The 56,430-nt window shown below is 37.4% G+C and carries 53 protein-coding genes and 1 pseudogene; 29 read left to right on the plus strand and 25 right to left on the minus strand.

Translation table 11 applies throughout. The features are described from left to right. Nucleotides 1–235: pseudogene (locus AAV96_RS18240) on the plus strand (hypothetical protein); the annotation flags it as partial. A gap of 134 nt (nt 236–369) precedes the next feature. On the opposite strand, the gene AAV96_RS05245 reads toward AAV96_RS18240, so the two are convergent. After that, nucleotides 370–1,242 (minus strand): NAD(P)-dependent oxidoreductase, encoded by an 873-nt coding sequence (locus tag AAV96_RS05245; protein WP_046738554.1) that lies wholly within the window; start codon nt 1,240–1,242, stop codon nt 370–372. Between the two features lie 3 nt (nt 1,243–1,245). Next, nucleotides 1,246–2,331: an alpha/beta fold hydrolase gene (locus tag AAV96_RS05250; protein ID WP_046738555.1), complete on the minus strand. Its 1,086-nt coding sequence runs from the start codon at nt 2,329–2,331 to the stop codon at nt 1,246–1,248. A 134-nt stretch (nt 2,332–2,465) separates the two neighbouring features. Between AAV96_RS05250 and AAV96_RS05255 the strand changes: the two genes are divergently transcribed. From AAV96_RS05255 to aroC, 12 genes are all read left to right on the plus strand, one after another. Next, entirely contained in the window at nt 2,466–3,653 is a 1,188-nt protein-coding gene (locus AAV96_RS05255) for an O-succinylhomoserine sulfhydrylase (protein WP_004662102.1), read from the plus strand. A 12-nt stretch (nt 3,654–3,665) separates the two neighbouring features. Then, nucleotides 3,666–3,995, plus strand: coding sequence for a YbaB/EbfC family nucleoid-associated protein (locus AAV96_RS05260; protein WP_004662103.1), 330 nt, complete (start codon nt 3,666–3,668; stop codon nt 3,993–3,995). Between the two features lie 66 nt (nt 3,996–4,061). Then, nucleotides 4,062–4,658: a recombination mediator RecR gene (recR, locus tag AAV96_RS05265; protein ID WP_046738556.1), complete on the plus strand. Its 597-nt coding sequence runs from the start codon at nt 4,062–4,064 to the stop codon at nt 4,656–4,658. A gap of 279 nt (nt 4,659–4,937) precedes the next feature. Then, on the plus strand, nt 4,938–6,086 hold the full coding sequence (locus tag AAV96_RS05270; protein WP_046738557.1) for a ribonuclease D: 1,149 nt from the start codon (nt 4,938–4,940) through the stop codon (nt 6,084–6,086). 1,009 nt (nt 6,087–7,095) lie between these two features. Further along, the gene (locus AAV96_RS05275; RefSeq protein WP_046738558.1) at nt 7,096–7,401 is read left to right on the plus strand and encodes a YcgL domain-containing protein; all 306 of its coding nucleotides are present in this window, start codon (nt 7,096–7,098) and stop codon (nt 7,399–7,401) included. Further along, a complete protein-coding gene (locus AAV96_RS05280) occupies nt 7,394–7,780 on the plus strand; it encodes a hypothetical protein (protein ID WP_034601375.1) in 387 nt (128 codons plus the stop codon). The genes AAV96_RS05275 and AAV96_RS05280 overlap by 8 nt, the downstream gene beginning before the upstream one ends. 37 nt (nt 7,781–7,817) lie before the next feature. Continuing rightward, on the plus strand, nt 7,818–8,669 hold the full coding sequence (locus tag AAV96_RS05285) for an AAA family ATPase (protein ID WP_004662110.1): 852 nt from the start codon (nt 7,818–7,820) through the stop codon (nt 8,667–8,669). 12 nt (nt 8,670–8,681) lie between these two features. Further along, nucleotides 8,682–9,869, plus strand: coding sequence for a vWA domain-containing protein (locus AAV96_RS05290; RefSeq protein ID WP_004662112.1), 1,188 nt, complete (start codon nt 8,682–8,684; stop codon nt 9,867–9,869). A gap of 37 nt (nt 9,870–9,906) precedes the next feature. Next, a complete protein-coding gene (trpB, locus tag AAV96_RS05295; protein WP_046738559.1) occupies nt 9,907–11,112 on the plus strand; it encodes a tryptophan synthase subunit beta in 1,206 nt (401 codons plus the stop codon). Between the two features lie 126 nt (nt 11,113–11,238). Then, entirely contained in the window at nt 11,239–12,252 is a 1,014-nt protein-coding gene (prmB, locus tag AAV96_RS05300) for a 50S ribosomal protein L3 N(5)-glutamine methyltransferase (protein ID WP_004662116.1), read from the plus strand. 11 nt (nt 12,253–12,263) lie between these two features. Beyond that, a complete protein-coding gene (locus tag AAV96_RS05305) occupies nt 12,264–12,629 on the plus strand; it encodes a hypothetical protein (RefSeq protein ID WP_046738560.1) in 366 nt (121 codons plus the stop codon). A 15-nt stretch (nt 12,630–12,644) separates the two neighbouring features. Then, entirely contained in the window at nt 12,645–13,736 is a 1,092-nt protein-coding gene (aroC, locus tag AAV96_RS05310) for a chorismate synthase (protein WP_046738561.1), read from the plus strand. A gap of 76 nt (nt 13,737–13,812) precedes the next feature. Here aroC and AAV96_RS05315 read toward each other — a convergent pair whose 3' ends face one another. After that, nucleotides 13,813–15,042 (minus strand): GGDEF domain-containing protein, encoded by a 1,230-nt coding sequence (locus tag AAV96_RS05315; RefSeq protein ID WP_004662122.1) that lies wholly within the window; start codon nt 15,040–15,042, stop codon nt 13,813–13,815. Nucleotides 15,043–15,384: 342 nt separating this feature from the next. Between AAV96_RS05315 and AAV96_RS05320 the strand changes: the two genes are divergently transcribed. Further along, a complete protein-coding gene (locus tag AAV96_RS05320; RefSeq protein ID WP_046738562.1) occupies nt 15,385–16,131 on the plus strand; it encodes a TenA family transcriptional regulator in 747 nt (248 codons plus the stop codon). Nucleotides 16,132–16,189: 58 nt separating this feature from the next. On the opposite strand, the gene AAV96_RS05325 is transcribed toward AAV96_RS05320, so the two are convergent. Next, on the minus strand, nt 16,190–16,888 hold the full coding sequence (locus AAV96_RS05325; protein WP_046738563.1) for an NAD(P)H-dependent oxidoreductase: 699 nt from the start codon (nt 16,886–16,888) through the stop codon (nt 16,190–16,192). Nucleotides 16,889–17,011: 123 nt separating this feature from the next. On the opposite strand from AAV96_RS05325, the gene AAV96_RS05330 reads away from it, so the two are divergent. Beyond that, nucleotides 17,012–18,025 carry an AraC family transcriptional regulator gene (locus AAV96_RS05330; RefSeq protein WP_046738564.1) on the plus strand — a complete coding sequence of 338 codons (1,014 nt, stop codon included), beginning with the start codon at nt 17,012–17,014 and terminating at the stop codon, nt 18,023–18,025. A gap of 310 nt (nt 18,026–18,335) precedes the next feature. Further along, on the plus strand, nt 18,336–18,572 hold the full coding sequence (locus tag AAV96_RS05335) for a VF530 family DNA-binding protein (protein ID WP_003651786.1): 237 nt from the start codon (nt 18,336–18,338) through the stop codon (nt 18,570–18,572). 77 nt (nt 18,573–18,649) lie between these two features. Here the strand turns inward: AAV96_RS05335 and AAV96_RS05340 are convergent, their stop codons facing one another. Beyond that, the gene (locus AAV96_RS05340) at nt 18,650–18,958 is read right to left on the minus strand and encodes a helix-turn-helix domain-containing protein (RefSeq protein ID WP_004662133.1); all 309 of its coding nucleotides are present in this window, start codon (nt 18,956–18,958) and stop codon (nt 18,650–18,652) included. Continuing rightward, nucleotides 18,955–20,286: a type II toxin-antitoxin system HipA family toxin gene (locus tag AAV96_RS05345; protein ID WP_046738565.1), complete on the minus strand. Its 1,332-nt coding sequence runs from the start codon at nt 20,284–20,286 to the stop codon at nt 18,955–18,957. The genes AAV96_RS05340 and AAV96_RS05345 overlap by 4 nt, the downstream gene beginning before the upstream one ends. 277 nt (nt 20,287–20,563) lie before the next feature. Here AAV96_RS05345 and AAV96_RS05350 point away from each other — a divergent pair, with 277 nt between their 5' ends. Next, nucleotides 20,564–21,262, plus strand: coding sequence for a hypothetical protein (locus tag AAV96_RS05350; RefSeq protein WP_046738566.1), 699 nt, complete (start codon nt 20,564–20,566; stop codon nt 21,260–21,262). A 31-nt stretch (nt 21,263–21,293) separates the two neighbouring features. On the opposite strand, the gene AAV96_RS05355 is transcribed toward AAV96_RS05350, so the two are convergent. Further along, nucleotides 21,294–22,205: a LysR family transcriptional regulator gene (locus tag AAV96_RS05355; RefSeq protein WP_046738567.1), complete on the minus strand. Its 912-nt coding sequence runs from the start codon at nt 22,203–22,205 to the stop codon at nt 21,294–21,296. A gap of 104 nt (nt 22,206–22,309) precedes the next feature. On the opposite strand from AAV96_RS05355, the gene AAV96_RS05360 reads away from it, so the two are divergent. The 6 genes from AAV96_RS05360 (at nt 22,310) to AAV96_RS05385 (ending at nt 27,925) form a co-directional block, all read left to right on the plus strand. Beyond that, nucleotides 22,310–23,167: an oxidoreductase gene (locus AAV96_RS05360; protein WP_046738568.1), complete on the plus strand. Its 858-nt coding sequence runs from the start codon at nt 22,310–22,312 to the stop codon at nt 23,165–23,167. Nucleotides 23,168–23,194: 27 nt separating this feature from the next. Continuing rightward, nucleotides 23,195–24,115: an alpha/beta hydrolase gene (locus AAV96_RS05365; RefSeq protein ID WP_046738569.1), complete on the plus strand. Its 921-nt coding sequence runs from the start codon at nt 23,195–23,197 to the stop codon at nt 24,113–24,115. Between the two features lie 12 nt (nt 24,116–24,127). Continuing rightward, entirely contained in the window at nt 24,128–24,898 is a 771-nt protein-coding gene (locus AAV96_RS05370) for an SDR family NAD(P)-dependent oxidoreductase (RefSeq protein ID WP_046738570.1), read from the plus strand. A 216-nt stretch (nt 24,899–25,114) separates the two neighbouring features. Further along, a complete protein-coding gene (locus AAV96_RS05375) occupies nt 25,115–26,038 on the plus strand; it encodes an alpha/beta hydrolase (protein WP_005216237.1) in 924 nt (307 codons plus the stop codon). A 73-nt stretch (nt 26,039–26,111) separates the two neighbouring features. Then, nucleotides 26,112–26,873 (plus strand): SDR family NAD(P)-dependent oxidoreductase, encoded by a 762-nt coding sequence (locus AAV96_RS05380; RefSeq protein ID WP_046738571.1) that lies wholly within the window; start codon nt 26,112–26,114, stop codon nt 26,871–26,873. Next, nucleotides 26,870–27,925, plus strand: coding sequence for an NAD(P)-dependent alcohol dehydrogenase (locus tag AAV96_RS05385; RefSeq protein ID WP_046738572.1), 1,056 nt, complete (start codon nt 26,870–26,872; stop codon nt 27,923–27,925). The genes AAV96_RS05380 and AAV96_RS05385 overlap by 4 nt, the downstream gene beginning before the upstream one ends. Before the next feature lie 65 nt (nt 27,926–27,990). Here the strand turns inward: AAV96_RS05385 and AAV96_RS05390 are convergent, their stop codons facing one another. Then, nucleotides 27,991–28,725, minus strand: a complete 735-nt coding sequence (locus AAV96_RS05390; RefSeq protein WP_046738573.1) for an SDR family oxidoreductase — start codon at nt 28,723–28,725, stop codon at nt 27,991–27,993. Between the two features lie 124 nt (nt 28,726–28,849). Here AAV96_RS05390 and AAV96_RS05395 point away from each other — a divergent pair, with 124 nt between their 5' ends. Continuing rightward, complete coding sequence (locus tag AAV96_RS05395) at nt 28,850–29,749, plus strand: LysR family transcriptional regulator (RefSeq protein WP_046738574.1); 900 nt, start codon at nt 28,850–28,852, stop codon at nt 29,747–29,749. Between the two features lie 51 nt (nt 29,750–29,800). On the opposite strand, the gene AAV96_RS05400 is transcribed toward AAV96_RS05395, so the two are convergent. From AAV96_RS05400 to AAV96_RS05430, 7 genes are all read right to left on the minus strand, one after another. After that, nucleotides 29,801–30,601: a sulfite exporter TauE/SafE family protein gene (locus AAV96_RS05400; RefSeq protein WP_046738575.1), complete on the minus strand. Its 801-nt coding sequence runs from the start codon at nt 30,599–30,601 to the stop codon at nt 29,801–29,803. 51 nt (nt 30,602–30,652) lie between these two features. Beyond that, nucleotides 30,653–31,144: a flavin reductase gene (locus AAV96_RS05405; RefSeq protein WP_005216259.1), complete on the minus strand. Its 492-nt coding sequence runs from the start codon at nt 31,142–31,144 to the stop codon at nt 30,653–30,655. 151 nt (nt 31,145–31,295) lie between these two features. Next, entirely contained in the window at nt 31,296–32,324 is a 1,029-nt protein-coding gene (locus AAV96_RS05410; RefSeq protein ID WP_046738576.1) for a methionine synthase, read from the minus strand. Between the two features lie 30 nt (nt 32,325–32,354). After that, complete coding sequence (locus tag AAV96_RS05415) at nt 32,355–33,347, minus strand: DUF1852 domain-containing protein (protein WP_046738577.1); 993 nt, start codon at nt 33,345–33,347, stop codon at nt 32,355–32,357. A gap of 502 nt (nt 33,348–33,849) precedes the next feature. Further along, the gene (locus tag AAV96_RS05420) at nt 33,850–34,302 is read right to left on the minus strand and encodes a hypothetical protein (protein ID WP_046738578.1); all 453 of its coding nucleotides are present in this window, start codon (nt 34,300–34,302) and stop codon (nt 33,850–33,852) included. A gap of 181 nt (nt 34,303–34,483) precedes the next feature. After that, nucleotides 34,484–36,661 carry a TonB-dependent siderophore receptor gene (locus AAV96_RS05425; RefSeq protein WP_046738579.1) on the minus strand — a complete coding sequence of 726 codons (2,178 nt, stop codon included), beginning with the start codon at nt 36,659–36,661 and terminating at the stop codon, nt 34,484–34,486. Between the two features lie 171 nt (nt 36,662–36,832). Then, complete coding sequence (locus tag AAV96_RS05430; protein WP_005216268.1) at nt 36,833–37,525, minus strand: type 1 glutamine amidotransferase domain-containing protein; 693 nt, start codon at nt 37,523–37,525, stop codon at nt 36,833–36,835. Nucleotides 37,526–37,617: 92 nt separating this feature from the next. Between AAV96_RS05430 and AAV96_RS05435 the strand changes: the two genes are divergently transcribed. The 3 genes from AAV96_RS05435 to AAV96_RS05445 all read left to right on the plus strand — a co-directional run bounded on the left by AAV96_RS05435 (nt 37,618) and on the right by AAV96_RS05445 (nt 39,920). Then, nucleotides 37,618–38,031, plus strand: a complete 414-nt coding sequence (locus AAV96_RS05435; RefSeq protein ID WP_046738580.1) for a MerR family transcriptional regulator — start codon at nt 37,618–37,620, stop codon at nt 38,029–38,031. A gap of 133 nt (nt 38,032–38,164) precedes the next feature. After that, nucleotides 38,165–39,073 carry an alpha/beta hydrolase gene (locus tag AAV96_RS05440; protein WP_046738581.1) on the plus strand — a complete coding sequence of 303 codons (909 nt, stop codon included), beginning with the start codon at nt 38,165–38,167 and terminating at the stop codon, nt 39,071–39,073. A 13-nt stretch (nt 39,074–39,086) separates the two neighbouring features. Continuing rightward, nucleotides 39,087–39,920, plus strand: a complete 834-nt coding sequence (locus AAV96_RS05445) for an SDR family NAD(P)-dependent oxidoreductase (RefSeq protein ID WP_046738582.1) — start codon at nt 39,087–39,089, stop codon at nt 39,918–39,920. A gap of 7 nt (nt 39,921–39,927) precedes the next feature. Here AAV96_RS05445 and AAV96_RS05450 read toward each other — a convergent pair whose 3' ends face one another. After that, complete coding sequence (locus AAV96_RS05450; RefSeq protein ID WP_046738583.1) at nt 39,928–40,926, minus strand: AraC family transcriptional regulator; 999 nt, start codon at nt 40,924–40,926, stop codon at nt 39,928–39,930. Between the two features lie 228 nt (nt 40,927–41,154). On the opposite strand from AAV96_RS05450, the gene AAV96_RS05455 reads away from it, so the two are divergent. Both AAV96_RS05455 and AAV96_RS05460 read left to right on the plus strand, forming a co-directional pair. Next, entirely contained in the window at nt 41,155–41,961 is an 807-nt protein-coding gene (locus tag AAV96_RS05455) for a type 1 glutamine amidotransferase domain-containing protein (RefSeq protein WP_046738584.1), read from the plus strand. 181 nt (nt 41,962–42,142) lie between these two features. Then, on the plus strand, nt 42,143–43,195 hold the full coding sequence (locus AAV96_RS05460; protein WP_046738585.1) for an acetoacetate decarboxylase family protein: 1,053 nt from the start codon (nt 42,143–42,145) through the stop codon (nt 43,193–43,195). A 266-nt stretch (nt 43,196–43,461) separates the two neighbouring features. Here the strand turns inward: AAV96_RS05460 and AAV96_RS05465 are convergent, their stop codons facing one another. From AAV96_RS05465 to AAV96_RS05505, 9 genes are all read right to left on the minus strand, one after another. Beyond that, nucleotides 43,462–44,529 (minus strand): saccharopine dehydrogenase family protein, encoded by a 1,068-nt coding sequence (locus tag AAV96_RS05465; RefSeq protein ID WP_046738586.1) that lies wholly within the window; start codon nt 44,527–44,529, stop codon nt 43,462–43,464. 12 nt (nt 44,530–44,541) lie between these two features. Further along, nucleotides 44,542–45,780: an NADH:flavin oxidoreductase/NADH oxidase family protein gene (locus AAV96_RS05470; RefSeq protein WP_046738587.1), complete on the minus strand. Its 1,239-nt coding sequence runs from the start codon at nt 45,778–45,780 to the stop codon at nt 44,542–44,544. 283 nt (nt 45,781–46,063) lie between these two features. After that, nucleotides 46,064–48,268 carry an OsmC domain/YcaO domain-containing protein gene (locus tag AAV96_RS05475; RefSeq protein ID WP_046738588.1) on the minus strand — a complete coding sequence of 735 codons (2,205 nt, stop codon included), beginning with the start codon at nt 48,266–48,268 and terminating at the stop codon, nt 46,064–46,066. Nucleotides 48,269–48,487: 219 nt separating this feature from the next. Continuing rightward, nucleotides 48,488–49,654 carry a hypothetical protein gene (locus AAV96_RS05480; protein WP_046738589.1) on the minus strand — a complete coding sequence of 389 codons (1,167 nt, stop codon included), beginning with the start codon at nt 49,652–49,654 and terminating at the stop codon, nt 48,488–48,490. Next, entirely contained in the window at nt 49,654–50,985 is a 1,332-nt protein-coding gene (locus tag AAV96_RS05485) for a TolC family protein (RefSeq protein WP_046738590.1), read from the minus strand. Before AAV96_RS05485 ends, AAV96_RS05480 begins: the two co-directional genes overlap by 1 nt. Then, complete coding sequence (locus AAV96_RS05490; RefSeq protein WP_046738591.1) at nt 50,982–52,568, minus strand: GH3 auxin-responsive promoter family protein; 1,587 nt, start codon at nt 52,566–52,568, stop codon at nt 50,982–50,984. The genes AAV96_RS05485 and AAV96_RS05490 overlap by 4 nt, the downstream gene beginning before the upstream one ends. Next, nucleotides 52,565–53,353, minus strand: a complete 789-nt coding sequence (locus tag AAV96_RS05495; protein ID WP_171249123.1) for a hypothetical protein — start codon at nt 53,351–53,353, stop codon at nt 52,565–52,567. The genes AAV96_RS05490 and AAV96_RS05495 overlap by 4 nt, the downstream gene beginning before the upstream one ends. A 187-nt stretch (nt 53,354–53,540) precedes the next feature. Further along, entirely contained in the window at nt 53,541–55,088 is a 1,548-nt protein-coding gene (locus AAV96_RS05500; protein ID WP_046738593.1) for a DHA2 family efflux MFS transporter permease subunit, read from the minus strand. 25 nt (nt 55,089–55,113) lie between these two features. Next, a complete protein-coding gene (locus AAV96_RS05505; protein WP_046738594.1) occupies nt 55,114–56,175 on the minus strand; it encodes an HlyD family secretion protein in 1,062 nt (353 codons plus the stop codon). Nucleotides 56,176–56,430: the final 255 nt, after the last annotated feature.

A 56,430-nucleotide genomic window follows, 5' to 3' on the forward strand; every position in this document is an offset into this window, starting at 1 on the left:
TATCGAAAAGATGTTTGAAATAGCAAAAAGCCAATCTCATGTTGAATTAGATTTTAAAGTTGATAATCGTCATAATGATTATTCAGTCAGTGGAGACCTACAGTTATATACAATTGGTGGTACAATTTCAACTGAAAAGGGAACAGCTGAATTTAGGTTTTTAGCAGATAAAGGTACTGCTGGTAAAGGTTCTGATACTGCTCCAGCTCAAGGCGAAATAATCCCATTATCTTGATGGAAATTTGTTTTTAAATTAATAAAAATCACTTTATTATAAATAAAGTGATTTTTAATTTATATTTTATTTTAGATACTATTAATAATAGCGTTTGATTTAATTATTAAAAATCATAGATTTTCGGCTATTGATTATTTAAGTGTAATCTTGGTCCATTTTTCATACATTTTGACAGCAGAAGAAAAGTCGCTATTGGGTTCTGCAGTAAGGTTTGCTGCTTGAATCAAACTCTGGGTTAAGGCGAGGATAGGTGCTGGAAGTTTTGCCTCATGCACTAAATTCAACGCAATACCAGTGTCTTTTGCGAGCAAAGGCAATGCAAAAGTTACAGGGAATTCACGGCTGAGAACGCGTTGTGGAAATATAGTTTCTGTGACCATGCTTTTGCCACTAGAAGCATTAATACAGTTCAAAGCTGCATCTAGGTTTACACCATGCGCTTTGAGTGTACTAAATCCCTCTGCAACCGACCATAAATTGACTGCCAGTAACATGTTATTAATTGCTTTAACGGCAAATCCTGCACCCGACTCACCTACGTGTTGAATGAGCTTTCCGACTGCTGCCATCGCAGGATAAGCACGTTCAAAAGCACGAACATCTCCACCAACCATAACCGTAAGTGTTGCATTTTCTGCACCAATGGTTTGTCCGCTAACAGGTGCATCGAGAAAATCGATATTTTGTATTTTTAATTGTTCTGCTAGACGGCGCGCCGCCTCAGGAACACCACTAGTACAATCGATCCAGATTGCACCTGATTTAATGTTTACACCATCAATTAATGTTTCAACGTCATCACTGGTCGGCAAGCAAGAAAAGATAACATCTGCTTGAACAGCTTCAGCTAGTTCAACCGCTAAAGTGCCAAATTCTGTTGCATGTTGCTTAGCTTTATCAAAGTTACGATTCCAAACGTAAACTTTTTCGAAATACTTGGGTAAATGCGCAGCCATGCGATAGCCCATAGCACCTAAACCGATGAATGCAACAGATTGAGTCATAGTTTACCTTTTTATTGGAGTTGAGCGTTCTGATAACCAAGTTGTCAGTGTTGGCCAGAACTCAATTGAACTGTTTTGACTAGACATTAAACCTAAGTGCCCGCCAGGTATCAAAGTAAACGTGACATCTTGACTATTTGTCAACTGTGTTAAAGGAAAAGCTGCCTCAGAAGTAACAAGTTGATCGCTTTTACCTGCACCAACTAACAATGAACATTCAATGTTTTTAAGCTCAATGGTTTTATTCTTTAATGTGATTGCACCATTTTTTAATGGATTTTGCATCCAAACATTAAACAACATGTCTTGGTTGATCCCCCCCGGGTAATCAATCATATTATTTAGGAAATGGCTGAGTGTTGCGTCTTCTTGCACTAGTTTGAGGTTATCAAGATTTTTGAGCAATTGAAGATTGCCATCAATCCAGCCCTTAGGATCTAACAATTTAAAACCTAATGAGTTTAAAAAACCAGGTGAATGAATCATCAATTTAGGTAAACGGTTATAGACATAATCTTTGATGGTTGGGTTACGCGTCGTAATATATGCCAGTGTTTTATATAATTTCCCGATATAACCCGATGCATAACTATCAATCGGACTACCTAAAACAATTAAATTTTTAACCGCATTTGGCTTATGCCGAGCGGTGTAAAGTGTGACAAAAATTCCAGCCATACTCCAACCATGCAAAGAGATTTTTTCAGATTTAGAATGCTTTTGAATCGCCTCAATACAACGTGGAATAAATTTATCGATAAAAGATAAGAAATTCACTTGGTAGTTCTTGTAAGTCAACTTACCCCAGTCAATTAGATAAACATCAAAACCACTTTCTTGAAAATGTTTAATCAAAGAACGGTATGGATATAGATCATAAATATCCATGTTGATGGCAAGAGGAGCTGTAAATACCAATGGTTCTTTGTAACGTTTGTTTTCAGAAGCATAAAAACGAACACGAGTTTGTTTAAATTCGGCAATCACTTGATAAGGTGTCGATTGTGATAATACAAGCCTATCTGCATCGAAGACACGCATAGCCAGATGTTTAAAATTTATTTTTTGCTGTTCTACAAGTGATTTCATCTTTGAAAGTCTCATCATGAGTCAAGATTGCACGAAGTCTAAGCGATAATTTCATCTTACGCCTTGACCTTAAATACATTAGGCGCTCAAAATGTTGGCATATTTAAACACCTGATCATAAGGCATACAAAACGATGAATCCAAGCGATGATTTAGAATACCAACTTGAAACACTGGCTATTCGCACAGGGCATGATCGTACCTTTGAAGGGGAACATAGTGAACCTATCTTTTTAACATCTTCTTTTGTTTGCGAAAGCGCCGCAGATGCTGCCGCAAAATTTTCTGGGCAAATCGCAGGAAATACATACTCACGTTATACCAATCCAACAGTGCAAGCCTTTGAAAAACGTTTAGCAATATTAGATGGCGCAGAGCGTGCAGTTGCGACCAGTTCTGGTATGGCGGCTGTACATGCTATGTGTATGGCATATTTAAAAGCTGGCGATCATGTGATTTGTTCTCGTGCAGTATTCGGTTCAATCATTGCTTTATTTGAAAAATATGTTGCTAAATTTGCTGTAGAAGTGACTTTTGTCGATTTGGATGATCTTGAAGGCTGGAAACAAGCGATTCGTCCAAATACACGCATTCTCTTTATTGAAACACCCTCTAATCCTTTAGCACAGGTTGGTGATATGCAAGCAATTGCAGATATTGCTCATGCCAATGGCGCATTATTTGCTGTAGATAACTGTTTTTGTACACCAGTATTGCAACAACCTATCAAGTTCGGTGCTGATTTAGTACTTTATTCAGCAACAAAATATATTGATGGTCAAGGGCGTGCATTAGGTGGTGCAGTTGTTGGCAAAAACGATTTACTTGAAGAAGTTAATGGTGTAATCCGTACGTTGGGTAATTCAATGAGCCCATTTAATGCATGGATTTTCTTGAAAGGTTTAGAAACTCTGAGTATTCGTATGAAAGCGCATTGTGAAAATGCACAAATACTTGCGGAGTGGTTACACCAACATGAAAAGGTTGAAAAAGTGTATTACGCTGGTTTAACAGATCATCCTGGACATGAATTAGCCAAAAAACAGCAAAAAGGTTTTGGCGGTGTTGTATCTTTTGTCGTAAGAGGCGAACGTGAAGGTGCGTGGACGGTTATTGATAATACGCGCTTCTTATCGATTACCAGTAATTTAGGCGATGTTAAGTCAACAATTACACATCCAGCCACGACCTCACATGGTAGAATGTCGGCTGAAGCTAAACAGGCTGCAGGAATTGAAGAAGGCTTAATTCGTGTCTCTGTTGGTTTAGAAGATATTAATGATATTATTCGCGACTTATCACGCGGTTTAGATTTAATTTAACGAGAGAAACTTATGAACATTAATATGCTCATGCAGCAAGCTCAGCGCATGCAAAAAGATATGGAATCAAATCTTAAAAAAGCCAAAGAAGAGCTTGCTAATACTGAAGTTCATGCTGAAGCGGGCGGTGGTTTGGTTAAAGTAACTATGACTTGCCGCAATGTCGTTAAGCGTATCGAAATTAGCCCAGACTTATTACAAGATGAAGCTGATATGATTGAAGATCTGATTGCTGCTGCGATGAATGATGCAGCACGTCAAGCCGAAGCTATTTCGGAAGAAAAACTTCAAGGTGCAAATTCAGGTATGGGCTTACCACCGGGTCTATCTGGTTTATTCTAAGCCAAAAGTCTCTAAGTCTTTTTGTGAGGCTTAGAGAACCTTTTTTATAAATAATAGAGTTGATCTGTGTTTAGTGAACGATTTGAACAGCTAGTTCAAGCATTGCGTATTTTACCAAGCGTTGGTCCAAAATCTGCACAACGGATGGCATTACATTTGTTGATGAAAAATCGTGAAGGTGCTTTTGCATTATCGTATGCATTACATGAGGCTTCGAGCCATATTCACGAATGCCATATTTGTCATTCATTAACTGAAAATGAAATTTGTGATATTTGTGCGTCTATAGAAAGAGATGAGCAATTGCTTTGTGTGGTTGAATCTCCAGCTGATGTCATGGCAATCGAACAAAGTGGAAGCTTTAGAGGCAAATATCATGTACTTGGTGGTCATTTGTCTCCATTGGATGGAATAGGTCCTGAAGAAATTGGTATTCCATATTTGATTCAACGATTAAGCCAAGGACAGATTGAAGAAGTGATTTTAGCAACCAATGCTACCGTGGAAGGTCAAGCGACAGCACATTACTTAGTTGAGGCAACGAAACACTTGCCAATTCACATGACAAGGATCGCACAAGGCGTACCACAAGGTGGCGAATTAGAGTATGTTGATAGTCATACATTAAGCCAAGCAGTACACAATCGTATGAAGATGAAATAGTTTTATATTTATTGTAAATTCATGCTATTAATTTAAACAAATAATTCACTTTTACATTTTGTCTAACATTATTTTAGGTATATTTGTTTTAATTTATGGCACTATAAGCAAACGAAAAGGATTTTCGTTTTTGATGAATGGAATAGGAGTAATTTCATGTTTTTCATGTGGAATAGTGATTAAATTATTCTTTGTAGATTTAATTTAGTTTCGTTTCAGCAAAAACTGTAATTTTACAGTTGTATTGCTAGTGTTTTTTATTATTTTACTTGAGCAAATATGTTTCAGTTCATTCAACAGCAAAAAGACCTTGCTGTTCTCCTCACTCAAATGGAACAATGTTCTACCTACGCACTTGATACTGAGTTCATTAAGGTTGATACCTTATATCCAAAACTTGGGGTATGCCAGATCAATTGTAATGGTCAAATTGCTTTACTAGATGGAGCAGCACTTGATTTAGAGCAGTTTTGGCAGAAAGTTTTTGCTGCTCAGCAGAATATCTTTCATGCTTGTGGCGAAGATATTGATTTAATTTATCATTATGCAGATCAGAAACCATTAAAAAATGTATTTGATACGCAGATCGCAATGGCATTTCTTGGTCATGGGCTTCAGGTAAGCTATCAAAATGCATTAAAAACATGCCTAAATATTGATATTGATATTGATAAAGATCAAACTCGCTCAGATTGGTTGGCACGCCCTTTAAGTCAAGAGCAAATTAATTATGCCGCAAATGATGTCTTATATTTAACAAAGCTCGCTGATGCATTAAAACATGATTTGCAGCGTAAAGGGCTTTATCAATATGTTTTGGAAGATTGTCAGAATTTAACGAAAGAAATTGCGATAGAAACTCCATTGACAGAACTATATACCGATATTGGTAATTATCGTCATTCACGTCGTGAGTTAATGCAATTACAGCAGCTCAGTATTTGGCGTGAGCAAATTACCAAAGCCATGAATCAACCGCGTAGTTTTGTCCTCAAAAATACAACAATGCTAGATTTAGTGGAAAAAAATCCACGTAATAATTTCCAACTTGCGCAAGTTAAAGATATTCGTCCAAACGTTGTACGTGAACATGGCAAAACCATATTGGATTTATTAAAATTTTTACCGCCTGAAGATGAGTGGCCATTAAGAATGGCAAGACCAGTGAAGAATAATTCTAAAGAAGTTGCGCCTCAAATCGATGCTTTAATCGATCGAGTCGTGTTTGAAACTGGCATTCCTAAAGAAGTCTTACTACGTAAGAAATGGCTGAATGCAATTTATGAATATGTTGTATTCCATTTAGAAGAGCAAGAATTGCCGAGTTATTTGTTAGGTTGGCGCTACGATATCTTGACCAAGCCATTGGTTGCATTACTGCGACAAGATATTGAGTATTTGGCGGCCCAAATGAAGTTAGCTAGGTAAAATAGTTCAGCTGTGAAATACGACTATAATTTTTATTAGCACAATCCCTTATATCTAATCAGTTGGATTAGTTTCATTTTGGAGAAACAGGAGTAATTTGCCCAAATGAAACCATAATGAAAGGGGGATATTCATATCATGGAAGTGTGGTGGTGTAAGAATGTAATGCTAATATTTTTTAGTTAAAGAAATACTCGATTACTGAGTTAGTTTGAAAATGAAATTATTATTTGATATATAAATAAAATTAGATTTAGCGTCGTAATAAAATAGTAATTTTAATTAAGAGCTATCGTTGAGTATGGTAACGCCGATGGGAAAACCAAATCTACGCATTGCAATCCTACACCTCGCCGTATTGCAATGGGAGCGATAGCTTCCCCAGTATACTACATTTTAAAAATTTGTTAAATAAATATAATCACAGAAAATGTTCAATAGGCATAAGACTGAGTTCTATCTAATAGATATAGTGATAAATAATTGATTTATGGCTGTTATTTAGGCTTAATCGCTTGTTAAAGCGAGTTGAATATGGACCCATATTTTCAACAATATGCTATAAATACTGATAAATAAACTAATTAACCTCGTCGCAGAGAATAAATATCTATTTTATTGACTTATATTAATAAATACCACTTGATTAAGTTAAAAAATCAAAAAACATATTTGTTGTTTATGGATAAGTAAACTTAACCTAGAACTAAGTACAGACTATAGAGTCACAAATAAAGCATCCCATACATTCTAGATGGGTGTATTAGAATTGAATAAATTGTCATAATTGCTAAAATATTTCTTAGTCCTTGTTTTTGTTTCGCATTTATTTTGCAAGGCTGGAATTATTGTTATAAAAAACAGTCCACTACATGATATTTTATTTAAGCCTAAGTATTGCGTTAACATTCGTTAATGTACCTAGTTTTTTTTTCATGTATGCTGTTTAAAGTCTGTTGGAATATAAATAACCAATAGTCTCTAAGATTGATAAGAGTTGTGAGTAAACATGCACTGCGATATTTATAGATCAAGCAAAAAAGACGAAATGTATATGTATATTGCTCGTCCAAATTATTCTGCAGATCAGGAATCAGAAAATCCATTTGAGTCTGTTCCTGAGAGTGTCTTACAAGCTTTTGGAAAAGCTACTTTTGTAATGCATTTGGAACTTCATAGTGAGCGCAAACTTGCACGTGTCAACGTATTGCATGTCTTAGACTCATTACAGACCAAAGGCTTTTTTATTCAAATGCCGCCAGAAGGGCTTATTAATCCAAATGCGGTAGAACCAGAGGGTTTGCGTGGTGCTTGAAACTATAACTGCAATGTGGTCTCACATTCTATCGGTACTGGATCAATTCCCTGAAGAGAATGTTGCGATTATTGTGTATGTTACAGGTGCAATGATTGCATTATGGTGTTGGTATCGTTTGATGTCACGTATGCCTAATCCAATAGGAGGAATTCTTTGGATTATCGTTTTTGCAATCCTTGCTACACCAACAATTTCTGAAGGTCCCAATTCAGAATTAGCACCTGCTATTTTTGGTTTGATTTTTGGTGTGCTCACAAAAGAGCATGTTTTAATCTGGTCAAATTTATCTTTGATTCTATTTGTCATTGGTACAGGATTATTGATCGGCTTCTGCTGGTCAAAATACAGTGCAAATAAACTTGCACGTTCGGTTTAGATATTCACATAAAGTTAAAGAAAAATAAGGTTTTCAAATGTCTGCTGATACACAACACTTCACTGGTACAGATCAATATATTGCAACTGACAGCTTGAAACTTGCGGTAAAAGCCGCGCGTGCTTTACAAAAACCATTATTGGTGAAAGGTGAGCCAGGTACAGGTAAAACATTACTTGCGGAACAAGTTGCAGAAAGTTTAGGTCTAAAACTAATTACTTGGCATATCAAATCAACCACCAAAGCTCAGCAAGGTTTGTATGAATATGACGCAGTTTCTCGCTTGCGTGATAGCCAGTTAGGTGATGACCGTGTTTATGACATTAAAAACTATATTAAACCGGGTAAATTGTGGGAAGCATTTACGAGTGAAGAACGCTGTGTATTGTTGATTGATGAAATTGACAAAGCAGATATTGAATTTCCGAATGACTTATTGCATGAACTCGACAAAATGTCGTTTTATGTTTATGAGACTGGTGAAACCATTACCGCAACACAACGCCCGATTGTGATTATTACTTCAAATAATGAAAAAGAATTACCAGATGCATTCTTGCGTCGCTGCTTCTTTCATTATATTGAATTTCCTGATGAAGCAACGATGCGTGAAATTATTGCAGTGCATTTCCCAAATATTTCGAATACTTTGGTTAGTGAAGCATTGCAAATATTCTTTAAATTACGTGAAGTCACGAATTTAAAAAAACCACCATCAACATCAGAGTTAATTGATTGGTTAAGCTTACTCATGGCAGATGATATGCCTGAAGACGTATTGCGCAATCATGATAAATCTAAAGCAATCCCACCATTGTACGGCGCGCTAATTAAAAATGAACAAGATGTACAATTACTTGAACGTTTAGCTTTTATGTCACGCCGCTAAGAGTGTAATCACATGTTTGTGCGATTGTTTTACACCTTACGTAAATATGGTGTGCCTGTTACAACTCGTGAGTTGATTGATCTCAACCAAGCGGTTGCATCAGGTCTGGTATTTGCAGATCAGGAAGAATTCTATCAGTTGGCTAAAACAGTTTTAGTCAAAGATGAACGTTTCTTTGATAAATTCGATCGTGCCATGAAAGATTATTTTGATGGCATTGAAACTTTTGATTTAGATGAGTTACTTAAACAAGTTCATAAGTTACCTAAAGACTGGTTTGACCTTGAACTCTTAGAAAAACATCTGACACCAGAGCAACGTGCTGAGCTACAAAAAGCAGGTTCTCTGGAAGAACTGATGAAAATGTTGGAAGAACGTTTACGTGAACAACATAAAAAGCATCAGGGTGGCAATCGAATGGTTGGCACTGGCGGAACTTCGCCTTTTGGTGCTTTTGGCGATCATCCTGAAGGCGTTCGTATCGGTGGGCCAGGACGTAAACGCTCAGCTGTAAAAGTATGGGAGCAGCGTAAATACCAAAATCTTGATGATGATCAAGTTTTGGGAACACGTCAGATGCAAATTGCATTACGCCGATTACGTAAGTTTGCGCGTCAAGGCGCGGCTGAAGAGCTTGATGTTGATGGGACTATTCGTGAAACCGCAAAGCAGGGCATTTTGGATGTGCAATTGGTTCCTGAGCGTCGTAACCGCATTAAAGTACTGATGCTGTTCGATGTTGGTGGTTCAATGGATGCCTATATCGCTGAGTGTGAAAAATTATTTAGTGCGGCGAAGTCGGAGTTCAAAACCTTAGAATATTTCTATTTCCATAATTGTCTCTATGATTATGTTTGGAAAGATAACCACCGTCGTAGTTCAACTCGTATGAATACATGGGATTTATTCCATACTTACGGTCGCGACTATCGTGTAATTGTTGTTGGTGATGCCAGTATGGCACCATACGAACTCAAGTCAGCAGGTGGTTCAGTTGAATACATGAATGATGAGTCGGGCGAAGTATGGCTTAGACGTTTACGTCAGCATTTTGACAAAACTGCTTGGTTGAACCCTGAAATGGAAGGTTACTGGCATTACACCCAGACCATTAACTGGATCAAAGAAATTTTTGAAAATCATATGTACCCAATGACATTAAAAGGCATTGAAGATATGACGCGTTATTTGTCACGTTAAAAATTCATATGAATACTTTATAAAAACAGGAGGAATCATGGAACATCAAATTAATGGGGTTGCTTTACCGAATGAAGCAGGTTTCTTTGGTAATTTTGGTGGTCAATTTATTCCTCCTCATTTAAAAGAAGCAATGGATGAAATTAATCAGGCTTACGAAGCAATTCGTCATACTCCTGAGTTTCAAGATGAACTGAACGACTTATTTAAAAACTATGTGGGTCGACCAAGCCCATTATTTCATGCAAAACGCTTGTCAGATCAACTTGGTGGCGCTCAGATTTATCTAAAACGTGAAGACCTCAACCATACTGGTGCGCATAAGATTAACCACTGTTTAGGTGAGGCTTTACTCGCTAAATATATGGGCAAAAGCAAAGTAATTGCCGAAACGGGCGCAGGGCAACATGGTGTCGCTTTAGCCACAGCTTGTGCATTGGTTGGTATCCCTTGTGAAATTCACATGGGGCAAGTCGATATTGAAAAAGAACATCCCAATGTCGTTAAGATGAAAATTCTTGGTGCAAAATTGGTTTCTGTTACTCAGGGTACAGCAACTTTAAAAGATGCTGTCGATAGCGCTTTTGAAGAATATTTAAAAGATCCTAAAAACTATATTTACGCGATTGGCTCTGTGGTTGGTCCTCATCCATTTCCTAAAATGGTACGTGACTTCCAGTCAATTATTGGTAATGAAATTAAAGTTCAAACCAATGAACGCTTCGGAAAAAATCCTGACTATGTTGTGGCTTGTGTTGGTGGTGGATCAAATGCAATTGGTGCTTTTACCGCATTTTTAAATACACCAGAAGTTAAATTAGTGGGTGTTGAACCCGCAGGTCATGGTTTAGATACAGATAAGCATTCGGCAACGTTAACTTTAGGCAAACCCGGTCAAATTCATGGGATGGCGTGTTACGTACTTGAGGATGAAAATGGTGAGCCACTTCCTGTACATTCGATTGCTTCTGGGTTGGATTATCCTGGTGTAGGACCTCAACATAGTTATCTGAAAGAACTTGGTCGTGTTCAGTATGAAACTGCTACTGACCAAGAATGTCTAGATGCATTTATGACACTTTCACGTGTAGAGGGAATTGTACCTGCTTTAGAAAGTTCTCATGCAGTTGCTTGGGCATTACGCGAAGCGCCTAAAATGGATAAAAATATTAAGATCGTCGTAAATTTATCTGGTCGTGGTGATAAAGATGCTGATTATGTGGCTGATAAATTAGGACTCTGACTCGTAGATATTGAAATATCAAAATAATGTCCGCTTCTGTATAGAGGCGGTTTTTTTTCTGTTAAATAGACGCTAATCCCGTTAGAATAAAGCGTTTTTGCAATTAGCACTTTTGGAGACGCCTAAGTGGAGCGACCTACAATCAGCCCTGAACATTTACAAGAAGCGGCTGAAAACTTAGTAACCATTCGAGATTTTATTCGTTTTGGTGTAACCGCACTTCGTCAATATGATGCACACTTAGGTCAAGGTACTGAAGATTATTTTGCAGAAAGCTCTGCACTTGTTTTGCAAACACTTTCTCTAGAATGGAAAGCTGATGCAGAAATATTAGATGCAAAATTACTACCAACTGAGAAAGCAGAATTTTTAAGTTTATTAGAACGTCGTATTAATGATCGCATTCCAACCTCATATTTATTAAATTTAGCATATTTCTGTAATAAACCTTATTATGTAGATGAGCGTGTACTCATTCCGCGTTCGCCAATTGCTGAATTGATCGAACAACGATTTGCACCATATTGTTTAAATGAAAATGGTCAAATGCTCGAAGCATTGAATAATTTACCAGAAAACACGAATCCGAAAACGCCACAACGTATTTTAGACATGTGTACGGGTTCTGGTTGTATTGCAATCGCTTTGGCATATGCATTCCCAGATTCTGAAGTCGATGCAACAGATATTTCAAAAGAAGCTTTGGAAGTTGCATCAATTAATGCCGAACACCATGATAAGCAATATCAAGTTGCATTACTTGAATCTGATTTATTCTCAAAAATTCCTGCTGAAAATCAATATGATTTAATCGTAAGTAATCCTCCATATGTAGACGCAGAGGATATGGCAGATTTACCAGAAGAATTCTTACACGAGCCAGAACTTGCACTTGCTGCTGGTCAAGATGGTTTGGATTTGGTTCGTAAAATGTTAGCGCAAGCTGCTGACTATTTGACAGAAGATGGTTTAATCGTCATCGAAGTCGGTAATTCAGAATGGGCGATGCGTCAAAACTTTAATACTGTTGATTTCCATTGGCTTACATTCCAAAAAGGTGGGTCAGGTATTTTTGCCTTAACTGCGGAACAATGCCGTCGCTATAAAGACCTCTTTCAACAATCTGTTGAACATAGCTAGAGTCGTACAAGATGCCAATTGCAGCAATTCTATTAGCAGCTAAACCTGACTTAGATCAAACTAAAATTCAGCAGTTTAAAGATGGTTTAATTGAATTAAAAGATCAGTGGAATCGGAGTGGAATTGATGCAATTAATTCGGAAGTTTTTAAGCAAGAAATTTGTCAGCAGTTTGATCAACTCCTTGTAAATCTTGGATATGGAGAGTTTGATCCTGATGCCGCGGAGTCATTGATTCATAGTCTTTATTTACTTTCAGATCATAAAAGTCTGATTGAATATATTGTCCTGAGTTATCGTCAGCAATGTGATGACGATATTTTAGGGAATATCTATGAATTAATGCTTGAAGAGATGCACTACAGTTTCGATGAATAAAAGATAGGTTAGAGAATGGCAGGAAATAGTATTGGTCAGTTATTCCGTGTGACGACATGTGGTGAATCACATGGTGCTGGCTTGATGGCAATTGTAGATGGCGTACCACCGGGACTTGAACTTTGCGAAGCAGACTTGCAAAAAGATTTGGATCGCCGTAAGCCGGGTACCTCTAAGTTTGCAACGCAACGTAAAGAGCCTGATCAAGTTGAAATTATTTCTGGTGTTTTTGAAGGAAAAACTACGGGTACATCGATTGGTTTACTGATTCGTAATACAGATCAAAAATCCAAAGACTACGGTAATATTGCTCAAACATTCCGTCCTGGTCATGCTGATTATACCTATACTCAAAAATATGGTTTCCGTGATTATCGTGGTGGCGGTCGCTCAAGCGCACGTGAGACAGCAATGCGTGTTGCGGCAGGTGCGATTGCTAAAAAGTATTTGGCAGAAAAATTTGGTATTGATATTCGTGGGCATGTAACACAGATCGGGAATGAAATTGCAGAAAAATTAGATTGGGCTGAAGTACCAAATAATCCATTTTTCTGTGGTGATGTTGATGCAGTTCCTCGCTTCGAGAAATTAGTCACAGCATTGCGTGAGCAGGGAACAAGTTGTGGTGCAAAACTTGAAATTATTGCTGAAAAAGTACCAGTCGGTTGGGGTGAACCTGTATTTGATCGTCTAGATGCAGATATTGCTCACGCTATGATGAGTATCAATGCGGTTAAAGGTGTTGAGATTGGGGATGGTTTTGCAGTTGCTGGGCAGTTTGGTCACGAAACTCGTGATGAACTAACTACAGATGGTTTCCTTGCAAATCATGCTGGCGGAATACTTGGTGGTATTTCAAGCGGTCAAACTATTCGTGTCGCGATTGCTTTAAAACCAACCGCAAGTATTACCACTCCTGGTAAAACCATTACAATTGATCGAGAAAACACGGATGTGTTAACCAAAGGTCGCCATGATCCTTGTGTTGGCGTACGTGCTACACCTATTGCTGAAGCAATGTTAGCAATCGTTCTAATGGATCATTTTTTAAGACATCGTGCTCAAAATGCTGATGTTGTAGCTCCATTCCAACCAATTGAACCATAATTTTGATTTTTAACATACTTGCGACACTTGAACGCAAGTATGTTTTTTACAATACAAAATAATATTAAAATTAATCTTATAAAGTCTCAGAAATTACATTTTCACTCGTAGCAACATGATATTGATTTCTACCATTACTTTTTGCTACATACAAAGCATGATCTGCCTGAGAGATAAACTCTGATAGGCTGTCATTAAGATGAGGGGTTGTTGTCGCAACACCCACACTGATCGTTACATATTTAGAGACATTACTTCGAGGATGTGCGATCCCTATATTTCGCACCAATTCCATTAAACGTTGAACTTGTATAAGTGCTTGATCTTTATCCGTCATGGAAAATAAAAGTAAGAACTCTTCACCGCCATAACGTGCAGCAAGATCTCCACTTCGCGATGAGATTGAACCCAGTAAAATGGCAATTCGTCTAAGACATTGATCTCCCTGAATATGTCCTAATGTATCATTGTATAATTTAAAGCAATCGATATCGATCATCATGATTGTGATAGGAACTTCATGACGGATTGAGCGTTTCCACTCATTTTCAAGCACTTCATCGAGGTATCTACGGTTCGCTAAACCAGTCAAAGCATCTTGTTGAGATAAAATTGAAAGTTGCTGTGCCTGACGCATAAGTTCTAATCGGTTTAGTTCGATCATACAGTTTTGTAGATAATTCTCTCTATGTTGCCGATCTATTGCATAAGCTAAAGCCATTCCCAGAAAGCTACTAAAAGTATAAGTCCGATTTAGGTAAGTCCAATCAATTGATCCATTGAGCCAAACACTAATGGCAATACCAATTAAACCACCACACCAACCAGCAAACATTGCTGTATAAAATCGCATACCAACAAAGCCATATATAATGACCACGGCATACATCATGGCAGCATGAAAAAGAACGTTATTCTGACCATGTTCCAATACATTAATTAATGTGAAAGTAAGAGCGACAGCACCTGTAGAGCCTAAGCAAACATAGTAATCAAACCATCTATTCATCGATGGAATGAAAGCAAGTAACCATGCGAAAACAATTATCATGCCCACCCAACCGTAATACGCGACCCATGCAGTCCGTAGTTCTGTAGGTAGAACTTGATAAGTACCAAAACTTAAATATAAATAGAGGCATAGAATGATTGGTGCACGGTAACGGAATTCATGTGCAGCTTCATTTTTATACTGATCTTTATAAATGACTTCTAATTCTTTAGGAAACCAAACTAAATTTAGTCCGCGAGAAATTAACAAGTCAATCTGTTCTTGCCCCAGTAAGTTGGATGCTTTTAACTTCATCTTATCTCTCATCGCCCCCAATGTTCTTATAAATGTAAATAGGGATTGTTAACTACGTTACACTGAATTAAATAAAATGTGTATTGGATTATATAAAATTAATAATTTTTTATGATAATCAGCTTTTATTGCCAGTATTCTATATTTTTCGGGTGTAATATGAATGTATTACCAACTAATATAATGATTAAACTTAATAAAATGCTGAACAGATAAAAAAATGTTACAAATTAAATAACAATCATTGTATATTGATTGTATTAGGATACAATCTAGCTATAAAAATAAGCAGCAATCGTGGAAAATGATTGAAATAAGTCATACGAAATAGGATGGATCGAAATGACTGTTATGAAGCAATATGGAACAAAACTAGAAATAACACCTCACTCAGAATGGGCACAACAATTTTGGGATGAACTTGTTCCTGCAAAAGAGCGAGTAAGCAAACACCCTTTATTTTTAGATATGGCAAGCGGTAGCCTAAATTTAGAATGCTTTCGGTCAGCATTATTAAATTTTTATCCTTTAGTTGCTCATTTTCCATCATATATGGCAGGTGCTTTAGCTAAAGCGACGGCTTTTTCTTTAGATGGTGTAACTGAGACTAGAGATTGGCTAATTCAAAATATCAAAGTTGAAGAAAGACATTTACATTGGTATCAAGATTGGGCGAAGGGTTTTGGCATAACGACTGAAATGTTGAATGAAGTTAGACCACCAGTAGCAATGAATGCAGTCAATCATTTTTTATGGGATGTAAATTTTAGGGGAAGTTTAGCGGAGAGTATTGCTGCAACAAATTTAGCAATAGAGTGGGCGACAGGGGACTGGACCATTCATGTTTATAAAGGAATACAAGCTTATACAGAAACTCCAGAAGTAAGTATTAATAAAAGATCATTGGCATGGTTAAGAGCTCATGCACACTACGATGATTTACATCCTTATGAAGCGATGGAGCTAATTAAGAGATTATGTGACAAAGATCCGGTTTCTCAGAGAAAAGCTTTTTTAGTAGCGAAAGAAGGCTTGGCTTATTATGAGCTGGCTTTAGATGAGTGTTATAAGTTACAAAATAATAATTAAAAATATCGAATAAACTGCTACCTAGTTGGGGTACTAAGTAGCAGTTTTTATTTATATTTTAAAGTGGATTCATTTTATCGTCGAAATTCTCTAATTTAGGGAACTCCAGTGGCGTTAAGTTGTCTAGATTAACTATGTATTCTTCAAAACGAGTAAGAATTTTTTCTCGTTCTTCATCTGTGATATATGGCACATGATAGGCAATAAAAGGAGGGAATACCTCAAAACCTGTATAGGCTAAAGATCCACGATGAATAGATGATAAATATTGTTCTATTGATCCGTGTACTGAACCTTCACCAAACATATGATCTCGACCGCCTAATGTGAGGCACAACATTGCTTTTTTTCCAACCATTCCACCATGGTTGTAAAAACGTTTACCACCATAAAAAAGTCCTGAGACAAAAACCCGATCAATCCAGCCTTTTAAAATAGCAGGTACTGATGTCCAGTATAAAGGAAAAGTAAAAAGTACTAAGTCAGCGCGTTGAACCTTTTCAATTTCAACTTGAATGTCTGGTGAAAGTGTATTTTGTTTAAAAGCATTTCGCTGCTCCAATGCATAATTAAAATATTCATCTTCATTTAAATTTTCAAAGTCATGTTTTGATGCAACAGGGTTAAAATTCATTTCATACAAATCTGAAATTTCAACAAAATGTCCATTTTTTTCTAAGAGTTGTTTTGCTGTATTTTTTAATGAGCTAGTAAATGATTGGCTTTCTGGATGCGCGTGGACAATCAAAATATTCATTGGTAATGACCTTGAAAATAACTTTTTATAAAAATTACTATGCCTTAAAATTTAAACATGACATAGTTCATGAACCGCCAGTTTTTACCATTACACGCCATCAATAGTATTTTGCGGAATAAAATGAATCCTGAATTACCCGGAACATATGTTAATCTGTTAATTGAAACAATCAAACATTGGAACGTTAGCCCACAACAACTTCTAATAGATACAGATATAACTTTAAAAGAACTAGATGCTCCATTTTGGTATGTGGATTTCAACATTTTCAATAATTTACTTAAAAAATCCTCTCAACTTACAAATGAACCCGCAATTAGCATTTATTTAGCAAGAGAAATGAAAGCATCTTGTTATGGTCATGTAGGTGTAACTGCTGCTGCATCAGAAAACTTGGGGGTAGCAATAGGCATTCTTGAGCAATTTATTGGCTTACATTGTATAACTTTTCAGCCAAAACTTTATATTGAACAAGAAATGGCATATTTGAACTTTAACCAACCTTTAAATAATTTTAAATTTAATCATCATGCTATTATTTTTTTAGTTTTAGGTTTTGCTCATATTTTGGAGAATCTAGCTCAACAAAACTTAGATATCCAAATAGAATTGCAGGGAAATAGTCAAGATATATTTAGAAATATTGATGATTCTGATGGATATAGAGTTAATTTTGGTGCTGATGAAGATCGTTTAATATTTAATAAAGAACTTCTAAATTTGCCTTTAAAAACTGCTGATCCATTGGTTTTCCGATTAACCAAGCATCAATGTGAATATGATGTATCAAAGCTATCAAAAAAAATAACTCCTAACTTAAACTTATTAAGTTCATCCGTTCGTGAGTTATTATACGATGCAGAATTACAGCAATTTTTGTCGTTGAACCAAATCGCTAAGCATCTTGGTTTAACTAATAGAACTTTACAACGCCAACTTGCAAATGAAAAAACAACATTTCAAATCTTACTTAGTGAAAGCCGTCAGGAAAAAGCAAAAGCTCTTTTAAAAGAAAATAAATTATCCATTCAAGAGATTTCAAATCTTTTAGGCTATGCCGATATTTCACATTTTTCACGTGCTTTTAAAAAGTGGACAAATATGACGCCAAGTAACTATAGAATGCCAAAATAAAGAAAATAGACTATCTAACTAACGTTATAATAATTACGTATAATGTATATTATGTTAAATAGAATATCTAAGACTGTGGCCTACACAACACTGTTTGTTGCCATAGCTTAGTAACGTGATGATCTAAGATTATACATCACGTTACTGAGTATCCTAATTCTAATGATACATAATATAAGTTATGCAGAAATCAGACTGCTACGCGAAAGGCTTATACATCAAAGCCATGATTGCATAAACCTTGTGATGCTGACCTATTTTAACTCGCTCAGGTTATAATGATGGTCTCCCCAAATATTGTTGATCTATTATGAACGCCTCCAATGACCCTTTACATGGCAAAAAACTTGCTGATATTTTGGATGAATTATTGGATTACTACGGTGGCTTTGAAGGCTTAAGCCGTAAAATTGAAATTAGATGTTTTTGCATAGATCCAAGTGTTAAATCATCATTGCGATTCTTGCGTACCACACCATGGGCACGTGAAAAAGTAGAAAGCTTATATTTGTATGTCTTACGCCAAAAAGCCAAACAGAAATCTTAGCTATCAAAACCCTAGCCCTAGCATTTTAATCTAGGCTACACAGCTTTGTTACATAGAGTTAAACTTTGCCATTGATCTCATTCTGATGGTTTAATAATCTTTCTCACAATGTGCTCATGAGTTGGTACAAGTCCTGCTTTCAATCCAAGTGGTTTAAAGACCTTGTCTAAAACAGATTGAGTAAGTTTTCCTTTGTCTTGCTCAATATCAGTTAATGTCCTGCGACTTATGCCGACTAAATTTGCATATTGTTCCTGAGACATACTCAGAATGTTTTTTCGTAAATACGCCAACAATTGCCCCAATGTTATTTCATTCAATAAATATTGCATATATAGATCTATCAGGATTTGTTGGCGATCTTGAGTCTGATTTTTTATATTCATAATAGTTCCCATCTTTCTAATTTAGCTTCAACGTAGTCGAATGAAAGCGCTGGTATCTCTATAATCTGTTTTGGTACACCTATAGCAAGTAATCTTTGTTTTAAGCCAACAAGATTACTTGCCAAAGATTTTAATGTCGTTAGAGATAAATTTGGATCGCATAAATGTTCTAGTTTTTGGGTAATTTGATCCCATCGATATTCTCCTCCTTCCTCATAAGGACTTCCCCAAGTTGTTGACCGTGTAACAACCTCTGGATCAGCTTTCATTGGAGCGAAATCATAAATTGGAGCAAGCGAAATTTTTCCTGATTTTTTTAGAAATGAAGTATTTCGTCCATGATTATCAGAATTACCAAAAATAATATTCAATAAGTCCCTTTGTAACCATTCACAAATGAATTGTGTTGAATCAAATTCGGAATCAATAGATATAAATAACTTACATAGATTTTCAATCACTTCAAAGTGATTGAGATGACTACCTGAAGCTTTATTTAATATTGAATAGATAGATTCAAGCCCATGACGATGCCATTGTTGATTGTGCCATTCGACATCAAACCTTGGCAGCCATAAAGATGGATATTTTTCACCTTCAATCAGCTTCATTTCTGTTGTTTCAATCGTATTGAAACCTAATTCTTTTAGTTCTTGGTAATAATAGTATTCTGCTCTGAGAATATTACAGTCTATCTCAGCACGATTATTCCGAGGAAATTTAACTAGATAGTGTTGATCAGGTTGATCAAAGTTTTGTTGATAAGTATCAATCCAAATATTTTGATCTTTGGTAGCACGAATTAGTAATTTTGGGGCTTCACCACCCGCTCCCGTTGCACCACCACTAATTGCCCCCATTTGCTGTGCATATTCAAGAAAATCTACATTTCGATCAGCAACATCAATTTGACTAAAATAACGTAGATGTAGAGTTGAGTCAGGATTGATTGCTGGAAGAGCTTCTTTAATTCTTAAATTGCCTACGGGTGCGATGCCACCTTTTTCTAATAAAATACTATCTTGCTCTGCATGAGTTAGTCTTTGTAGACCTAGAAAATTCACCCAATAACGGCGGGCAGCACCTGATGGAACAATATCATCTAAAAAACCAAACCATGACTTATATTCATGTTTTATAAGTATTTGTACAGGTAGTGATAGACTACAGGCATGCTCATCTCGCTTGTCCAAATTGTGGATTGCGTATTCTAACTCGTAAGCTAACTCACTAGCGCTCGCTGAGCCTAGTTTCGGTTCTAATAGCGTAAGTTCAGCAATATCAAACCAGCTTTGATCAAGTAACGCCTGTATTGTTAATTTTTTCATTGATATAGATGAGCAATTATTTTCTCAAAAATACTCTATTTTTTTATATTTGTGAATATATTTGCGCATACTTATTTTTTATATGATTTTTTGAGCATAAATTTTCTCATAATAAGCTATGGGAAATATCATTCTCAGTATCTATTTAAAACCCTTTATTTCACTGTTATAAGGCATGAAAAGATAAATATTTGGAAAATACTATTCCACCTATCGTTGTTAACGTGATCGAACTGTGTATCATTAAACATATTTTCTTTTTGATAAACTTCTATTTATGAAGAATACATTTTCTGACCACAAGCAAATTAGCGTGGTTTCTAGTTTCTCCGAACTTGTTAGTTCTAATTTTCAAGGAGATAGAAATGCGATTTGTTGGTATAGAAATCTGAATGGAGATTTTCAAGAAATCGTAAAACAGCTTGAACTAAAGGAAAATATCACTGAGGTTTCGGTTGATGATCTATTGGTTTTGCAACTTTCCGAACAAGGTCATTTAGCAAGAGAAATCATTTTAAAAGATATGCAGCTATTAAGTGATTTCGGCGCTTCACCTACCCTTAACTTAATTCAAAACTACGAACATGATGATGAGTTAAATTTTATTTCAACTGATGTGTATTCATTTCATGTTGATCGCTCGCCTATTCCGACAGATACTTTTTTATGTACTTATCATGGAGCGGTAAGTGAAATTCTGCCAAGCGATCAAGTTAAGCAAAAAATTTTGATTCCCGAAATTAGAGAAAAACTTAAGGAATTACATAATGGGCCAGAATCAGAATTTGAAAGTTTTCTACAAGATTATTTCTTCGATTTACATTACCAACCGCTCCCTGATGCAAGACCTTTAAATTTAGGTTTAGGACATCTTTGGCGTCTAGCTGTTGATCACCCGATGCAGCACGTTTTACCTTGTGTACATAGAGCACCTATTGAAAATGAAGGCGAATATAGACTACTTTTGATTTGTTGAATATTAATAAATAAAAGTGTTTTACTAACAACTAAACTAAGGCACTTTTATTATCAAAATTCTCTTTCAGCGCTGTAATTAATATATTTAGCAACGGTGCCTGTTCTCGTCGATGCGGATAATACAAATAAAAAGGTTCATAAGTGTGTCGCCAGTCTTTCAGTACTTCTTCCAGTTCACCACTTTCTATATACGGTTGCACCATATCAATCGGTAGATATGAAATACCAACACCGCTTTTCACCGCCTGTAACATCGGGGTAATGGTGGTGAATGTAATTTTGGATTCCACTTTCACACTTTGAGTCTTATTGCCTTGGGTGAACTGCCAACGAAACATGGCACCATGCGTGGGTAACCGTAAATTAATACAATCATGCTCAATCAAATCTTTTGGATGTGCAGGTCGACTCTTTTGATTTAAATAATCGGGTGTTGCAACGGCCAGCATTGCAATTCCGTGGCTGATTTTTACTGCAATCATGTCTTTGGAAACCAACCCGCCTCGACGGATGCCTGCATCAAAACGTCCATCGACAATATCGGTCAAACCATAATCAGAGGTCATCTCTACCGCAATATCAGGATATTTTTTTATAATTTTTTCTACAGCTGCCCAGAGCACACTTTGAATGGCATATTCATCTGCATTGATACGTAAGGTACCCGCAGGATTTTCTCGCAAGGCGCTGATCTGATGCAAACCATGTTCAATATCTTCAATCGCAGGCTGAACCAAATTGAGCAGATATTCCCCTGCTTCGGTTGGTGACACACTTCGGGTAGTCCGCGAAAGGAGTTTAATACCTATTCGCTCTTCTAGATTACGCATGGTCTGGCTAATGGCAGATTGGGAGGTGCCTAGTTTTGCAGCAGCTCGGGTAAAACTGCGCTCTTGTGCAACAATGAGAAAGACCTGTAGATCATTTAAATTTTCTTTCATTATTTATAAGTATTCAGTATAAGTCCTATCTAATTATAACGGATTATCATTATAAATCACCCTTGCTAACATTGTTTTTATCAAATGAACAAGTGAATAAAGCAATGAAAAAAGTCTGGTTAATCACAGGTGCATCTTCTGGTTTAGGTCAAGCACTTGCACAAGCAGTTATTGCTCAGGGTGATTTGGCAGTGATCACGGCGCGACGTCTAGATCGCTTACAACAAATTGCATATGGCCATGAAGATCAAGTGTTAGCAGTTGCACTCGATGTTACTGATGCTACTGCACGAAGCCAAGTGATTGAGCAAGCCATTCAGCATTTTGGACGTATTGATGTGCTTGCCAATATTGCTGGGCGTGGTGTAGTTGGCGCATGTGAAGAATTTAGTCTGCAACAACTACGCGAGCAAATGGAATTGAATTTCTTTGCCGCCGCTGAAATGACTCGTGCTGTGTTACCGCAGATGCGTCAGCAAGCATCAGGTCATATTTTGACCCTGAGCAGTATCGCTGGGCTAGTGTCCATGAATGCAGCAGGTCCCTATTGTGCTGCCAAGTTTGCCATTGAAGGCTGGACTGAATCGCTTGCACTGGAAGTCAAAGCACTGGGGATTCATGTCACATTGGTTGAACCAGGTGCATTCCGTACGGAGTTTGCAGGTGATGTCAATATGCGTCCTGCTCAGCACATTCAGGCCTATCGAGCTGTCGTAGAACCATTTGAGCAATATTTGGAAGGTTCATCGGGTAAACAACTTGGTGATCCTGCCAAAGCTGCGCAACGCATGCTTGAAGTCGTTGAAAGTGCAACACCACCTACCCGTCTATTGTTGGGTCAGGATGCTTTTTCAATCTGGGATCAAACCCTTGCAACACGAACCCAAGACATTGATTCATGGCGCAAAAAAGGCATCGAAACCGCATTTGACGATGCTGAGTTTGTCGAAATCCAACTTTAAGCATTACATCTCATTGGAGTTAATCAAATGAAAAAAATTCATTTCAATCAGCAGAATATCCAAATTGCAGCACATCTTTATCTCCCCCATGATTTTAATGAAGCACAACAATATGCTGCCGTCATTTGTGGACATCCTGTCGGTGGAGTGAAAGAACAAACGGCGCATATCTATGCACAAAAACTTGCGGAGCAAGGATTTATTGCACTGACTTTTGATGCTGCCTATCAAGGTGAAAGCGGAGGAAAAACCCGTCAACTCGAAAATCCATATCAACGTGTTGAAGACTTTCGTGCTGCCATCGATTATTTAGACAGCTTGGCTTATGTAGATGAGAATCGCATTGGTATTTTAGGCATCTGTGGTGCGGGTGGATATGTCATTCATGCTGCCATTATTGATCATCGTATCAAAGCGGTAGTTGGTGTCAGTGCAGTAAATATAGGTGATCTGTATCGTCAAGGTTGGTATGGAGACAATCAGGCAACCGCTTCTGATCAAACCGCCATTTTAGATTCAATTGCACAACAGTTGATGGCAGAGGCACAAGGTGCAGCAATCGCTCTGTCACCTTGGTCACCTGAAAGCCTCGACGGTGTTGACGATCCCGAAATGCGTGAAGCCTATGATTATTACCGTACCACTCGCGCCCAACATCCAAATGCGCCAAGTCAAGGCACCACAACGTCAACAGCAGTATTAATGAGTTACGATGCCTTTCATTTTGCAGATCGCTACCTGACTCAACCCTTACTTCTGGTTGTGGGAAGTGAGGCAGGTTCGGCATGGCACAGTCAACAACTGATCAAAACCGCAGCGGCACCTCAAAAAGAACTTTTTGTGATTACAGCTGCAAATCATTTCGATCTATATGATCGCCCAGATGCTGTAAATGAAACTGTAGAAAAAATTGTACCTTTCTTTCAGCAATCTTTATCAGGTCAATAAGGAGAGCATCAGATGAATCGTTTAAATGATAAAGTGGCCATCATCACAGGTGCTGGTAGTGGTACTGGAATGGGCGCTGTCACTGCCCGTTTATTTGCTCAGCAAGGTGCGAGTGTGGTGATTACCGCCAGCCAGCAGCGTGAACAAGCGATCAAAGACTTGTCAGATGAACTGAACCAGCAAGGCCTAAAAGCAACATACGCCATTCTAGATGTCACCAAGGAAGTGCAATGGCAAGAAGTGGCAGCACATACCATTTCGACATTCGGAAAAATTGATATCTTGGTGAATAATGCAGGTACACCTGGACCACGTGGTGGATGGACTGATACCGATATTCAAGATGTGTTGGCTGTGATGGATGTCAATTTAAACAGTCAATTCTTAGGCATTAAAACTGTGATTCCATTTATGCAACAAGTGGGCGGTGGTTCGATTGTCAATATTGGTTCCGCAGCAGCAGTGATTGCTTTTCCTGATGTGAATCCAGGGTATGCAGCTTCGAAGGGTGCATCACGCATGTTAAGTAAATCAGCTGCAGTCGATTTGGCGAAAATGAATATTCGTGTCAATACGGTCTTGCCAGGATTGATTGCTACTCCTATGGCAACGCATTTCACTGAAGATGAAGAAGCAATGCAACATTTACGTACAGCCATCCCTGTTGGTCGTGCAGGGACTTCAGAAGAAATTGCCTTTGCCGTGCTGTTTCTTGCCAGTGATGAAGCCTCTTATGTCACAGCAACCGAACTCTTGGTTGATGGGGGGTATACTGCAATTTAGCCATTAGTTTGTTATAGCAAGCTTCCTGCCCTAAGGTCAGGAAGCTTTTTTGTGGCTAAATTTTAGAATGGGCTGATGAGAATAAAAGCAGTGCTATGTTGTGTTTATTCATAAGTCGTACTTATTAAAGCAATCAAAAATAACCCTCTAATCAAGATAAATCAGCAATGCTACATTTATTTCATCAACTGATTCCCTCTATGTGGAGCTTAAACGATGAAAAATGTAACCTTCAAAAATAAAAGCATCGACGTATCAGCAACGATCCGTTTTCCAGAAGGCTTTGATGAAAATCAGAAATATGCTGCGATTGTATGTGCACACCCCATCAGCAGCTGTAAAGAACAAACAGCAGGTGCAATTTATGCTGAAAAATTAACTGCGGCAGGCTTTGTAACTATTGCCTTTGATGCATCTTATCAAGGTGCCAGCGGCGGTGAACCCCGGTTCCTTGAAGACCCTGCAACCCGTGTTGAAGATTTCCGTTGTGCCGCCGACTATCTCACAACTTTAAATTATGTCGATGAAAACCGCATTGGCGTCCTCGGTGTTTGTGGTGGGGGTGGCTATGCGGTAAATGCAGCCATGACCGAACGCCGCTTTAAAGCTGTGGCAACCATCGTCGCTGCAAACTATGGTCGTCTGATGCGTGAAGGTGATCTCAGTCCAAATGCAGCAATCAATACTCTTGAAGCAATTGCAGCTCAACGTACAGCTGAAGCACGTGGAGCAGAAGCATTTATCACCCAATATATTCCAAATTCGCAGGCAGAGCGTGAACAAGCTGGCATTCAGGACATTGATATCCAAGAAGCCATTGACTACTACAAAACACCACGTGGTCAGGCAGCAGGCTCAACCAACCAGTTACGTTTTTCAGGTTTGGCTGCCGCTGTTGGTTTTGATGCCTTCCATTTGGCTGAACACTTACTCACTCAACCCTTACAGATTGTCGTAGGTGATCGTGTTGGTGCTTTTGGCTCATATAAAGATGGTTTTGAACTGTATAACAAAGCCGCCGCTAAAGATAAAAATATCTTTGTAGTTGAAGGCGCCAGTCATTATGAACTTTATGACCAACCTGAACCTGTCGCAAAAGCTTTAGATGTGGTTATTCCCTTTTTTCAAAAACATCTTTAATCCTTTCGCATGAATGCGATGAATAGCGCGTATTCATGCTTCTTTTATTAAATATTGAAAACTTAGAGATGATATGAAAACTGTCCTTATTACTGGTGCAAGTTCAGGTATTGGCAAAGCCTTGGGTTATAAATTCGCTGCTGAAGACTTTAACCTGATTCTGGTTGCCCGTCGAGCGAGTGCATTAGAACAAATAAAACAGGACATTGAAACGACATATCAAGTCAGTGTTCATGTGGAAAGCTGTGATTTGGCGGTTCTTGGCAATGCGCGACAGCTTTATGAAAAGCTAAGAACATTGCAAATTGATGTAATGATCAACAATGCGGGCTTTGGTGATTATGGCTTCCCTTGGGAGGTAAATCTGGAAAAAGCCAATAACATGATCGACCTGAATATTAAAGCCCTCACAGACTTATCTTTACTCTACGTCAAAGATTATGCAGATCGAGAAGCAACCTTAATCAACACGGCTTCGATTGGTGGCTATGTACAAATTGATATTGCCGTGACCTATTGCGCCACAAAATTCTATGTGGCTTCCTTCACCGAAGGTCTGGCACTGGCGATGCAATCACAAAACAAAAAAATGCGGGTCAAGGTCTTGGCACCTGCTGCAACTCGTACTGAATTTGTTGATCAAGCTTCATATCAAGGTGGGATCGACGGTGAGACTTTATTTAGCCCTGAAGTATTTATTTCTGCTGAACAATTAGCTGAATACGCCTATCAGCTTTATCAAAGCGATAAAGTGCTTGGCATCGTCAATGAAAACAATCAATTCGACTTAAAAGATCCAGTTTATCCTCAACTTATAATGGGTACTTCCTCATGAAAACTTATGCTTATGCGGCTTTGGAACAAGGCTCCACCCTAGTTCCTTATACTTTAGAGCGCCGTGAATTACGTCATGATGATGTGAATATTGAAATTCTCTATTCAGGTGTTTGCCATTCCGATCTGCACATGGCAAAGAATGATTGGGGACGTACGGTTTTCCCTTTAGTGCCTGGTCATGAGATTGTCGGTAAAGTCATTGCGATCGGCAAGGATGTGAACAAGTTTAAGATAGGCGATCATGTCGCTGTAGGAACATTTGTTGATAGCTGTATGCATTGTGATCAATGTCATAAAGGTGAAGAACATATGTGCCGTGAAATCTTGACCGAAACCTATAATGGACAAGATCGCATGACTGGTGAAAATACTGCTGGCGGTTATGCCAAACATATCGTGGTGAAAGAATACTTTGTTTTGCATGTTCCTGATCGCTTGGATTTATCACGTGTTGCACCCTTACTCTGTGCAGGAATTACCACCTATTCCCCATTACGAACATGGAATGTAGGACCAGGAACACGTGTTGGTGTGGTGGGTTTGGGTGGCTTAGGGCATATGGCAGTGAAACTGGCGGTCGGTTTGGGTGCCGAGGTAACGGTTCTAAGCCGATCAAAACAGAAACAAGCTGATGCTTTACAACTAGGTGCAGATCGTCTTCTCGATACCGCTGATTCAGAAGCTATGCAACAGGCACTCAATGCCTTTGATGTGATTATTGATACTGTTCCAGTTAAACACGATATTAATCCTTATATTCCGTTACTGGATATTGATGGCACCTTTGTGGTAGTTGGCCAGTTAGGCCATCTGAATGAACTCTTTACTATTCCTGCCATTATGGGGCGTCGTCGAATAGCGGGCTCAATGATTGGCGGTATTGCCGAAACACAGGAAATGTTAAATTTCTGCGCCCGTCAAAATATCTTGCCGGACTGTGAAATGATTCGGATGGATCAAATTAATGAGGCTTTTGAACGCTTAGAACGTTCGGATGTTCGTTATCGTTTCGTGATTGATATGGCGACCTTATCCGCTCACACAGGCTAAATCATTGATCTTTATATCTAACCGAAACAGACGACTTCGGTTAGATTCTTATAATGACTTTAATTTTAAATAATGCCGCCATTCACACGGAGTACTTGCGCATTTATCCAATTACTTGCGTCATTTACAGCGAAATCTAAAACGGCGGCAATATCATCTACAGTGCCTAAACGTTCTAAAGGTGCAGCGTTGCTTAACTTTTTGATCAAGTTATCACTTTTACCTTCTAGAAAAAGTTCTGTTGCAGTTGGTCCGGGTGCGATTGCATTAACGGTAATATTTCTACCTCTAAGCTCCTTAGCTAAAATAGCAGTCAATGATTCAATTGCAGCCTTTGACGCAGTATACACACCGTAGCCTTCAAGTTTCATACCGATAACACTACTAGATAAGTTAATAATTTTCCCACCATTTGGTAATCGTTTAGCAGCTTCACGCATCGTATATAAAGAACCTTTGAGATTAATTGCGAGTATCTGATCAATCGTTTCATCATCAACATCTTCAATTTTATTAAAGCGCATGATGCCTGCATTATTAATCACGATATCTAACTGACCGTAGGTCTGGATAGAGTAATCAAACAGTTGGATGACTTGATTTGAATCACCTATATTCGCTTTAAATAAAGATGCAGTCCCTCCAAGTGCTTGAATCTTTGCTAAAACAGCATTTGCCTCTAGATCATTATGGGCATAATTAATAATAATTTTATGACCTTGTTGAGCTAATAAGGTTGCAGTAAAGGCACCGATACCTCTTGAAGCACCCGTAATTAAAATAACTTTTTTCTGACTCATATCTCACCTCATAAAATGAAATTTAACTTCTCATGGGTTCTATGATACTGTTCAGTAAAAGTCGGATAATCTCTTAAAATCCGACATATTTATCCAAATAATACGAACAAATGAGTGAGGTACGATGGATAAATTAAATGCAATGTCTGCTTTTATTCATGTCGTTGAACAACAAAGCTTTACCAAAGCTGCGCACATATTGAGTCTGCCTCGTTCAACATTGACTGATGCTATTAAACAATTAGAACTACAATTGAATACACGTTTGTTATTTCGGACTACTCGTCAGGTTAAAACCACTGATGAAGGACAGATTTATTATGAACGCTGTAAGTATATTTTGAGCTATATCAATGAATCTGATCATGATTTTCTGAATGCAAAACCACAAGGGACTTTAAAAATAGAAGTGCATGGTATCTTTGCTGCACATTTTATTATGCCTAAACTGCATCAGTTTCTGAGTGAATTTCCACAAATTCAATTACAACTGACAGAAAGTGACCGCTATGTTGATGTTATTAAAGAAGGAATTGATTGTGTTATTCGTATTGGTCAACTCAATGATAGTGATCTTATCGTCAGACACCTTGGTGATATTCAACAGGTTACTTTGGCCAGTCCAGATTATTTAAAAAAATATGGTGTCCCAAACAAGCTAAACGATCTAAATGGCCATTTTATGGTGGGGTTTTACTCAACAGCTCGGCAGAAACTAACCCCACTTGAGTTTATAGATAAGCAAAAAACTGAATTATATGATTTACCCACGATGATACAAGTTAATGGAGCTAATACCTATTCTGCAGCAGCTAAACATCACTTCGGACTTATTCAAGTTCCAAGATATGGTCATCATTTAGAACTTGAGCAAGGTGAACTTTGTGAAGTTTTAACAGATTACCCAGTGCCTTCCCTTCCTGTTTCTTTGCTTTATGCATCCAAGACATTGGTTTCACCTAGGCAAAAAGTATTTATTGAATGGATTATTCAAATTTTTAAAGAGCAGCCTTTAAATGAATAAAAAGCCCACATAATGTGAGCTTTATCATTTTATCAAGCCTGTTAAGATCGATTAAATTAATCCTTTAAACAGGAAAAAACATCCGACAAACAACAGTAGTACAGCAAAGCATTTTTTTAACATTTGCGGTGATAAAGCATGTGCCACTTTAGCACCTAGCTTTGCGGTAAAAAAGCTCATCGCACTGATACCAAGAAATGCATAAATATGAACAAAACCTATGCTGTTCGGAACATTTATTTGTTCTTTCATACCAAATAACATAAAGCCAAGCGCACCTGCAATTGCGATAGGTAAGCCACATGCAGCAGATGTTCCAACTGCTTTTTGCATGACTACACCGTGATGATTTAAATATGGTACGGTTAAACTACCTCCACCAATACCAAAAATTGCTGATGCTACGCCTATTCCTGTACCTGCGAACACCTGTTTAGTCATTGATGGAAGCACTTTATTCTGATCTATTACTTTTTTGGCTCCAATAAACATTTGATATGCAACCCAAATCACAAAAACACCAATAATCAGTTGTAAGTGTTCCCTTGATAGTAATCCCGCAATACCCGCACCAAAAAATGACCCAATTACTAAACCTGGAGTCAAATTTTTGAATACAGGCCAAATTACTGCACCATTTTTATTATGCGCCATTAATGAGCTGATAGACGTCACAATAATCGTGGCTAATGAAGTACCCAAAGCAAGATGCATCACAACTTCAGGATCATAGCCCATTTGTGTAAAGACAACATATAAAAGGGGTACAATGATCAGCCCACCACCTACTCCAAAAAGCCCAGCAGCAAATCCCGCTAAGGCGCCTATAGCTAAAAAAATGATTAATTCCACGACATACTTACTTGATTGAAGGTTAATATTAGATAAATAGCGAATATTGATTTAAGCAACTTCGGTCTCACCCACTTGGTGATAAGCGCGATTAAAATACACCAAACTATGTTCATGCTGACCTTGTTGAATAGCAACTGTACGGCAAATAAAAATAGTATGTGTTCCTACTTCCTGAATTTGTTCAATCTGACAATCAAAACTGACAAGAGCATCCTCTAAAACAGGTGCACCTGTTTTCAATTTAGTCCAAGTTCCATGTTTAAACCGCTCTTCAGAGGTCAACTTAGAAGAAAACACATTGGAAATATGCTGATGTTGCGCGCCTAGAACATTCACAGTTAAAGTTTCATTTTCAATAAAATGTGCATGTGACCTAGATGCTGTATTCATACACACCAATAATGTCGGAGGTGTATCCGTAACACTACATACAGCAGATGCGGTAAATCCATGACGACCAGATGCTCCCGCTGTAGTCACCACATTCACTGCACTTGTCAGTAAAGACATCGCATTTCTAAAGTCAGTTGCTTCAATCATCATCTGATTCCTAAATTGAACTGTAGCTTTTCTTTAGATTAAGCCTTAGCACACAGTCGCGTCACATTTGCACATCTAAATCATTTCAAACCGAATGGGCTACTAACTAAATGAACAAGTATCCCATTCGATATTTCCAAATTGCTAAATACTAAACGGCGAGCTCTTTTCGGATAATTTCTGCACCTGCACTCAAGGCATTCAGCTTGCCGCGTGCTACATGACGAGATAAAGGCGCCATTCCACAGTTAGTAGATGGATAAAGTTTATCAGCATCGACAAACTGAAGCGCTTTGCGTAGCGTATCTGCAACCTCATCCGCTGTTTCAATCGTATTGGTTGCAACATCAATCGCACCAACCATGACTTTTTTACCGCGGATTAGTTCGATTAGATCCATTGGTACACGAGAGTTTTGGCATTCAAGTGAAACGATATCAATTTTAGACTTTTGAAGCTTAGGGAAAGCTTCTTCATATTGACGCCACTCTGAACCCAACGTCTTTTTCCAATCGGTATTGGCTTTGATGCCATAGCCATAGCAGATATGTACCGCTGTTTCACATTTAAGACCTTCAAGTGCTCTTTCTAAGGTCGCAACACCCCAATCATTTACCTCATCAAAGAACACATTAAATGCAGGTTCATCAAATTGAATAATGTCGACACCCGCAGCTTCCAATTCAAGCGCTTCTTGATTAAGAATCTTGGCAAATTCCCAAGCCAGTTTTTCACGGCTTTTATAGTGACCATCATATAACGTGTCAATCATGGTCATTGGACCTGGAAGCGCCCATTTGATTGGTTGTGTTGTTTGGCTACGTAAAAACTTGGCATCTTCCACGAAAACAGGCTTTTGGCGAGAGACTGCACCGACTACAGATGGAACACTTGCATCATAACGATTACGGATACGAACTGTTTCACGCTTCTCAAAATCCACGCCATCAAGATGCTCGATAAATGTGGTGACAAAATGTTGGCGAGTTTGCTCACCATCGCTCACAATATCAATTCCCGCATGGATCTGTTCTTGTAGAGATAAACGCAGAGCATCTTGCTTCGCTTCGATTAATGCCTCACCCTCTAATTTCCAAGGTGACCAAAGTTTTTCAGGTTCTGCAAGCCATGAAGGTTTTGGTAAGCTGCCAGCCGTTGATGTTGGTAATAAAATTGCCATTTTAAATCTTCTATCTCTATTTCAGGTAAATTAAGCAGCGTTACTGTCTACAGTGTAATTGGCAGCCCATTGTTCAAGGATGTTTTGATAAGGCTTGATAAAGTTTTCTTCCGTCCATTTACCTTGTTTTACTGCCAATTGACCACGCTCTACACGGTCGTAAACAATTCGTGTTAATGAGTAATCTGGGTACTCTAAACTTGCTTTATACACTTGTGCTGCTGAAGAATTTGCATTGTAAATTTCAGGACGATAGATCTTTTGGAAAGTTTCCATCGTGCTAATTGCGCTAATCAGTTCAAAATCGGTGTAATCACGTAATAAATCACCCGCAAAATAGAATGCTAAAGGTGCAACACTTCCTTTCGGCATAAAGAAGCGAACCTGTAAGCCCATTTTATGGAAATATTCATCAGTACGTGAATATTGGTCTTGCTTATATTCAACACCCAAAATAGGATGCTCATTGGTTGTACGCTGATAAGTTCTTGCTGTTGAAACACTCAAGCAAATCACAGGCTGTTGATTGAATGCTGCTTTAAAAGTATCTGAGTTGACGAGGTACTGATAAAGCTTGCCATGTAAATCACCAAAATTTTCAGGTGCGTACGAAGTTGAGTTTTCTTTATTATGTTCTTTTAGTACTACACTAAAATCATAATCACGTACATAAGATGAGAAGCTATTACCAATCATACCTTCAATACGTTGATTGGTATGGTAATCGGTAATGGTGCTTTTCAACATTTCAATGATCGGAAAAGTTTTGCCATTACCTTCAATATCTAAATCTGCAGAAATAATATCAATTTCAAGTGAATAACGGTCACCATTCGGATTATCTGTTTGTGCTAAAGCATTGAAACGATTATTAATCATTCGAAGTGTATTACGAAGATTCTGCTCTCGATTTTCACCGCGTGCTAAGTTGGCAAAATTAGTCGTTAGACGTGTGCTATCCGCTGGTTGATAGTTTTCATCAAAACGAATGCGTTTAATTGAACATGCAAACTCTTTACTCATGATGATTGGTATCCTAATTTTTGCGATAAACCGTAAACTTCTTTATGTTGTAATTTATACTCGAATCATCACATGAATAAAAATGATTTAATCTAACTCCAACATGAGTAAAATTCATGTTGATAAGATGCGCTATCATGATTAGAAATTCTGAATGAAAAATTATTAGATTTTATTTTGCAATTAGAATAAGTAGCTTAAATATAAGCTAATGAAAAATATTGATTTATATTTTTAAATTTATATTTCGAAGGAAAATGGAAATGAAAGCGTAATGTCTAAAAAATATAAAATGATTAAATCACCCAAAGCATAAATCTATTTTTGGAGCTGTAATATTTGGATAAAAAATCAAAAAATAGTCATCATTCCATATTCTCCTCCGCCCTATTTTCATGTAATCGGAAAAATGAAACTTTGAATCCTGCAAGTTTTTATAGATAAATGAGCTGCTAAAATAGAATCAGCAGCCCATTACATTAGATCTTCTGATGGAAAATAATTACTTCCTAACAATTGGACCTGATGTTTTAGCATCTGAATCAGTCCAATAGCTTTTATCTTGTTGCGTTGGATCACCTTCTAATTTATAGCTTATAAAGCCCTTTTTGAAAATTAATCCTCCATCACTTCGCTTCGATTTAACTTTTTGCCCATTCACCCAAACATTTTCTTTATTATCAACAAGAATATTCGATACTGTTTGCTCGCTGTTTGAGTTTTTTGCGATCCATTTACCTGCGTAAGTATTTGAAATAATTCTTTTATCAGTTCCAAATCCTGCTTTGCTATTCTCGGCTTTTGATTTATTAACATCACAACCTTGTAGCGCAGATACTTGAGTACAACCTGAACGTTCTAACTTCGCTCTATATTTTGCATCTATTGCATAGGCTGAATTCATCGTATAAAAAGTGCTTACAGCAAGACATACGCTAAGTAGAGTTTTATTCATATTTAATTAGCCTTTTTAGATGATAAATGGATTGATACATGATTTTTATAAGGTCATTCTAGCATTACTATTTTTTTCAAATGATGTGTAGCTTGATTGTTTAATTTTATTTTAGTGTAAAGATCAACTATTCAGAGGAGCAAGGCAAATAGATGATCTTTACATATTATTGAATTCTTATTTAAAAATTCACTGTCCATGAAAATTTTGCAGTACGCGGTGTGCCTAAAAATAAATAGTCATCACCAAAGAAGCTTCCCACATCTCGCCAGTATTTTTTATTTGATACGTTATCAAGATTGAATCTCAGCGTGTTTTCATAGCCATAAGCACGGAAGTTATAGGCAGTTCCTAGATTAAACAAAGTATAGCTAGGTACTTTTACTGTAGCTGATTTATTGGCATATTTACTGCTACTGTATTGTATACCAGCGAGTAAACGTAATCCTTCAACTTGGGGGATTTGATATGAAATATTAGTTGCTAAACGTACACGAGGTACATTTTGAGTTTGATGATCTTGATATTCAGATGACTGTATGTCTTTTAAGCGCGAACGTGTAAGTGCTAAAGTCGATGTCACATCTAAATTTTGAACAAGACGTCCTTGAAGACCAAATTCCAAACCAAGGTTATGTTGTTCACCATCTTTTACGAAATCATTTGAAGTATTGGTATATTGGTTATCTTGTTTTAAATCAAATAATGCAGCTGAAAAAAGTAAATCTTGCCACTGCTGCTTAAATCCCAATTCATATTGAGCTGAATGTTTAGGTGCTAATGTCACAAAAGGATTGTTTGCAAACCACGGCGCTTGTCCGCCGTCACTTAATCCTTTAGCGTAAGAAGCATAGACATGAGTCTTTTCCAAAGGCTGATACATCACAGCAAATTGTGGTAAAAAGCGATTAAAGTTAGTGTCACGAATATTACGACCAGATGCATTATAAGCATCTTCATTTAAATGCAGTAGTTTTCCGCCTGCTAGAATTGACCATGCTGTATTAAATTCAACTTGATCAAGTAAATTTAATCCTGTTTGCTGACTGTTTAAAGATTTGTAGTGATTGCCCAAAACCGCGCCTGATGGAGCAAAGTCCACAGTATCAGTATAAATATTCCCTGTACCTACAGCTTGATTAATCGCATCATATTGCGCATGTCGTTTATAAGTATGTGATAATTCTAAACTCAGTTTATGTTGCCATGTGCCAGTAATAAATTGACCATTTAAGCCCGCTTTAAATTGATTAGTTAGATAACTGTCATCTGGACTGCGGAAGTCATAAATATCATAGTTACCATTTTGATCAAAGGTATTGCCAAAACCTGTAATCTGACACGTGCTGCTGTAACATCCCCATGGAAAGGCAGAATAATCATCCACCACAACACGACTTTGAGAAGCACTTAGATTTGCTGACCAATCTTTATTGATTTGGTAATTATATTTTAAGCTCGTATTTAAACTTTGATTGATGACAGGTTGGCTCCAACTTTGATAGCCAAGTAAACGATCCCACGCCACACCAGCGGGTACGGTTTTACCATCAAGTAATTGATAGCCTGGTACTGAACGCTGACGTTGACGCTGTGATTCAATATCAAATTCTAGTTTTGAACGATCTGATATATTCCAGTCTAATGCTAAAGAACCAAATAAGCGTTTACCATTGGCATGTTCTACATGCGGATGAATATCCTCATGCGCCAAATTCATTCGATAACCAAACTGCTGCTCTGTTCCTAAAAATCCGCCAAAGTCAGCTGCGATAACATTACCACCATGACTATCTGCATCAATGGTCATTGAACGGATGTCTTTAGGACGTTTGCTTACATAATTAACGACACCCGCTGGTGTCGACATTCCACTTTGAATAGCACTGATACCTTTCAAAATCTCCACTTGTTCTTTGTTTTCAAGCGCGACATTTTGCTCGCCGCGCAGCAAGTTACCATTCAGCAAATAGCTCGAACCGAGGTTTAAGGCAAAACCGCGCATGATGAAATTCGAATAATAACCAATTGGGGCATAACCATCACCCACAGAGGCATCATTTTTCACAACATCCGTTACAGTTCTTGCATGTTGGTCGGCAATTCGCTCAGCCGTTACAGTATGAATAGATGCAGGAATCTCAGCGAGATTTTGTTGTGTGAAACCAGACAGATTTACCTTGGGTTGAAAATATACATTTTCTGCTACTTGGGCTTTTACTGTGATTGTTTCTAATCTGGATACTTTATTTTCATCTTCAGCATGTACCAATACTGAACTTAACCCTAGGTACGAAAATGAACCAACTGCCAGTAATGCCTTGTGTAAACGAGAAAATGTAAATGGATATGTTTTCACAGTAGTTGCCTAACCCCAAGAAATAATCTTATAGCCTGAATTTTTCGGGCATGAGTATTCACAATTTTCCATAATTGAACAAGTATGTTTTCCACCATCTATCTAATATTTTTAAAAGCTCCGAATGCTTTAGGCATAAACGGAGCTTTTGATCAAAATCACTCTGAACATTTACTGCTTTAATAAATTTTTAATAATCACTTGGGCTGTTTGGCGAGCAGAAAATGGATTTTGACCAGTAATCAAATTGCCATCCTGAACTACATAGGGTGCAAAAGGAATGAATTTTTTAGAGTACATTGCCCCATGTTGTTTCGCTAACTGTTCAGCATTGTAAGGTACTTTTTTTGCGACGCCTGCAAATATCTCTTCGCTCCATGCAAAACCAGTTATTTTTTTATCTTTTATTAGATATTCATCATCCGAAAGGCGAACATTCAATAGCCCACAGTAACCATGACAGACACTAGAAACTATGCCACCTTTTTCATAAATGTTTCTGGTCATTTCTTGAAGTTCGGCATTATTTAAAAAATCCCACATCACGCCGTGCCCACCCGTGTAATAAATTACATCATAGTCTTCCCAATTGATTTCAGATGGTTTTTTAGTATTTTCGAGCAGTTGCATAAATGTTTGATCATTTTTTCTTTTCAAAACGGATTGATCAGCAACGAAAAGTCCTAATGATTTTGGTTCAATCGGAGACTTGCCTCCCAGAGGGCTAACAATATCTTGAATATAATTTTGTTTTTCAAACTCATCATAAGCATGGGTCAATTCACCTAACCATAGACCTGTAGGCTGATCAATTCCTTCATATTGAGAAACATTAGTGACAACGTGCAATATACGTTTTGACATATCTTACCTCTGCTTTAGCATTATTTTTTAATCTTGCTTTTGCATCACTATAAGTCTAAAGTTAACTTCAATGTCAAGAGGAAATCAGTAAAATGAATATTAGCGAATTATCAAAACACAGCGGTTTAACTACACCGACGATTCGTTATTATGAACAAATCAAACTGTTGCCTAAAGCAAAACGCAAAGCGAATGGTTATCGAGAGTATAGTGAGGATGACCTCAAACAGCTTTTCTTAATTCAGCAAGCTCAACAAGTTGGTTTTTCGCTTACAGAAATTAAAGCATTTTTGCCATCAAATGCGGCAAATTGGGACCATGATACACTTATAAGCATTCTAGAAAGTAAAATTAAAGACATTGAGGAATTAGAACAAAAACTAGCAGTAAGTAAGCAAAATCTAAAAATGATGATTTATGCAATCAACAATAAACCAGATGAAATTACTTGTGCGGAAAATGCCAAGCGATTACTCAATCTATATTATGAAAATGATAAGAATTAATACGTTATTAAGTTTGGTTATAAAGCAGTTAAATAAATTGGCGTAAAATATCAAATGATATGGCGGTTTCCATCAAGATCATACATTAACTTTGCTCAAAAATAGCGCTACGCCCCATCATTAGGAAATAGCGATGAGCAGCAAAAATAGTGAAAGATCACAACCAAGCGATATTTACTTTAATTCTGGTGATTTGAAATGTAGTGCATATTTATATCGTCCAGCGCAGAAATCCCCATCCCCAATTATCATCATGGCTCATGGGCTTGGTGGCACTCGAAAAATGCGTCTAACTGCTTTTGCCGAACGTTTTGTAGCAGCAGGATATGCCTGCCTTGTTTTTGATTATCGGCATTTTGGGGACAGTGAAGGTCAACCAAGACAACTTCTAGACATTAACCGCCAACTTGAAGACTGGAAAGCTGCGATAGCTTATGCGCGTCAATTATCAGGAATAGATCATTCAAAAATTATTCTGTGGGGTTCGTCCTTTTCTGGAGGACATGTTTTAGCTACTGCTGCCCAAGATGCAAATATCCGTGCGGCCATTTCTCAATGTCCTTTCACAGATGGACTTTCGTCAAGTTTAGTCATGGATCCAGTAACTTCGTTAAAACTCACAACTTTGGCATTACGTGATCGCATAGGTGCTGTACTGGGAAATGAACCTGTAATGGTGCCTTTGTCCGCAACACCAGGTAATACGGCACTCATGAATGCAGCAGATGCACATTCAGGTTCACTCGAATTAACTAAATATGATCCTGATTATAAAAATTATGTCGCAGCCCGCTTTGCCTTTGACATCATTCGTTACTATCCCGGACGTCAAGCTAAGAAAATAAAAGCCCCTGTATTATATTGTGTTTGTGAAACCGACAGTGTTGCACCTTCAAAAGCAACTTTGCGTTATGCCAATCAAACCCCTCAAAAAGAAATTAAACGCTATCACTATGGTCATTTCGAAATTTATATCGGTGACGCATTTGAGCATGTAGTGAATGATCAAATTAATTTTCTAAAACGAACAGTTGCTATCTAATCGAGTAAAAATCATGAATAAATATCAATTAAAAGATAAAGTTGTCGTCATTACTGGTTCAACAGGTGGCTTAGGTCAAGCAACAGCACAGGCATTACGCGATAAAGGTGCTAAGTTAGCGTTACTAGATTTAGATTTAAATAAAGTTACCCAGCAAGCAAATGACTTAGGTGGAAGTAGTAACGCAATGGGATGGCAAGCAGATGTTTGCTCTTTAGAAAGTTTGGAAAATGCGATGGCAAGTGCGGCAAAGCATTTTGGCAAAATTGATGTCGTCATTGCCAATGCAGGTATTGGGCGTCCTGCATCATTAGAACATATGGCACCTGAAACATTTGAGCGAACAATTGATATTAATCTAACAGGTGTATTTCGTACATTTCGTTCTGCTCTACCTTATGTAAAAGAAACTCAAGGCTATTTATTGGCAATTTCGTCCTTGGCGGCATTTGTACACTCCCCTTTAAACACGCATTACACCTCAAGTAAAGCGGGTGTTTGGGCATTATGTGATAGTCTCCGTTTGGAACTTAAACATTTAAATATTGGTGTTGGAAGTATCCACCCTACTTTCTTTCAGACGCCGATGATGGATGCTGTGCAATCAGATCCAGCAGGCAAAGCCGTTTGGAAAGGCAATACAGGGATTTGGAAATATGTAGCGATTGAAACCGTGGTCTCAGAACTGGTTGAAGGTATTGAGAAACGTAAAGATATTGTGATTGTACCTAAAACTAATAAATTTGTTGCCAAAGCTCCGGGATTGTTTCGTAACATTATTGAGCTCATAGGATTCAATCAAAAACAACTCAAACAAACGATGCGGCTGGCAGAAAAGCAGGATTAAAATCAGATCAATTCATTGAATTTATATTGAAAGATTCTCTTTCTTGCTGTGGTGTTTTACCCGACCATTCTTTATAGGCTCGGGTAAACGCACTATGTTCAGAGTATCCGAGTAACAGAGCAATATCTATAATTTGCAATCTTGGATCGATTAAATAAGATTTTGCTAATTCATAACGCACTAGATTTAATTCTTTGCGAAAATTTGTGCCAACTTCAATTAGTCGCCTTTGTAATGTTCGACGCGACAAATGTAATCTTGCAGCAAGCTGATCAATCTCTGGTTCACCTTGATGCAGTAAATAAGCAATCTGCTTACGAACTTGTTCTATAATTTCTTCGACTTGTGGTAGACGTGCTAGCTGTTGATCAGCATGTTTATCAAGTATAGCCATCAAAGCTGTATCAGGGCTTTTTAAAGGTAAACTTAACATTTCTAACCCAAATCGAATCAATGGAACCTGTTGTTCGAAAAGAACAGGACAACCAAAGTATTCTTCATAAGCTCTAATATCTTCAGGTTGTTTATGAATAAAATGAACTGCTTGTAAGCTTTCTTTACCGCGAATTAAGCTTCGAGCAAACTGCACCATCACCGTTCGACCAGTTTCATCGACTAAACCACCTTCTTGATGTTCACTCACATCCCAAGTTAACTCTACACAGTCAGCAAGTAGTTGAATATTTGCGGGCATAACATCAAAAATAAGCCTCTGATAACGTTCAAAACGCTGTACGGCTGTAAAAAAATTATCACAAGTGGAAAGTACCGCGCCAATGATTCCAAGATGTCTCGCAGTAATCGTTTGTCCCACATGCAAGCCAATCAATGGATCATTTAAATAATCTTTTGCAATTTGTAATAAGTTTTCCCAATGTTCAATTGCAACGCCACCAAGACCATTTTCATCAGGAACAGGCCAAGGCTCATCTAATACTTTTTCTGGATCATGTCCTTGTGCTTCCAGATATTCAAATAGTAAATGAACATAGGTTTCTGGAATCATTCTTCGATGTAATGGTTTAGCCAACCTTTAGATCTCATTGTTATTTTATCGTGGCGTAAAGTATCAAATAGATTATTCAAAGCTGTCAAGATCATGAGTATAGCACTTGATATTTTTGAACTTATTCTAAACTTTAGAAAGCTACGATGATTTGATCTACAAACAGCTTGACCTTAAACCTCACTTTAAGCATAGCATTGGACTCAGGTAATTAATGAGGAACCTGTCATGTTCAAAGCTTGGAATATTCGCAAAGGGTTAATTCCTATTGTTACGTTTGTTTTTGCAAGTAATTATGCCTATTCATCTGAAACAGCGTCTCAACTTCATGCGACAAAAGAGAATGGAAAAATTCTCGTGGTCATGACTAATCATGCGACTTATCCAACTCGAACAGATAAAACAGGATTATGGCTCACAGAACTCACCCATTTTTATGATGTTGCCGAAGCTGCTGGCTATGACATGGATTTTGTCAGTCCACAAGGCGGTGCTGTTCCATTGGATGAACGTAGTTTGAAATCTATTTATTTAGATCGTGCGGCAAAAGCTCACTTAGCCGATCCCCGATTTATGCAACGTCTGAAAACAACATTGGCACCAAATACAATTGAACCGAAAAATTATAAGGCGATTTATTATACGGGTGGTCATGGCACGATGTGGGACTTTCCAAAAAATAAAGAGCTGAAAAATATTAGTGAAAAGATTTATCAACAAGGCGGGGTTGTTTCTGCTGTTTGTCATGGGGTTGGTGGATTACTGCCATTACAAGACGAAAAAGGCAAACCACTGATTACAGGGAAAACCGTAACAGGTTTCGCCAATATTGAAGAAACACTTTCAGGAATCAAATCCCAAGTCCCTTTTTCTTTACAAAATGGATTGATTGATCGTGGTGCAAAATATAAACGTGCTTTACTCCCCTTTAGTTCTTATGTCATTACAGATGATCGAATTATTACTGGACAAAATCCTCAATCGAGTAAAGCTATTGCTGAAGCAGTCGTGAAAAAATTAAAAAGTTTAAATTAAGTTTTCATATTGATATGTAAAAACCAGATTCACGAAATCTGGTTTTTGTGAATAGTTGTGTCCAATATTTTATTTTTAAAGTTTTTAATTTTAATTTTCTCATTTTTATTAAAAATAAGCTTGACCTTAAACCTTACTTTAATCTTAGCATTTCAGTGAGATCTATAGGAGTCATATGATCATGTTTAATCTTACTCATTTAAATCGTTCTATTACTGCAATATCAATCAGCCTATTTTTAGGTATTTCTACTCAAGCAGCAGAAAATAATTTAACCCCTAGTACGGTAGCAAAAACAATGAGCAATAATACGCAACCCACTACAGTCGTCGAATTTGGCCCATATAAAGTCAATGTGCCTAAAGGTGGTTATTATGATCGTTTTCGGATGAATCCTAACTTAGACGAGGTTGCAAAAGACCCAGCTGCGGGAAATATTGATTACTTTAGAACTATTCCTAAAAAACTAGTTGAAACACGAGTGGGAAAAGTTTGGTCTCCAAATTTTTATTACCGTACCAGTAATGTACAACTCCTCATGTTGGCACCTATAAATAAATTAAAAGCAAAACTACCATCCCCACTTGAGCCTTTACAACCATTCCCAGGCTATGGTTTAGTTTCGCTGACTTTCTTCTCATATGCGGTTGGCGATGTTGATCCTTATGACGAGGTTTCTATTGCGATCGTTGTTCGCCAACCAAACGCTCATTACTTTCATTCGACTGAATTATTAAGCTCAATGAGAAAGCATAATTATTATGGTTATGTACTTGCCTTACCAGTGGATACAGAGATTGCACGTGTGCGTGGTGTGTATGGGTATCAGTTGCCGAAATGGTTGACGCCAATAGACATGAAAATTGATCATCAACAGGTTCAAGCTCATATCTATAATACGGACGGAAAACCTGATCTCAGTTTAACTGCACCAATACCAACTATTAAGAACGTCAAACCTCAATCACGCATCGAAACCAAGACGATGTTTAATCAAGTCGATGGTCAATGGCATCAAACTTCTGTGCAATCAAATACATTGGCTTTTGGTCAAAAGTTATTTCCTAAAAATGTCGAGCTAGTTCGTAGTGGTGGTCCTCTGAGCAAATTGATAGATGAGCTAGGTGCAAACAAAGTACTACGTTTAGATGTCGTCAAAGATGCTCAATTGGCGTTGAATATGCCTATTCCGATGCCATCTTTAGATAAAATAAAAGATAAAACTAAAAAATAAATCCTTCACGAAAGACATTCTCCGATGAGAATGTCTTTTATATTAATCATAAATATTTATCTTAAACTTTAAGAATTATTCCTTTATTATTTTCATTATGCTTAGACTGAATTAAATCCAATTAATAAATATAAAAAATTATCTAAAAATAAAATTTATATAAACATCCCTATGACTTCATATTTTAAATTGATCGTAAAAATTTTATAGAAAAGCCAGAAACATATTTAGAATATGTTTCTGGCTAGAAAATTAAATAACTTCATTTAAGTAATAATCAATGCACCTGAACCTTTGATTTGGGTTACGAGTTGATAACCCATTAATTTGGCTGGCGTATATGTTCCACCTTTCACTTTTTGTTCAAGTAAATAACGAACTACCGTCAGCGCACCATTCACCGTTAAGCTATAAGCATTTTCAGTTTGAATTCGTGCTGTTTTGATCTGTCCTTGAGCATTTCTAGCCTCACCCCATACATAGGTTGGGAGCTTGGCGCGTAATTCCTCGTTTGGTCCAACAACTGATTTTCCAATTATAGATTTCATCATTTTTTGCATGACTTGAAGTTTTAATAGCGGGCGCAAGCTATTCAACATTTTTGCACCAAAAATTACTTTTGGGGATGCAGGCACAAACACCTCAATATTAGCAATTCCTGTCGTATAAAATGCTGTAGCGACATCACCCCAAGGTACACTCATCGCACTCTTTTGACCATCACCAAAATCAATCTGGCGAACATGGTGTGCTAAAGGTACTGTAATAATTTTTCCATTTTTACGGATTTTTCCACCATCCGCCATGCCTTCAGTACTGGTTTTAGCTGTTCCGGGAGAAAGCCCAGTTTTAGAATCAAAACCCAATGCCAAATGAGTTGCATCTGGTAAAGCCTCTTTCAGTGCAGCTGCGACACAATCTGTTGGAATAACGTCAAACCCAACACCTGGACAGAGCACAATATTTGCTTGCTGTGCTTGAGCATCTAAAGACTGTGCTAGTTCAAAAACAGAAATCTCACCTGTAATATCTAAATAGTGCGCACCAGCATTAATACATGCTTGCATCATGGGCTTTGACGTTGATGAGAAAGGCCCTGCACAATGCATAACTAGATGCAGACCTTCTAACTGTTTGCTGATCTGAGTAACCTCATCTAGCCCAAAGGCACGAAATTCAAGACCAAGTTCCTGAGCTAATTCAATGACTTTCGTTTGATTACGTCCTGCCAAGATAGGTTTTAGCCCTTGTCGCACAGCCTCTCGGGCAATTAGCTCACCCGTATAACCATTCGCGCCGTATATCATCCAATTTAAATTGTTCGTATTTGTCATATGAAATCTCTGTTATTGATACGCAACATAATTACGCATATTGTTTTTATATTGGCGAGTACGACGTGCCATTGCAGCTTGCTGTAAAATCAATGCCCATAGAGGTGAAACTTTGGAATTGGTTTTTTTACCTAAACTCAGTTTACGCAACTGGAATTTTACTGTCGCCATATTGGCTAGTGAAGCCAATGTTTTATTTTCCCAAGTAATAGGTCTAAGCTCTGGTGCAATATTTTGACCTTTTTTCCATTGATTCGGTAAATTGGGGTCGATTGCCAAAGCGGTAGCTATTCCAACCATATCGACACCACTTTCAATTACTTGTTCTGCAATCTGTTTACGACGAATTCCACCTGTTACCATCACTGGCATTTTCGCGACTTTACGAATCTCTTGGGCAAACTCTAAAAAATAGGCTTCTCGTGCTAAGGTTCGCCCATCTCTAGCTTGACCTTGCATTGCAGGTGCTTCATAACTTCCACCTGAAAGCTCAACCAAATCTACAGATAGCTCGTTTAACATTTTCACCACTTCTTGAGCATCTTCTGCACTGAAGCCACCACGCTGAAAATCGGCAGAATTCAATTTAACGGCTACCGTAAATTTTTCTGACACGACTGCCCTAACTGCTTTTACGATTTCAATCAAAATGCGAGCACGATTTTCTAGTGAGCCACCCCATTGATCTTGGCGTTTATTGCTCAGTGGTGATAAAAACTGACTAAGTAAATAACCATGTGCAGCGTGGATTTCCACACCATTAAATCCTGCTTTTTCACCTAAACGAGCGGTATTGGCAAAACGTTGAATGACTTCCTCAATCATCTCCTGTGTCATTTCAATCGGAAGATTGAAGCGATTAGACATTTTGCCTAGATCTAATGCAACAGCTGATGGTGCCCAAGTTTGTTGTCCCAAATTCGATTGCATTTGTCGACCGGGATGATTGATTTGCAGCCAAACTTGAGCACCTTTAGAGCGCCCAATTTGTGCCCAACGTTTAAAGGTGTCTAAATATTTTTCATCTTCTAATACCACACCACCTGGTCCAGTCATGGCACGACGATCTACCATCACATTTCCAGTAATGATTAAACCAACACCGCCATCTGCCCATGCTTGATATAAACGCATTAATGCTTCTGATGGCGCATGGTTTAGATCAGCCATATTTTCTTCCATTGCTGCTTTTGCAATGCGGTTTGGAATACGAGAACCATTTGGGAAAACCAGTCTTTCAAACACATTCATTTCTTGTGCCCTCATTTTGTATGGTTTTACTTTAAGATTAAAGTGAACTTTAATGTCAACCCATTTTAGGCACTTTATTCACATATTTTTATGGATTAGGAAAATTTAAAAGACGATCTAACTTATGAAGCGATGCTTTTTTAAAACAATTAACATATATTTAAAAATAACTTTTATTTTATCTTAAAAAATTTCTTATTAAATTACAAAGTCTTAATATTTTTACAATAAAAAAGTGCATGATCAACATGCACTTTTTAAAGGTTCAACGTTTAGCTTGTATTTACACAGCTACTCCGACAGCCTTTGCACGCGCTTGATGCAATTTCTTATAGCTATCAATCAAACGTAAATGGCGATCAAGCCCTTCAAGTTTCATACTTGTTGGTGTGAGACCATAAAAACGAACATTTCCTTCTACAGATCCGATGACTGCATCCATACGTTCGTTACCAAACATACGACGGAAATTCGTTTCATAATCTTCTAATTCCATCTCATCATCGAGCAATACTTCAAGTACTACGTTCATGCATTGATAGAATAATCCACGTTCAACAGTATTGGTATTGTATTGTAAGAAGGTTTCAACTAGCTCCTTGGCTTCTTCAAACTGTTCTAATGCAATATAGATCAATAGTTTGAGCTCAAGAATAGTCAACTGTCCCCACACGGTATTGTCATCAAATTCAATGCCAATCAAGGTCGCGATTTCAGTATAGTCATCTAATTCACATTCTTCTAAACGTTCGGCCAAAGCTTCAAGTTGAGTTTGATCCAAACGATGCAGATTTAAAATGTCTTCACGGAATGCCAACGCTTTATTGGTGTTATCCCAAATTAAATCTTCGACCAAATAAATTTCAGAATAATCTGGGACTAAGATACGACATGCTGTTGCACCTAAATGCTCATAGACAGCCATATACACTTCTTTGCCCATTTCTTCCAAGATGCTAAACAATTCAGCCGCTTCTTCCTCATTTGAGTTTTCACCGTCATTGGTGAAATCCCACTCGACAAAGTCATAGTCTGATTTTGCACTAAAGAAACGCCATGAAACTAAGCCACTTGAGTCAATAAAGTGTTCAACAAAATTATTTGGTTCAGTGACTGCTTCACTTTGGAAGGTTGGTTGAGGAAGATCATTTAAACCTTCAAAACTACGCCCTTGTAAGAGTTCGGTTAGGCTACGTTCCAACGCAATTTCAAAGCTTGGATGTGCACCAAATGAGGCAAAAACACCTCCCGTGCGTGGGTTCATCAGTGTCACACACATCACTGGGAAATCACCGCCCAAAGAAGCATCTTTCACTAAAACAGGAAAACCTTGTTCTTCTAAACCTTGGATACCCGCCACAATACTTGGGTATTTTGCTAATACTTCTTGAGGTACATCAGGTAAAGCAATTTCACCTTCTAAAATTTCACGTTTGACAGCACGCTCAAAAATCTCAGATAAACATTGAACTTGTGCTTCAGCTAAAGTATTACCTGCACTCATTCCATTACTTAGGTACAAATTCTCAATCAGATTCGATGGGAAATACACAACTTCCTGATCTGACTGACGCACAAATGGCAATGAACAAATACCACGCTCTGTATTACCTGAGTTGGTATCATATAAATGCGTACCCAGTAGTTCATTATCTGGGTTGTAAATTTCAAGGCAATATTCATCCAAAATTTCTTTTGGTAATTTACCTTTCGGACCAGGCTTGAACCACTTTTCGTCTGGATAATGTACAAATTCCGCATTGGCAATTTCTTCACCCCAGAACTGATCATTATAGAAAAAGTTACAGTTCAAGCGTTCAATGAACTCACCTAAAGCTGATGCCAAAGCACTTTCTTTGGTAGAACCTTTACCATTGGTAAAGCACATTGGTGATTGTGCATCACGGATATGCAAAGACCAGACATTTGGAACAATATTACGCCAAGATGCAATTTCGATCTTCATCCCTAGATTCGCCAAAATACCAGACATGTTGGCAATGGTTTCTTCTAGTGGTAAATCTTTCCCTGCGATATAAGTGCTGCTTTCTGATGTCAGACTTGGCATCAACAGTGCTTGTGCATCCGCATCAATACTTTCAACTTCTTCAATGATAAATTCAGGACCCGTTTGAATTACTTTTTTAACGGTACAACGATCAATCGAGCGTAAGATGCCTTGACGGTCTTTTTCAGAAATATCAGCGGGTAATTCAACTTGAATTTTGAAAATTTGTTTATAACGGTTTTCTGGATCAACAATATTGTTTTGTGACAAACGAATATTATCGGTCGGAATATCACGAGCTGCACAATATACTTTAACGAAGTAAGCTGCACATAATGCTGATGATGCTAAAAAGTAGTCAAATGGACCCGGTGCAGAACCATCACCTTTATAACGAATGGGTTGGTCAGCGATAACTGTAAAATCATCGAACTTGGCTTCTTGTCGAAGATTGTCGAGATAATTAACCTTGATTTCCATGCTGGCACCTAAATATTCTTATGTGTCAGCACAGACACATAAAATTTCAAATATTGATCAATAACCCGAATCGCGGATAAGAAATTGATTTAAAAAGAGTAGCTAGAGTCATTCATTCATCTGAACAAAAAACTGACTCTAGTCATAATGGGCGCTATTATAGAAGTATTTTATGTAATTGATAACTTTTGTCTGTTTTTCTAGCCTATTTATGAACAATTAAATCCGCCCTACTTCCAAGTATGGAATCAAATTATTGTCAAAATTTACACGAGGGTCTCCAGCAAAACTAATAAAACCATGCATTCCTGTTAGGCATTCACCTTTATAAAATGAGTTCAGTTGATAGCGTGGGTCTTTATGAGATAAGGTAAAACTTACAACACCTATACCTATTTTTCTTGATAGTTTGTAGGCATCTTCGAGCATACGATGGTGTAAGACAAGTGATTCTGGGTGACATAATAACGTGTGTAATACATGATATTTCACTGAGTCACCTAATTTTGGTAGAGGCATACTTTTCGTAACAGATGTACAAAAATTATAAATAGGTCGCAGTGCACGAATTACTGGACTGTAATGCAAAATTTTGGTTTGCTTAATCCCATGCTGATCCCATAAACCAAACATACCAACGAGCTTTTTATCTTGAAAATACAAGATAAAATCTGAAAGTTTAATTCCTGAAAAGTATGAATGACCTTGTGCTAATTCTTCGAAGTTATAAGCAGGAATAAAATTATAATGATTCGACATTTCGGCAATAAAGTTATTCATTGCCGAAATGTGTTCTACATGCGCGACACAAGACTGAATATTTTGATATTCATCTGGATTTTGAGTGATACGCTTTAAGAAAGCTTTGATTTTTCTTTTGTTTCCTAAATGTGTCAGCGTTAAAGTTTCGATAAAGCCTTCATCATAATAATCAGGCATACCTGTTTTCGCTGTTTGCATTGCTGCTCGAGCTGCATGATTATCATTGAAAATAATCATTTGGCTAAAATTAGGTTCATACATACTGATTTTCACATGAGCGCCTAAAGCCTTAACCAAAGATTTTCCTCTATAGTTTTGATCAACACGTAGATCGCTGGCATATCTTAGACTCTGTATTTGTCTATTGATATAACACGGTCGATAACCATTGCTATAACATGCAACTTTTCGTTGCTGTTCTTTATCTTCAATAACTACATGTAATTTATGTCTGTATAGAATGTCAGAAGCTTTGAAATAACTGGGTTCACGTTGAAAGCTAATCTGAACACCCCTTGTGGTCATCGGAACAGCTATAAGCTGTCTTAAACCTTGATCATCCTCAAGTGTAGCTTCTCGCGTAATTAAGGTATTGTCGCGATGTTGTACTAAATCGATGTTCATTAATTATTGACCTGTTGATGATGTGGTGTTGACACTAAATCATTCAAACTTCCTATTTGATCTAGTAGTTGATATACAAATACAACTTCATCTTGTTGGTTGACCGTTTTTTGAGTCTGGACATCCAATAACTTCTGTTCTGTATTGAGTAAATCAAATGTTGTTTTTGTACCCAGTTCAAATTCTTTACGCGTATAAACAAATGCGATTGAAGCTGCGTCAATTGCATTTTGCAGTGCATCTTTATTTTGGCGAATGGTTTGAAGTTGTGCGTAAGTCGTCCGGATACGCTGATTCAAATCTAATTCCAAACTTTTGATTTTCTGATTAGCAAGCTCAATATCGACCTGAGCTTTATTAATATTTGCCCGATTGAGTCCATCATCATATAGCGGTACATTTAACTGAACACCAACCATATAATTATTACTTTCAGAACCGATATTGGTTGCTTCATGTTGAGCCCCTAATTTGCTGGTGAGCATCACCGTCGGCCAAAGCTCTCTTTTGGTTAAAGCGTATTGCTTTTCTGCAGCTTGTTTTTCAAATTTGGCTTGTATTAAAGCAGGATGATTTTTGGTTTTTGATAAAAGTTCATCGATGTTATTGGCAATGCTAGGTAATTGATTGATTGCAACCAAACCATCAGGGGCTGCCCCTGTGATTTGGTAAAATTGCGCTTCACTGATCGTTAAGTTGGATTGTGCTTGAGTAATATCTGCTTGTCCCTGAGCGACTTGTGCCAAAACTTGGGCCAAATCTGCGCGTGTGATCATGCCCACATCAAAACGTCGTTGAGACTCATACAAAGAACGCTGCAAATTAGACATGGTTTTCTTTCGGAGCTCTAAAATCGCTTTTTTCTTGAGTACATCGGTATAGACCATCACTGTATTCAATATCGTTTCTGATCGTTGATCTGATAACGCTTCATTACGTGCTAAAAGCTGATTCTTCGCAACTTCAACGCCTAAACGGTGTCGACCAGAAGTATAAACTGGATAATCCATTTGAAGTTGCAAACTACGACCTTTACGATTTCCTTCTGTTGGAAACATCACCATGGTCGGAGTTTCTATTTTTTCATAATCCAATTGCCCAACGAGATTGACTTTGAGTCCATCTCGTTGAGTCGCTTGATTAAGCATTGCCGTGGATTGGTTAACACTTAAGCGACTTAATTCTAATTGGCTTTCATGCCTTAAACTAGCAGAAAACGCATCATCTAAAGTCATCGCATTCACTGAACTGGTAGCGCAGCACAGGCTTAAATAAACTAAGTATCGATACTTATTTTTGTCTGCTCTAATTTGATTTATTCCCTTATTCATAGCCGTTCCAAACTATTTAAAGTAATTTTCTTTAAAGGTTCTGGCTTGATATTTCCTTCAATTAAACCATCAGACATCACCAACTTTTTATAAGCAGCCCAGCCATTATCTGCCTTACGAATTTGTGGTTGATCAAGTTGACCTAGATTACGCGCTAATTCGTAATGGAAGTTTTGACGCAAAATATTATCAATATATTGATGATCAACTGAGTGATGAATATCTCCTTCAAACAATACACAATAAAATGGTTTTGTGAGCTGCTGTGTATCTATAGCAAGCAGAGAAATCGCTTTAGATTCAGTGTCATTTAGATGAGATAACAACTGTTGTGCAGTCTCTGGGGCAAGCTTTTCGCCGACTAAATCCACACCAAAACGACGACCTTGAAATTCAAAGCAAGGGAGCTGTTCTAAAAAACCTGTGACTAATAAGCAATCGTCTAAACAATATCGTAGTAATCCATTACCTGAAGTAATAATTGGGCTAACAACATCACCTAATTTGAGCTCCCAAGACGGAATGATTTTCCCTTCATTTTCGCCCGTTAAGTATTCAAATTCATAGAAATGGCTTTGATATGCCAACGGATACTGACCATTATATGGAATAGTGACTACACCTTCTGTCGCCCAAAGGCCTTTCCCTTCAAACTGAACAAATGGCAATCGCTGTTGTAGTTTTTCAGCCCAATCTTTTGATCCAGCAGTGTCCCAGCTCGATAACAAGCTCAATTTCGGCCATAATTTTTCAAAGTCAATTTGGTGATCATGTGTAGCATTCATTAAACGCTTCGCACTTTTTGGACTAAATGGTGCTTTAACTTGTTCTAAATATGATTGGCGTGCCCCCCATGAACCACTATCAAGAACTTCAGCAATCTCATCTTGCATGGCTTCTAAACGGTCAAGTAATTGCAAGGCAAATGTTGGGCTCCAAACAGAAATCATAGCTAAATTATGATTGGCGACCAAATAGCATAAAGTCGCAAATAAAGCATCATCAGCATTTGCAGCAAAGGCAACATTACTTGGAACAGCTTGGGTAAATTTAGAAAGTATACGTTTGCCAATACCTAACAAAGCACTGTCATCATTGAGATTTTTATCTTTTAATACTTCACGTTGACTTTCAGGTAACCACGAAACCGACCAATAGTGTGTACCTCCTTGTAATTGCGGACATTTACGATACATACTCGCTAACCATGGTGCGATTGCATGATCAAGTTCATCTAAAAATAATTGGGTATAAGGAATAAATTTAATTTGTTCGCTTGAACCACTAGTCGGTTGAAAACGAATCAGTTTACTGCTTGAAAGTGATAATTTTTGATCACGATATAGATTTATCTGCTCTCGCCAATCTGCATAACGTGAGGAAGAAAAATATTGTATAAATTGCTCATAACTTGAAATATTCTGTTTTTGCGCAAGATTGGATGATTTCAAAATTGAGTTCAATATCTGACGTTGAGCTGTCTCTAAGTCAATTGCATTTTTCCTAAAATGTTGATCTGTCAAATTACACCAACGCTTCAGAATAAAGTGAGATCCCGTAGTGAGCCATTCTGTATATTTCATTTTGAGATACTCTTGCTTATTTTACGGTTAGTCCTGATGGCTTCATGTTTACCTTTACTTACAGGCTTTGTAATAAATCTCGCAGGGAAACGAGCCAAGTCTTTCCAACCTAATCGACCGATGCACGGTAATTCTGTACCAGTCGTCCAAGTTGGATTTTTTCTTTCAAAAAAGTCAATTTTAGGATTAGTTATTCTCATTTCTTCGGTAATTGGTGCGACTTCGCCTTTTAATGGTTGATAATCATCGCCGAAGTTTAATAATCCAACCTCTTTATCGTAATACTCCCCAAAGAAGTTTTCGCAATAATGCTCAATCACATTAGAAAGATGTTCATTTTCACCATTAACATGCGGATAATAAACATAATAATTATTTGCCAATAATAAATAAGTCTTATAACCCTTCGAGATTAGCAACCAGTAAAACTCATTGAATGGATACTTAACTCGGAGTTTAATAATAAGTTTCAACATGGTTGACTGAAGTGTTCTGTTTCCCCAAAACTCTTTTAAAATTACAGTGTCCCCACTAAATAAAACGGTATAGTCTTTACCATTTAAATAAAAATGTTGAACAGCAACTGTAGAAAATCCAACCACTTCATCTGTTTTAGAGTTAAAAATCAGCATTGCGCCACTTTTCTTTTTGAAATCATTTACAAATATTTCAAACTGAGTGTTCTCATAATATTGCTCATATATTGAGTACATTGCTTTTAGTCTATCAAGATCAATTTTCTCCATTTCAATATATTGACCATAAGTTGTTTCCTTATTATTCAAAATTGAAATAATTTTTGCCGTTGTATTAATCATAAGTCAGTCCATTAAATTTTGAATATGAATATCTCTATCTCATTAAGAAATATAAAATTCATATAGATTTTTGTTTTAAGGAATCAAATGCTGAATATGTTCCTTTTTATTTTTAAATCATTAAAAAATGATTTTACCCTCTATCTTAATTCATCTATATATTCATTTTTTTTGCCCTGTCCATAAAAATTGTAAGAAATGCGGTAATCACCATAATGATTGCAAGGATACGTAATAAATCATTAAAACTTGATGTAAGTGCTTGATAATGAATATCTCGATAAATAACACTCAATGCTATTTGCTGAGCATCTGTGCCAATATCTTGATATTTAGCGGTAAGTTGATCTAATCGCTCTATAAACAACCAATTTTGCGGTGTCATATATTGGTTTAGCTGGGTTACATGTAATGCAGTTAGCCAATCAAGTGATGAGTTGATTAATGCTAATCCAACTGCACCACCAATATTACGCATAAGATTATAAATACCACTTGCATCTGCAACTTTAGAAATTGGTAATGTACTCATCGCTAAATGAGATACAACAATTAAACAGATCATTAAGCCAATACCACGATAAACCTGTGGCCAAAACATAAAGTCGTAATCACTCTGAATACTTAAATGTGAATTTAACCAAACACCAAAGCCAGCTAAAATCATTCCAACAAAAACTGTTTTGCGTGTATCAAAATTTGGGATTAACCATGCCAATAATGGTGCAAAGAAAAACATCACAATACCCGTAACCATCATAATATGACCAATCTGGCTACTATTCATCTCTCTTACTTGTCCAAGAAAAACGGGAATCATATAACCTAGACCGTATAATGCCATTCCAATAACAAAAGTAATGATCGAGCTTAATGTGAAGTTTTTATTTTTAAATACACTTAAATCTAATAATGGTTTTGGCTGTGTAAAACTGCGTGAGAAGAAAATAAAACCACCTGTGATACATACAAAAAATGCAATTCTAACTCCCATATCCACAAACCAGTCATGACGTGCACCTTCATCAAGGAAATATTCCAAACCACCTAAAAACATTGCCATACCAATTAAAGCGAACCAATCCATCGTTTTAATCAAAGCATGATTCGGTTTATCAATATTTGGACCTGAAAAAATAATTGTGGCAATAATAATCCCTGGGATGATATTAATCAGGAACATCCAGTGCCATGAAAAATTATTGGTTAACCAACCCCCAATTGTTGGACCGATTGCAGGACCCAAAGTACTCACCATTCCAAATACAACCAATGGGAGTGAACGTTTAACTTCAGGAAAAAGTAAAAATAAGGCAGTCATTGAGGTCGGAATCATGCCACCGCCCATGAAACCTTGTATCGCTCTAAAAACCAATAAGCTCTCTAAGTTCCAAGCCAATGCACACAGTAGCGAACTAATGGTGAAACCAATTGCACAGAGTGTGTAATAAATACGAGTTGATAAAATGCGAGAAACAATGCTGGACATAGGAATCGCAATAATTTCTGCAATTAAATAAACGGTTTGTACCCATGTCACTTCATAGCGACTCGCACTCATTCCTGCCTGTACTTCATTCAACGAGCTGGCAACAATTTGAATGTCAAGAATCGCCATGAAATTACCAAAGATCATTGCGACAAAAATGATCCACGCGACTTTTGGCGCAAATTTCCATTCAGCGTCATTATGCTTATTCATTTTTTATACCTTTAAGACTTTATTATTATGTTCTTAAGTCCACTGTGGCACTAACAGACATTCCAGGCTTTATCAGCTCTGCATGGGATGTCGGATCTATAGAAATACGTACGGGTATACGTTGAACAACTTTATTAAAATTACCTGTTGCGTTATCTGGCGGCATCAAGGAAAAAGTTGCACCAGATGCTGGAGAAAAGCTCTCTATTTTTCCTGTATAAGTTAAACTTGGGTAAGCATCAACTTTAAGCTTAACAGATTGACCAATATGCATTTTTTCAATCTGTGTTTCTTTAAAATTCGCCTGAACATATAAACTATTTTCAGGAATAATCGCCATTAAACGGGTTTGTGGTGAAACACGTGATCCTTTTTGAATCGAAAGACTGCCTATTTTCCCAGAGACAGGACTTATAACTTTTGCTGAATTTAAATCAATTTGATAAAGATTTAGCGAGGCATGAGCACTTTGAATATCGGCTAAGAGTTGTGCTCTACTTGCTTGCATACTTCCTAGTTGTGCTTCTGCTGAATGAACTGTTGCCTGAGCTTTCGTTAATTGAGCTTGTGCTGCCAAATACTGAGATTGAATACCTTCAAAATTTTGTCGCGTGATAACGCCATCTTTTAATAAATCTTGGTAACGAGAAAAATCCTTTTTTAAGCGAGATAAATCTGCTTCCGCTGCGAGTACACCACTAGTCGCTTCGGTAATGGTTGAACGTGCTGATCTTTCATTTTGTTGCTGAACATCTAATGCCGCTTCTTTTAAATTGACAACTGAACGTGCTTGCTCATAACGCGCTTGATAATCACGATGATCTAAAATGGCTAAAGGCTCTCCTTTCTTTACCATTTGATTATCGCTAATCATTAATTCAAGTACTTCACCTGAAACTTTTGGCATTACCCATGTTACATCGGCTTGCACATAAGCATTATCAGTTGATTGATAAAACCGAAATACAAATAAGTAATACATTATTCCTATCAATAGGCATAACGTGAGTAAACTAAAAACAATCCAAGTTACTTTCTTACGCTCTTGGAAATTAATTTCTGTTTCCACCTGAACCAAGGCATCCATATTTAAATCCATGTACTTGTAATTTAAGGTTTTTATTTTAACCCAAGTCTATATGGGTAATTTTTCATAGCTTTTGTTTAGAACAACTAAACAAATCACTATAAATATCAAATTGGCGTAAATTATCATTCTTAGAGTAATAAAATGTCATTGACCATGATTTCAGTGAACAAGTGTTTTTATGTCAATCATATTTACCTCAAAAATATGATAAAAGTAAAGATCTATACTTTTATTTATATAGTTATATATCTA

The organism is Acinetobacter sp. AG1, assembly GCF_001005525.1.
GTDB classification, from domain to species: domain Bacteria; phylum Pseudomonadota; class Gammaproteobacteria; order Pseudomonadales; family Moraxellaceae; genus Acinetobacter; species Acinetobacter modestus.

Coding starts and splice junctions, on each gene's coding strand:
- AAV96_RS05500 (WP_046738593.1), bottom strand. CDS start 55,088: ATGAATAAGCATAATGACGCTGAATGGAAATTTGCGCCAAAAGTCGCG.
- AAV96_RS05485 (WP_046738590.1), bottom strand. CDS start 50,985: ATGAATAAGGGAATAAATCAAATTAGAGCAGACAAAAATAAGTATCGA.
- AAV96_RS05440 (WP_046738581.1), top strand. CDS start 38,165: ATGAGCAGCAAAAATAGTGAAAGATCACAACCAAGCGATATTTACTTT.
- trpB (WP_046738559.1), top strand. CDS start 9,907: ATGGAACATCAAATTAATGGGGTTGCTTTACCGAATGAAGCAGGTTTC.
- AAV96_RS05390 (WP_046738573.1), bottom strand. CDS start 28,725: ATGAGTCAGAAAAAAGTTATTTTAATTACGGGTGCTTCAAGAGGTATC.
- AAV96_RS05445 (WP_046738582.1), top strand. CDS start 39,087: ATGAATAAATATCAATTAAAAGATAAAGTTGTCGTCATTACTGGTTCA.
- AAV96_RS05410 (WP_046738576.1), bottom strand. CDS start 32,324: ATGGCAATTTTATTACCAACATCAACGGCTGGCAGCTTACCAAAACCT.
- AAV96_RS05420 (WP_046738578.1), bottom strand. CDS start 34,302: ATGAATAAAACTCTACTTAGCGTATGTCTTGCTGTAAGCACTTTTTAT.
- AAV96_RS05455 (WP_046738584.1), top strand. CDS start 41,155: ATGTTCAAAGCTTGGAATATTCGCAAAGGGTTAATTCCTATTGTTACG.
- AAV96_RS05405 (WP_005216259.1), bottom strand. CDS start 31,144: ATGATTGAAGCAACTGACTTTAGAAATGCGATGTCTTTACTGACAAGT.
- AAV96_RS05505 (WP_046738594.1), bottom strand. CDS start 56,175: ATGGATGCCTTGGTTCAGGTGGAAACAGAAATTAATTTCCAAGAGCGT.
- AAV96_RS05320 (WP_046738562.1), top strand. CDS start 15,385: ATGACTGTTATGAAGCAATATGGAACAAAACTAGAAATAACACCTCAC.
- AAV96_RS05415 (WP_046738577.1), bottom strand. CDS start 33,347: ATGAGTAAAGAGTTTGCATGTTCAATTAAACGCATTCGTTTTGATGAA.
- AAV96_RS05385 (WP_046738572.1), top strand. CDS start 26,870: ATGAAAACTTATGCTTATGCGGCTTTGGAACAAGGCTCCACCCTAGTT.
- AAV96_RS05435 (WP_046738580.1), top strand. CDS start 37,618: ATGAATATTAGCGAATTATCAAAACACAGCGGTTTAACTACACCGACG.
- AAV96_RS05480 (WP_046738589.1), bottom strand. CDS start 49,654: ATGAACATCGATTTAGTACAACATCGCGACAATACCTTAATTACGCGA.
- AAV96_RS05315 (WP_004662122.1), bottom strand. CDS start 15,042: ATGAAGTTAAAAGCATCCAACTTACTGGGGCAAGAACAGATTGACTTG.
- AAV96_RS05370 (WP_046738570.1), top strand. CDS start 24,128: ATGAATCGTTTAAATGATAAAGTGGCCATCATCACAGGTGCTGGTAGT.
- AAV96_RS05255 (WP_004662102.1), top strand. CDS start 2,466: ATGAATCCAAGCGATGATTTAGAATACCAACTTGAAACACTGGCTATT.
- AAV96_RS05450 (WP_046738583.1), bottom strand. CDS start 40,926: ATGATTCCAGAAACCTATGTTCATTTACTATTTGAATATCTGGAAGCA.
- AAV96_RS05340 (WP_004662133.1), bottom strand. CDS start 18,958: ATGAATATAAAAAATCAGACTCAAGATCGCCAACAAATCCTGATAGAT.
- AAV96_RS05335 (WP_003651786.1), top strand. CDS start 18,336: ATGAACGCCTCCAATGACCCTTTACATGGCAAAAAACTTGCTGATATT.
- AAV96_RS05355 (WP_046738567.1), bottom strand. CDS start 22,205: ATGAAAGAAAATTTAAATGATCTACAGGTCTTTCTCATTGTTGCACAA.
- AAV96_RS05490 (WP_046738591.1), bottom strand. CDS start 52,568: ATGAAATATACAGAATGGCTCACTACGGGATCTCACTTTATTCTGAAG.
- AAV96_RS05470 (WP_046738587.1), bottom strand. CDS start 45,780: ATGAATGTGTTTGAAAGACTGGTTTTCCCAAATGGTTCTCGTATTCCA.
- AAV96_RS05365 (WP_046738569.1), top strand. CDS start 23,195: ATGAAAAAAATTCATTTCAATCAGCAGAATATCCAAATTGCAGCACAT.
- AAV96_RS05260 (WP_004662103.1), top strand. CDS start 3,666: ATGAACATTAATATGCTCATGCAGCAAGCTCAGCGCATGCAAAAAGAT.
- AAV96_RS05430 (WP_005216268.1), bottom strand. CDS start 37,525: ATGTCAAAACGTATATTGCACGTTGTCACTAATGTTTCTCAATATGAA.
- AAV96_RS05245 (WP_046738554.1), bottom strand. CDS start 1,242: ATGACTCAATCTGTTGCATTCATCGGTTTAGGTGCTATGGGCTATCGC.
- AAV96_RS05330 (WP_046738564.1), top strand. CDS start 17,012: ATGAATCCTGAATTACCCGGAACATATGTTAATCTGTTAATTGAAACA.
- aroC (WP_046738561.1), top strand. CDS start 12,645: ATGGCAGGAAATAGTATTGGTCAGTTATTCCGTGTGACGACATGTGGT.
- AAV96_RS05375 (WP_005216237.1), top strand. CDS start 25,115: ATGAAAAATGTAACCTTCAAAAATAAAAGCATCGACGTATCAGCAACG.
- AAV96_RS05360 (WP_046738568.1), top strand. CDS start 22,310: ATGAAAAAAGTCTGGTTAATCACAGGTGCATCTTCTGGTTTAGGTCAA.
- AAV96_RS05250 (WP_046738555.1), bottom strand. CDS start 2,331: ATGAAATCACTTGTAGAACAGCAAAAAATAAATTTTAAACATCTGGCT.
- AAV96_RS05290 (WP_004662112.1), top strand. CDS start 8,682: ATGTTTGTGCGATTGTTTTACACCTTACGTAAATATGGTGTGCCTGTT.
- AAV96_RS05465 (WP_046738586.1), bottom strand. CDS start 44,529: ATGACAAATACGAACAATTTAAATTGGATGATATACGGCGCGAATGGT.
- AAV96_RS05345 (WP_046738565.1), bottom strand. CDS start 20,286: ATGAAAAAATTAACAATACAGGCGTTACTTGATCAAAGCTGGTTTGAT.
- AAV96_RS05395 (WP_046738574.1), top strand. CDS start 28,850: ATGGATAAATTAAATGCAATGTCTGCTTTTATTCATGTCGTTGAACAA.
- AAV96_RS05380 (WP_046738571.1), top strand. CDS start 26,112: ATGAAAACTGTCCTTATTACTGGTGCAAGTTCAGGTATTGGCAAAGCC.
- AAV96_RS05350 (WP_046738566.1), top strand. CDS start 20,564: ATGAAGAATACATTTTCTGACCACAAGCAAATTAGCGTGGTTTCTAGT.
- AAV96_RS05475 (WP_046738588.1), bottom strand. CDS start 48,268: ATGGAAATCAAGGTTAATTATCTCGACAATCTTCGACAAGAAGCCAAG.
- AAV96_RS05460 (WP_046738585.1), top strand. CDS start 42,143: ATGTTTAATCTTACTCATTTAAATCGTTCTATTACTGCAATATCAATC.
- AAV96_RS05325 (WP_046738563.1), bottom strand. CDS start 16,888: ATGAATATTTTGATTGTCCACGCGCATCCAGAAAGCCAATCATTTACT.
- AAV96_RS05270 (WP_046738557.1), top strand. CDS start 4,938: ATGTTTCAGTTCATTCAACAGCAAAAAGACCTTGCTGTTCTCCTCACT.
- AAV96_RS05285 (WP_004662110.1), top strand. CDS start 7,818: ATGTCTGCTGATACACAACACTTCACTGGTACAGATCAATATATTGCA.
- AAV96_RS05275 (WP_046738558.1), top strand. CDS start 7,096: ATGCACTGCGATATTTATAGATCAAGCAAAAAAGACGAAATGTATATG.
- AAV96_RS05305 (WP_046738560.1), top strand. CDS start 12,264: ATGCCAATTGCAGCAATTCTATTAGCAGCTAAACCTGACTTAGATCAA.